The sequence below is a fragment of the Streptomyces sp. LMG1-1-1.1 genome (assembly GCF_040815545.1).
Classification (GTDB): domain Bacteria; phylum Actinomycetota; class Actinomycetes; order Streptomycetales; family Streptomycetaceae; genus Streptomyces.
On the sequence record NZ_JBFPNH010000022.1, the window covers coordinates 1 to 54,728 of the forward strand.

General features: G+C 72.5%; 51 protein-coding genes, 1 pseudogene and 1 riboswitch (1 of these 53 running past the window's edge). Of the genes and pseudogenes, 16 read left to right on the top strand and 36 right to left on the bottom strand.

What is annotated here, in order from left to right; translation table 11 throughout:
• Nucleotides 1–397 (bottom strand): helix-turn-helix domain-containing protein (locus tag MRBLMG1_RS12700; protein WP_367823722.1); only part of this gene is annotated, 397 nt, incomplete at its 3' end.
• Nucleotides 398–497: 100 nt separating this feature from the next.
• On the opposite strand from MRBLMG1_RS12700, the gene MRBLMG1_RS12705 reads away from it, so the two are divergent.
• A complete protein-coding gene (locus MRBLMG1_RS12705) occupies nt 498–1,382 on the top strand; it encodes an IS5 family transposase (protein WP_367823724.1) in 885 nt (294 codons plus the stop codon).
• 106 nt (nt 1,383–1,488) lie between these two features.
• Here the strand turns inward: MRBLMG1_RS12705 and MRBLMG1_RS12710 are convergent, their stop codons facing one another.
• From MRBLMG1_RS12710 to MRBLMG1_RS12755, 10 genes are all read right to left on the bottom strand, one after another.
• Entirely contained in the window at nt 1,489–1,938 is a 450-nt protein-coding gene (locus MRBLMG1_RS12710) for a hypothetical protein (RefSeq protein ID WP_367823726.1), read from the bottom strand.
• A 336-nt stretch (nt 1,939–2,274) separates the two neighbouring features.
• Nucleotides 2,275–3,639, bottom strand: a complete 1,365-nt coding sequence (locus MRBLMG1_RS12715) for an ABC transporter ATP-binding protein (protein WP_367823728.1) — start codon at nt 3,637–3,639, stop codon at nt 2,275–2,277.
• A 159-nt stretch (nt 3,640–3,798) separates the two neighbouring features.
• The gene (locus MRBLMG1_RS12720) at nt 3,799–4,839 is read right to left on the bottom strand and encodes a LacI family DNA-binding transcriptional regulator (RefSeq protein WP_367823729.1); all 1,041 of its coding nucleotides are present in this window, start codon (nt 4,837–4,839) and stop codon (nt 3,799–3,801) included.
• 263 nt (nt 4,840–5,102) lie between these two features.
• On the bottom strand, nt 5,103–7,538 hold the full coding sequence (locus tag MRBLMG1_RS12725; RefSeq protein WP_367823929.1) for a beta-glucosidase: 2,436 nt from the start codon (nt 7,536–7,538) through the stop codon (nt 5,103–5,105).
• A gap of 225 nt (nt 7,539–7,763) precedes the next feature.
• On the bottom strand, nt 7,764–8,843 hold the full coding sequence (locus MRBLMG1_RS12730) for a DUF1996 domain-containing protein (RefSeq protein WP_367823730.1): 1,080 nt from the start codon (nt 8,841–8,843) through the stop codon (nt 7,764–7,766).
• Between the two features lie 193 nt (nt 8,844–9,036).
• Nucleotides 9,037–11,169, bottom strand: coding sequence for a discoidin domain-containing protein (locus tag MRBLMG1_RS12735; protein ID WP_367823732.1), 2,133 nt, complete (start codon nt 11,167–11,169; stop codon nt 9,037–9,039).
• A 266-nt stretch (nt 11,170–11,435) separates the two neighbouring features.
• Nucleotides 11,436–13,046 carry a glycoside hydrolase family 13 protein gene (locus tag MRBLMG1_RS12740; protein WP_367823734.1) on the bottom strand — a complete coding sequence of 537 codons (1,611 nt, stop codon included), beginning with the start codon at nt 13,044–13,046 and terminating at the stop codon, nt 11,436–11,438.
• A 279-nt stretch (nt 13,047–13,325) separates the two neighbouring features.
• Nucleotides 13,326–14,201: a carbohydrate ABC transporter permease gene (locus tag MRBLMG1_RS12745; protein WP_367823735.1), complete on the bottom strand. Its 876-nt coding sequence runs from the start codon at nt 14,199–14,201 to the stop codon at nt 13,326–13,328.
• Nucleotides 14,202–14,220: 19 nt separating this feature from the next.
• Nucleotides 14,221–15,180, bottom strand: a complete 960-nt coding sequence (locus MRBLMG1_RS12750) for a carbohydrate ABC transporter permease (protein WP_367823737.1) — start codon at nt 15,178–15,180, stop codon at nt 14,221–14,223.
• A gap of 170 nt (nt 15,181–15,350) precedes the next feature.
• Nucleotides 15,351–16,766, bottom strand: a complete 1,416-nt coding sequence (locus MRBLMG1_RS12755; RefSeq protein ID WP_367823739.1) for an extracellular solute-binding protein — start codon at nt 16,764–16,766, stop codon at nt 15,351–15,353.
• A gap of 445 nt (nt 16,767–17,211) precedes the next feature.
• On the opposite strand from MRBLMG1_RS12755, the gene MRBLMG1_RS12760 reads away from it, so the two are divergent.
• Nucleotides 17,212–17,337: a hypothetical protein gene (locus MRBLMG1_RS12760; protein ID WP_367823741.1), complete on the top strand. Its 126-nt coding sequence runs from the start codon at nt 17,212–17,214 to the stop codon at nt 17,335–17,337.
• Between the two features lie 91 nt (nt 17,338–17,428).
• Here MRBLMG1_RS12760 and gap read toward each other — a convergent pair whose 3' ends face one another.
• The 5 genes from gap to MRBLMG1_RS12785 all read right to left on the bottom strand — a co-directional run bounded on the left by gap (nt 17,429) and on the right by MRBLMG1_RS12785 (nt 22,537).
• On the bottom strand, nt 17,429–18,427 hold the full coding sequence (gene gap, locus MRBLMG1_RS12765) for a type I glyceraldehyde-3-phosphate dehydrogenase (protein ID WP_367823743.1): 999 nt from the start codon (nt 18,425–18,427) through the stop codon (nt 17,429–17,431).
• A 131-nt stretch (nt 18,428–18,558) separates the two neighbouring features.
• Nucleotides 18,559–19,515 (bottom strand): GlxA family transcriptional regulator, encoded by a 957-nt coding sequence (locus tag MRBLMG1_RS12770; protein WP_367823745.1) that lies wholly within the window; start codon nt 19,513–19,515, stop codon nt 18,559–18,561.
• Between the two features lie 96 nt (nt 19,516–19,611).
• Complete coding sequence (locus MRBLMG1_RS12775; protein WP_367823931.1) at nt 19,612–19,986, bottom strand: VOC family protein; 375 nt, start codon at nt 19,984–19,986, stop codon at nt 19,612–19,614.
• A 496-nt stretch (nt 19,987–20,482) separates the two neighbouring features.
• Nucleotides 20,483–21,547 (bottom strand): AI-2E family transporter, encoded by a 1,065-nt coding sequence (locus MRBLMG1_RS12780; RefSeq protein ID WP_367823746.1) that lies wholly within the window; start codon nt 21,545–21,547, stop codon nt 20,483–20,485.
• A 120-nt stretch (nt 21,548–21,667) separates the two neighbouring features.
• Nucleotides 21,668–22,537, bottom strand: a complete 870-nt coding sequence (locus MRBLMG1_RS12785) for an acetylxylan esterase (protein WP_367823748.1) — start codon at nt 22,535–22,537, stop codon at nt 21,668–21,670.
• 263 nt (nt 22,538–22,800) lie between these two features.
• Here MRBLMG1_RS12785 and MRBLMG1_RS12790 point away from each other — a divergent pair, with 263 nt between their 5' ends.
• Nucleotides 22,801–24,075 (top strand): serine hydrolase domain-containing protein, encoded by a 1,275-nt coding sequence (locus MRBLMG1_RS12790; RefSeq protein ID WP_367823750.1) that lies wholly within the window; start codon nt 22,801–22,803, stop codon nt 24,073–24,075.
• Nucleotides 24,076–24,097: 22 nt separating this feature from the next.
• On the opposite strand, the gene MRBLMG1_RS12795 is transcribed toward MRBLMG1_RS12790, so the two are convergent.
• From MRBLMG1_RS12795 to MRBLMG1_RS12805, 3 genes are all read right to left on the bottom strand, one after another.
• Nucleotides 24,098–24,631, bottom strand: coding sequence for a GNAT family N-acetyltransferase (locus MRBLMG1_RS12795; RefSeq protein WP_367823752.1), 534 nt, complete (start codon nt 24,629–24,631; stop codon nt 24,098–24,100).
• Nucleotides 24,632–24,719: 88 nt separating this feature from the next.
• Nucleotides 24,720–25,703, bottom strand: a complete 984-nt coding sequence (locus MRBLMG1_RS12800) for a serine/threonine dehydratase (protein ID WP_367823754.1) — start codon at nt 25,701–25,703, stop codon at nt 24,720–24,722.
• Between the two features lie 68 nt (nt 25,704–25,771).
• On the bottom strand, nt 25,772–26,524 hold the full coding sequence (locus MRBLMG1_RS12805) for an alpha/beta fold hydrolase (protein ID WP_367823756.1): 753 nt from the start codon (nt 26,522–26,524) through the stop codon (nt 25,772–25,774).
• A 183-nt stretch (nt 26,525–26,707) separates the two neighbouring features.
• Between MRBLMG1_RS12805 and MRBLMG1_RS12810 the strand changes: the two genes are divergently transcribed.
• On the top strand, nt 26,708–27,151 hold the full coding sequence (locus tag MRBLMG1_RS12810; RefSeq protein ID WP_367823758.1) for a nitroreductase family deazaflavin-dependent oxidoreductase: 444 nt from the start codon (nt 26,708–26,710) through the stop codon (nt 27,149–27,151).
• Here the strand turns inward: MRBLMG1_RS12810 and MRBLMG1_RS12815 are convergent.
• Nucleotides 27,033–28,001, bottom strand: a pseudogene (locus tag MRBLMG1_RS12815) (DMT family transporter); the annotation flags it as partial. The gene MRBLMG1_RS12810 and the pseudogene MRBLMG1_RS12815 overlap by 119 nt on opposite strands.
• 72 nt (nt 28,002–28,073) lie before the next feature.
• Between MRBLMG1_RS12815 and MRBLMG1_RS12820 the strand changes: the two are divergent.
• Complete coding sequence (locus MRBLMG1_RS12820; RefSeq protein ID WP_367823760.1) at nt 28,074–28,994, top strand: LysR family transcriptional regulator; 921 nt, start codon at nt 28,074–28,076, stop codon at nt 28,992–28,994.
• Here the strand turns inward: MRBLMG1_RS12820 and MRBLMG1_RS12825 are convergent.
• Nucleotides 28,972–29,808 carry a class II fructose-bisphosphate aldolase gene (locus MRBLMG1_RS12825; protein WP_367823762.1) on the bottom strand — a complete coding sequence of 279 codons (837 nt, stop codon included), beginning with the start codon at nt 29,806–29,808 and terminating at the stop codon, nt 28,972–28,974. The genes MRBLMG1_RS12820 and MRBLMG1_RS12825 overlap by 23 nt on opposite strands.
• A 39-nt stretch (nt 29,809–29,847) precedes the next feature.
• Nucleotides 29,848–30,771 (bottom strand): SIS domain-containing protein, encoded by a 924-nt coding sequence (locus tag MRBLMG1_RS12830; RefSeq protein ID WP_367823764.1) that lies wholly within the window; start codon nt 30,769–30,771, stop codon nt 29,848–29,850.
• 147 nt (nt 30,772–30,918) lie between these two features.
• Between MRBLMG1_RS12830 and MRBLMG1_RS12835 the strand changes: the two genes are divergently transcribed.
• Both MRBLMG1_RS12835 and MRBLMG1_RS12840 read left to right on the top strand, forming a co-directional pair.
• Nucleotides 30,919–31,719 carry a DeoR/GlpR family DNA-binding transcription regulator gene (locus MRBLMG1_RS12835; protein ID WP_367823766.1) on the top strand — a complete coding sequence of 267 codons (801 nt, stop codon included), beginning with the start codon at nt 30,919–30,921 and terminating at the stop codon, nt 31,717–31,719.
• 158 nt (nt 31,720–31,877) lie between these two features.
• Nucleotides 31,878–33,902, top strand: coding sequence for a phosphocholine-specific phospholipase C (locus tag MRBLMG1_RS12840; RefSeq protein WP_367823768.1), 2,025 nt, complete (start codon nt 31,878–31,880; stop codon nt 33,900–33,902).
• A 79-nt stretch (nt 33,903–33,981) separates the two neighbouring features.
• Here the strand turns inward: MRBLMG1_RS12840 and MRBLMG1_RS12845 are convergent, their stop codons facing one another.
• Nucleotides 33,982–34,599: a DUF6197 family protein gene (locus MRBLMG1_RS12845; protein WP_367823770.1), complete on the bottom strand. Its 618-nt coding sequence runs from the start codon at nt 34,597–34,599 to the stop codon at nt 33,982–33,984.
• A gap of 370 nt (nt 34,600–34,969) precedes the next feature.
• Nucleotides 34,970–35,126, top strand: a riboswitch (cyclic di-AMP (ydaO/yuaA leader).
• Nucleotides 35,127–35,130: 4 nt separating this feature from the next.
• Between MRBLMG1_RS12845 and MRBLMG1_RS12850 the strand changes: the two genes are divergently transcribed.
• On the top strand, nt 35,131–36,012 hold the full coding sequence (locus MRBLMG1_RS12850) for a LysM peptidoglycan-binding domain-containing protein (protein WP_367823772.1): 882 nt from the start codon (nt 35,131–35,133) through the stop codon (nt 36,010–36,012).
• Here the strand turns inward: MRBLMG1_RS12850 and MRBLMG1_RS12855 are convergent.
• From MRBLMG1_RS12855 to MRBLMG1_RS12865, 3 genes are all read right to left on the bottom strand, one after another.
• Nucleotides 36,006–37,292 carry a phosphoribosyltransferase family protein gene (locus tag MRBLMG1_RS12855; protein ID WP_367823774.1) on the bottom strand — a complete coding sequence of 429 codons (1,287 nt, stop codon included), beginning with the start codon at nt 37,290–37,292 and terminating at the stop codon, nt 36,006–36,008. The two genes, MRBLMG1_RS12850 and MRBLMG1_RS12855, sit on opposite strands and share 7 nt — an antisense overlap.
• Before the next feature lie 261 nt (nt 37,293–37,553).
• Nucleotides 37,554–38,150: a hypothetical protein gene (locus tag MRBLMG1_RS12860; RefSeq protein WP_367823776.1), complete on the bottom strand. Its 597-nt coding sequence runs from the start codon at nt 38,148–38,150 to the stop codon at nt 37,554–37,556.
• A 141-nt stretch (nt 38,151–38,291) separates the two neighbouring features.
• A complete protein-coding gene (locus MRBLMG1_RS12865; protein WP_367823778.1) occupies nt 38,292–39,056 on the bottom strand; it encodes an alpha/beta fold hydrolase in 765 nt (254 codons plus the stop codon).
• A 158-nt stretch (nt 39,057–39,214) separates the two neighbouring features.
• Here MRBLMG1_RS12865 and MRBLMG1_RS12870 point away from each other — a divergent pair, with 158 nt between their 5' ends.
• The 3 genes from MRBLMG1_RS12870 (at nt 39,215) to MRBLMG1_RS12880 (ending at nt 43,218) form a co-directional block, all read left to right on the top strand.
• Entirely contained in the window at nt 39,215–41,749 is a 2,535-nt protein-coding gene (locus tag MRBLMG1_RS12870; RefSeq protein WP_367823780.1) for a SpoIIE family protein phosphatase, read from the top strand.
• A gap of 264 nt (nt 41,750–42,013) precedes the next feature.
• Entirely contained in the window at nt 42,014–42,262 is a 249-nt protein-coding gene (locus tag MRBLMG1_RS12875) for a type B 50S ribosomal protein L31 (RefSeq protein ID WP_367823782.1), read from the top strand.
• 119 nt (nt 42,263–42,381) lie between these two features.
• Complete coding sequence (locus MRBLMG1_RS12880; RefSeq protein ID WP_367823784.1) at nt 42,382–43,218, top strand: NAD(P)H-binding protein; 837 nt, start codon at nt 42,382–42,384, stop codon at nt 43,216–43,218.
• Between the two features lie 139 nt (nt 43,219–43,357).
• On the opposite strand, the gene MRBLMG1_RS12885 is transcribed toward MRBLMG1_RS12880, so the two are convergent.
• The 3 genes from MRBLMG1_RS12885 to MRBLMG1_RS12895 all read right to left on the bottom strand — a co-directional run bounded on the left by MRBLMG1_RS12885 (nt 43,358) and on the right by MRBLMG1_RS12895 (nt 44,842).
• Nucleotides 43,358–43,858: a peptidylprolyl isomerase gene (locus MRBLMG1_RS12885; RefSeq protein ID WP_367823786.1), complete on the bottom strand. Its 501-nt coding sequence runs from the start codon at nt 43,856–43,858 to the stop codon at nt 43,358–43,360.
• A 125-nt stretch (nt 43,859–43,983) separates the two neighbouring features.
• Nucleotides 43,984–44,199, bottom strand: coding sequence for a hypothetical protein (locus MRBLMG1_RS12890; protein WP_367823788.1), 216 nt, complete (start codon nt 44,197–44,199; stop codon nt 43,984–43,986).
• A 7-nt stretch (nt 44,200–44,206) separates the two neighbouring features.
• Nucleotides 44,207–44,842, bottom strand: a complete 636-nt coding sequence (locus MRBLMG1_RS12895) for a DUF6629 family protein (RefSeq protein WP_367823790.1) — start codon at nt 44,840–44,842, stop codon at nt 44,207–44,209.
• A 99-nt stretch (nt 44,843–44,941) separates the two neighbouring features.
• Between MRBLMG1_RS12895 and MRBLMG1_RS12900 the strand changes: the two genes are divergently transcribed.
• On the top strand, nt 44,942–45,463 hold the full coding sequence (locus tag MRBLMG1_RS12900; RefSeq protein WP_367823792.1) for an AMIN-like domain-containing (lipo)protein: 522 nt from the start codon (nt 44,942–44,944) through the stop codon (nt 45,461–45,463).
• Between the two features lie 63 nt (nt 45,464–45,526).
• Here the strand turns inward: MRBLMG1_RS12900 and MRBLMG1_RS12905 are convergent, their stop codons facing one another.
• The 3 genes from MRBLMG1_RS12905 to MRBLMG1_RS12915 form a co-directional block, all read right to left on the bottom strand.
• The gene (locus MRBLMG1_RS12905; protein WP_367823794.1) at nt 45,527–46,030 is read right to left on the bottom strand and encodes an NUDIX domain-containing protein; all 504 of its coding nucleotides are present in this window, start codon (nt 46,028–46,030) and stop codon (nt 45,527–45,529) included.
• Between the two features lie 125 nt (nt 46,031–46,155).
• A complete protein-coding gene (locus tag MRBLMG1_RS12910; protein WP_367823795.1) occupies nt 46,156–46,833 on the bottom strand; it encodes a response regulator in 678 nt (225 codons plus the stop codon).
• Nucleotides 46,830–48,101, bottom strand: a complete 1,272-nt coding sequence (locus MRBLMG1_RS12915; RefSeq protein ID WP_367823796.1) for a sensor histidine kinase — start codon at nt 48,099–48,101, stop codon at nt 46,830–46,832. The genes MRBLMG1_RS12910 and MRBLMG1_RS12915 overlap by 4 nt, the downstream gene beginning before the upstream one ends.
• Nucleotides 48,102–48,234: 133 nt before the next feature.
• Here MRBLMG1_RS12915 and MRBLMG1_RS12920 point away from each other — a divergent pair, with 133 nt between their 5' ends.
• Nucleotides 48,235–49,143, top strand: a complete 909-nt coding sequence (locus MRBLMG1_RS12920; RefSeq protein ID WP_367823798.1) for an ABC transporter ATP-binding protein — start codon at nt 48,235–48,237, stop codon at nt 49,141–49,143.
• Nucleotides 49,140–49,982 (top strand): ABC transporter permease, encoded by an 843-nt coding sequence (locus MRBLMG1_RS12925; protein WP_367823800.1) that lies wholly within the window; start codon nt 49,140–49,142, stop codon nt 49,980–49,982. The genes MRBLMG1_RS12920 and MRBLMG1_RS12925 overlap by 4 nt, the downstream gene beginning before the upstream one ends.
• 4 nt (nt 49,983–49,986) lie before the next feature.
• Here the strand turns inward: MRBLMG1_RS12925 and MRBLMG1_RS12930 are convergent, their stop codons facing one another.
• Nucleotides 49,987–50,844 (bottom strand): YhjD/YihY/BrkB family envelope integrity protein, encoded by an 858-nt coding sequence (locus MRBLMG1_RS12930; RefSeq protein WP_367823802.1) that lies wholly within the window; start codon nt 50,842–50,844, stop codon nt 49,987–49,989.
• 324 nt (nt 50,845–51,168) lie between these two features.
• Nucleotides 51,169–51,648, bottom strand: coding sequence for a winged helix-turn-helix transcriptional regulator (locus MRBLMG1_RS12935; RefSeq protein WP_367823804.1), 480 nt, complete (start codon nt 51,646–51,648; stop codon nt 51,169–51,171).
• A 98-nt stretch (nt 51,649–51,746) separates the two neighbouring features.
• On the opposite strand from MRBLMG1_RS12935, the gene MRBLMG1_RS12940 reads away from it, so the two are divergent.
• Nucleotides 51,747–52,238, top strand: a complete 492-nt coding sequence (locus MRBLMG1_RS12940) for a PaaI family thioesterase (protein ID WP_367823806.1) — start codon at nt 51,747–51,749, stop codon at nt 52,236–52,238.
• Nucleotides 52,239–52,281: 43 nt separating this feature from the next.
• Here the strand turns inward: MRBLMG1_RS12940 and MRBLMG1_RS12945 are convergent, their stop codons facing one another.
• Together MRBLMG1_RS12945 and MRBLMG1_RS12950 are read right to left on the bottom strand one after the other, a co-directional pair.
• Nucleotides 52,282–52,647: a luciferase family protein gene (locus tag MRBLMG1_RS12945; protein ID WP_367823808.1), complete on the bottom strand. Its 366-nt coding sequence runs from the start codon at nt 52,645–52,647 to the stop codon at nt 52,282–52,284.
• Between the two features lie 136 nt (nt 52,648–52,783).
• On the bottom strand, nt 52,784–54,025 hold the full coding sequence (locus MRBLMG1_RS12950) for a PP2C family protein-serine/threonine phosphatase (protein WP_367823810.1): 1,242 nt from the start codon (nt 54,023–54,025) through the stop codon (nt 52,784–52,786).
• 182 nt (nt 54,026–54,207) lie between these two features.
• Here MRBLMG1_RS12950 and MRBLMG1_RS12955 point away from each other — a divergent pair, with 182 nt between their 5' ends.
• Nucleotides 54,208–54,728, top strand: partial view of an AAA family ATPase gene (locus MRBLMG1_RS12955; protein WP_367823812.1) — the 5' portion only. Its footprint extends 361 nt past the window's final position; only the first 521 of its 882 coding nucleotides appear in the window; its start codon is at nt 54,208–54,210; its stop codon lies beyond the right edge, outside the window.

The window sequence follows — 54,728 nt, forward strand, 5'->3', positions numbered from 1 at the left end:
CCCGCGACACGGTCGACTGCGACAGGCCCGTCTGCTTCGCCATCGACCGTGTCGACCAGTGGGTCGCGTTCTTCGGGGCCGATTCCAGCGTCCTGGCCACCAGGGCGGCCACCTGCTCGTCGGTGACTGATCTGGGACCGCCTGGGCGGGGCATGTCGCCCAGGCCGGCGATCCGGTGCTCGACGAAACGCGCCCGCCACCGGCCCACCGCATGCGGCGTCGAGCCGAGCCGAGCCGCGACGTCCTTGTTGGAAACGCCCTCCGCGCAGGCCAGGATGATGCGGCACCTCAGTGCCCACGCCTGCGGCGTGGAACGGCGCCGCACCCATCCCTCGAGCGCAGCCCGTTCCTCGTCCGACAGGATCAACTCGGCCTTCGGCCGCCCCGTACGTGTCACAGGCCAAGCTTATATATCTGAACAGAATTCCTGACTCAGAAGACTAGGGCCTGTCCGATGGGTCGCGTGACGCTCCCGCTGGGCACTCGTTCCGTGGGACATGGGGCGGGGAGATCTTTCGGATGAAGAGTGGGCTCGACTGGAGCCGCACTTGCCGGTGAATCGCGGGCGGGGTGGACGCTGGCAATCCCACCGCCGTGTGATCAACGGGATTCTGTTCCGGCAGCGGACCGGCCTCCCCTGGCGGGACCTTCCTCCCTGCTTCGGTAGCTGGAAGACGGTTCACGATCGTCATCGAAGGTGGTCGGCGGACGGCACGTGGGAGAGGATCCTGCGGGCCGTCCAGGCCGACGCCGATGCCGAGGGCCGGATCGACTGGAGCATGGTCAGCGTCGATTCCACGACCTGCCGCGCTCATCAGCACGCGGCCGGCGCCTCCACCCGCGCCCCGAAGATTCCGGGTCGGCGCAGGAGCCCGGCGCGTCATCGTCCCGATGAGGCCCTGGGACGCTCGCGAGGCGGGCTCACGAGCAAGATCCACCTTGCTGGAGAGGGTGGGTGTCGCCCGCTCGGGTTTGTCATCACGCCCGGTCAGTGGGGGGACGCACCGCAGGTGATTCCCGTCCTGGAAGAGATCCGTGTGCCCCGACAGGCCGGTGGACGACCGCGCACTCGGCCCGACCATGTCGGGGGAGACAAGGCGTACTCATCACGCCGTAATCGGCGTCACCTGCGCAGACGCCAGATCAAGCACACGATCCCCGAGCCGAGAGACCAGCGGGCCAACCGCCGGCGCCGCGGCAGCCAAGGAGGCCGGCCCACGGGCTTCGATAAGACGATCTACCGCCGCCGCAACGAGGTCGAGCGGACCGTCAACCGGCTCAAGAACTTCCGCGCCGTCGCCACGCGCTTCGACAAACGGGCGTACGTCTTCCACGGGACGGTCACCGTGGCCGCGATCCGCCTATGGCTCCGTCCGCAGTGAAACGCCCCGTTGAGAGGTCCTTAGCACCTGGGTAGTGGTGGCGCGGTTCGCTGAGTACGCGCTCGTCGACAGCCCTGACGTCCCAAGATGAGCTGCCGAACTCGGTCTACCAGGGTGAGCGGGTGTCGCGGCGTGCTTCTGGGGTCTGCTCGGGCAGATCCGTGTTCTGGTCGGTGCGCAGCAGCATGCCCGGGTCGGGTTCGAAGTCCTCATTGGGCGGTGCCGGCTGGTGGAAACGCTCGGTGCGCGGAATGGTGACTTCCACCAGCCGGCCCTCCTGGAACATCCACAGCCCGAAGCAGTCGTCGTCCTGGTCGCGAAGCAGAACCTGCACCGTGTGCGGATGCGGCCACGGCAGCGACTCCAGGTGCCTGAGCAGGCCCTGGCGGCCACGCAATTTCTCGAACTCCAGGGCCCACCCGAACTCGTAGCCCCACTGCCCCGCTATCGGGACGAAGCGACCTCGCCACGTGCGTTCCGGGTCGTCCTGGGTCAGCGGTTCCATCACCTCGCCCGACCAGCGGGCTAGCACGATGACCTCGGCGTCTCTACTCATGCCGGAGTATGACCGCATCCGCCTGATCCACCGCAACCAAATTCCTCAACCGGCCGACGCAGGCAAGGACGGGCGGATTGGCGACGAGCTCTCCGTGCCGGCGAGCCCGACGACGGCGCCTCGGGAGAAGCTCATCTGCGCCTATGCCACGGCCCTGATCAGCTCACACGACCCATCGGACAGCCCCTAGCTCCGTTCCGGTAAGGACCGCGATCTGCCCGCGGGCCGCGCGGGACTTTCCGGACAGAGCCCAGGTCCTGCCCCGTCGGACCGTCGGACGCCGTCAGCCGCGTCCTCGGGGGCGCCGTGCGCGGCCGGCCGCTGCTCCCCCGCCGGCTACTGGTCGAGGCCGGGCAGAGCGTCGGGGGCCGGGCAGATCCTGGCGCCCTGGTGGTCGAAGACGTACAGCTGGGCGAGGTCGACGAGGAGCGGCACCTGGGCGCCGGCCCGGACGCGGACGTGGGGGCCGGTCCGCAGCACGAGGTCGCTGCGGGCGGCCGTGCGCCGTTCCCGGTCGCCCCGCGGGTCGCCGTACGGGACCGGCTCGGGGGCCGGGGCGGTAGCGGCCCGGCCCTCGATGCCCGTCCTGACGGCGCCGAGGGCCGCCGCGTGTGCCCGGATGCGGCCGAAGCGCCGCTTCCGCCGCCCGCTCGTCCGCCGGCCGCCGGACCGGGGGCGCGAGGCCTCCAGGTCCGCCACGACGGCGGGCCGCGAGCCGGTGTCCAGGTGCACGAGCACCTCGTGGCCCTGGTACTCGACGTGCTCGACGACCCCGACCAGCGCCGCCTCACCGGGCCGCTTCTGGCTCGGCGGCGCGATCCGTACGGCCTCGGAGCGCAGCCCGACGATGATCGGGCGGCCCTGCTGGATCCGAAGGAGCTGGTGGTCGACGCTCAACGGCTGCGGAAGCAGCAGGCGTTGGCTGCCCAGCTCCAGGGTCATCGGCCCGTCGAGCGGCGCGTGGACGACCGCGTCGAGGAGGTTGATGCGCGGTGTGCCGACGAACGCGGCGACGAAGACGTTGGCGGGGCGCGCGTACAACTCCTGGGGAGGGCTGACCTGTTGCAGGACACCGTCGCGCATGACCGCCACCCGGTCGCCCAGCGACATCGCCTCGGACTGATCGTGCGTCACATAGACGGTGGTCACGCCCAGTTCGTCGGTGAGGCGGGCTATCTCGGCCCGCAGATGGCCGCGCAGTTTGGCGTCGAGGCTGGACAGCGGCTCGTCGAGGAGGAAGACCGACGGGCGCCGGGAGATCGCGCGGCCCATCGCCACGCGCTGGCGCTCCCCGCCGGACAGCTGTCCGGGCAGCCGGTCGAGCAGGTCCTCGACGGCGAGCATCCGCGCGGTCGCCTCCACCTGCGGGTCGTGGTCCGCCGAGGGTTCCCGCAGCTTCAGCGGGAAGCCGATGTTCTCCCGCGAGGTCATCGACGGGTAGAGGGCGAAGTTCTGGAACACCATGGCGATGTCCCGCTCACGGGGCGGCACGTCGTTCGCGTGCTCGCCGTCGAGGAACAGGTCGCCCTCGGTGATGTCCTCCAGACCGGCGATCATCCGCAGGACGGTGGACTTGCCGCATCCGGATGGACCGAGCAGCACCAGGAACTCCCCCGGTTCGACGGTGAGGGACACCCGCCGCACCACGTGGGAACCGCCGTATTTCTTGCTCACATCTCGCAGCACGATGGCGCGACTCATGGAAATCCGCCCGGAGTAGAAGGATCACAGGGGGTGTGTGGCCGAAAGTAGCCCATGATGAGGCGCTGCGGAACAGTTTCGTACGTCTTACGGAAAAAGGAATTCACCGGCACGCGAATGCCGTCGGCACACCGCCGCACCGTCCGTCGCACGGCACGGTCAGGCCGATTCCCGTACGACGAGTTCGGGGGCGAACACCAGGTGCGCCGGCCCGGCCGACGACCCCTGGAGCCGTCCGACGAGCAGCTCCGCCATGGCCGCGGCCATCCGCTCCACGGGCTGGCGCACCGTCGTCAGCGGCGGCCGGCAGGTCACGGCGACGCTGGAGTCGTCGAAACCCACCACCGCCACGTCCCCGGGCACGCTCAGGCCCCGCTCGCGCACGACCTCGCACGCCCCCTGCGCCATCAGGTCGTTGGCCGCGAAGACGCCGTCCACCCGCGGGTGCTCCGCCAGGAGCCTGCGCATGGCCGCCGCGCCGCTCTCGACCGTGAACCCGCCCTCCACCACCGGAGGCGCGGCCCTGCCCGCGCTCTCCAGGGCCTCGCGGAAACCGGCGAGACGGGCCTCGCCGGCCGGGAGGCCCCGGGGCGCACGGATCGTCGCGGGATTCCGGCATCCCCTGGCCAGCAGGTGCGCGGCGGCGAGCCGGCCGCCCTCGTGGTGGTCCACGTCGACGTAGACGGCCTCCGAACCCTCCGGGGGCCGGGCGAACAGCACGAGGGGAATGCCCGCGGCGGCCAGCATCGGCGGCAGCGGGTCGTCCGCCCGGATGGACACGACGAGCGCCCCGTCGGCGCTGCCCCGGCGCAGGTGGTCCACCACCTGGCGCCTGGCCGCCCCGGACTCCGCGAACATCAGCACGGGGTGCGCGCCGCGCCCCCGCAGATACGTCACGGCACCGCTCACGACACGCCCGAAGAAGGGGTCGGCGAACACCCTCGCGGCGAACGCGTCCCCCGCCCCGGAGATGACCAGCGCCACCGTCTCGGCGCGCGGCGCCGCCTGCGCGACCCGGCCGGTGACCAGGCTCCTGGCGGCGCTGTTGGGGGTGTACCCGGTGCGCTCGATGGCCTGCCGGACCACGTCCTGGATCGCCGGGTCCACGTTGCGCACCCCGTTGACGACCCGCGAGACCGTCGCCCTGGAGACGCCCGCCTCCCGCGCCACGTCTTCCAGCGTCGGTCCCCGCCTGATCACTCCCGTACTCTAACGTGCCCTTTTCCCGCACACGACGGGCGGGCCGCGCGCAGCGCGGCACGGTCGACCCGGCCCGCAACCGGTATTCACCCCGGGGCATTCGGCGATCCCCGACCGGGAATTCACCGCGTACGGGAAAAGGGAATTCGATATACGGACGAAAGCCGACCGTCGCGTCCTTCCCGCCCTTCCCGCCCTTCCATCGAAATACGGAGCCCGCTGCCCGGGCGAACTCCTCGTCCTGGCCAATCGCGGTGCGGTCCTCACGCATTCCGGTCCTCCGGAGCGTGCCCCACCGTCACGTCCGCCTCGTGCTCCGTCGCGCCCGCCGAGCGGCCCACGATCAGCCGGTACGTCCCCGGCTCGACACGCCAGCCGCCGTCCCGCGGCGACCAGTGCCGCAGCGCCCGCGGCGTCACGACGACCTCGGCGACGACGGACGCGCCCGGATCCGCGTGGACCGCCGCGTGGCCGGCGAACCAGCGCGCGGGGCGTTCCACGACGGAGTCGGCTCGCGCCAGGTACACCTGGACGACCTCGCGCCCGGGGCGCGTTCCGGTGTTGCGCACCCCCACCCGTACGGTGAAGGAGGAGTCCGGTGCGATCCGTGCGGGGGCATCGACCTCCCCGTACTCCCATGTCGTGTAGCCGAGACCGTGCCCGAACCAGTAGGCGGGCCGTGTGCCGGCGCGCAGCCAGGCACGGTGGCCGATGTGCAGCCCCTCCGTGTAGTCGAGTCGGCCGTCGACGGGGCGCGTGCGGGTGACGGGCGCGTCGGCCAGCGTGGTGGCCCAGGTCGTGGGGAGCCTGCCGCCCGGCTCGCGGCGGCCGAAGAGCACGTCGGCGAGCCCCGCGCCGGCCTCCTGCCCGGGGAACCAGGCGAGGAGCACCGCCGCGACCTCGTCGCGCCAGGGCAGTTCGACCGGTCCGCCGCTGTTGACGACGACGACGGTACGGGGGTTGGCGGCGGCGACCGCGCGTACCAGGTCGTTCTGCGCGTCGCCCAGGGACAGATGCGTACGGTCGCTCCCCTCCGTCTCGTCGTGCTCCGTCGTGCCGACGACGACGATCGCCGCGTCCGCCTCGTGGGCCTCCGCCACGGCCTCGGCGAGCGCCTCGCCGGGGGCGCGCCGCGGGGGCGCGGCGGCGAGGACCGTCGCTCTGCCGGAGCCGGGCACCAGTTCCCGGCGGGCGACGAGATGGACGTGACGCCCCCGCTCCAGATGGCTCGTCGCCGTGTGCAGGGGCGGGGTGACGTGCACGGTCGCCGGGTCGTCGGTCTCGCGCGGGTACGTGCCGTCCAGGATCACGTGCCCGTCGACCTCGATCGTCATCCGCCCGAAACCGCCGATCCCGAACGTCCACGCACCGGTCGTGTCGGGGCGGAGCAGGGCCCGGACCTCCACGGTGTGCGTGTCCGGCGCGAGATCCGGTTCGAGCAGGCGCCCCGACAGGCGCCGCTCCGCCCGAAGTTCGCGGCCGTCCGCGTCCAGGCAGCGCAGCAGCAGCCCCGGTTCACCGGAGCGCGGATCCGTGCACCGCCCCGCGTCGAGCGGTTCCGGCGGGGCGTCCTTCGAGGGACCGGCGGCGTACCTCACCCGGCCGCGGCCGCGCAGACACGCGCGGATGCCGGCGAGCGGCGTCACCACCGCGGACGGGAAGACGCCGGCGCTGCCGCCGCCCTGGACGCGGGGCGAGGCGGCGTGTTCGCCGATCACGGCGACCGTGCCCAGGCCGCCGGGGTCGAGGGGCAGCAGGCCGTCGTTGCGCAGCAGGACCGACCCGGCGGCGACCGCGCGGCGCAACAGCCGCCGCACCCCCTCCTCCGGAAGCGGCGGGCGGCGTCGGGGGGCGTCGCCGAGCGCACCGACCCTGTGGGCGAGCCGGAGTACCCGCCGGACCTTCTCGTCGACGGCGCCCTCGGGGACGCGGCCCGCGCGCACGGCCCGGGCCAGGTCCGCCGCCCAGGGACTCGCCGGGCCGGGCATCGCCAGGTCGAGTGCGGCCCGCGCCGACTCCTCGGCGGTGCGCACGGCGGCCCAGTCGGAGACCGCGACGCCGTCGAAGCCCCACTCCCCCTTCAGTGGTTCGGCGAGGAGCGGATGGGCCGTCATCGTCGTCCCGTCGACGCCGTTGTAGCCGGCCATGACCACCCACGCCCCGGCGTCGACGGCCGCTTCGAACGGCGCCAGGTACACCTCCCGCAGCGCCCGCTCGGGCACCCGGACGTCCACGCTCAGCCGGTCGGTCTCCGAGTCGTTCGCGACGAAGTGCTTCGCGGTCGCGGCCACGCCGTGCTCCTGGAGACCGCGGATCAGCGCCGCACCCGTGCGTCCGGTCAGCTCCGGATCCTCCGAGAAGCACTCGAAGTGGCGGCCCCCGAGAGGGGTGCGGTGCAAGTTGAGGGTCGGCGCGAGGACGACGTCGACGCCCCTGCGGACCGCCTCGGCGGCGAGCAGGCCGCCGAGGCGCCGCAGCAGCGCCTCGTCCCAGGTCGCGCCGAGCGCGGACGCCGACGGCAGCAGGCAGGAGGTGCGGCGCTCGTCCCAGGCCTCACCCCGTACGCCCGCCGGCCCGTCGGAGAAGACCATCGCCCGCAGGCCGATCGCCGCGTCGGCGGCCGTCCGCCAGGTCGTGGCACCGGTCAGGAGGCGGACCTTCCGTTCGAGGTCGAGCTTCCCGACCAGCAGGTCGAGCATGTCGTCGGTCAAGTCGCCGGCCGTGCCGCCGGAGGTGCCCTCGGTCGCGTCGTCGGCCTCGGTCGCGTCGCCGGCCGCGCAATCGGTCGTGTAGTCGGTCATGACGACCCGTTCGTCGCTCATCTCTCCCTTGTCGGTTCGCTCGTCGGGTTGCCGGTTCACGGATCGGAGGCACCGGCCGCCCCCTGAGGGGGTGGCCGGTGCCGGTGTCGGAAGCGGGGTCGGTCAGGGCAGGCGGTACTGCTCGTCGAGAGCGGCGCCGCGCTCGGGGTGCGTCTCGTCGTAGCCCCGGGCGTTGCACTGGAGGCCGCCCACGATGCAGTGGTCGACCATCGCCTTGAGGGTGCGCTCCTCCCAGGCGTTGAAGAAGTCGTAGTGGAAGGAGTAGCCGCGACCGCTGGCCAGCCGGACGTCGGACATGTCGCCGTCGACCGGGAAGGCCATCTTGAACTCGATCATCGGCAGCGCCACCGGGTGGCTCGGCGGGCACACGTCGTCGTTCGTGCCGGGCTTGACCACCGGGTAGGCCATGTGGCTCTGGTGGTCCGGTGTGTCGAGGTACAGGCCGTTCCAGCAACTCGGCGCCTGCATGCGCAGGTTCAGCTGGGTGCCGACCGGACAGTTCTGCGGGAAGTCCACGTTCTTGAAGCTGTCACCGCACTCCCAGCCCTCCACCCAGCCGGGGTGGTCGCGGAACTGCGCCGCGCTCTGCAAGGGGCTGCCGACGACGAAGCGCAGCCCCTTCGGGAAGGGCCGGACACTGGTGTAGTCGGTCACACCGGTCTTGTAGTAGATGACCTGCGGGCCGACGGGCAGCACCTTCCGGTCCCCCTCGAACAGCGAGGGCATCCAGTAGGCGGACGCGTCGCCGGGTGCCTTGCAGGCCGTGGCGCCGCCGTAGAGCGTGGCGGTGACGCTGTGCGCGTTCGTGGAGGTGTTGCCCATGAAGGTGTGGTCGTGCGACCGGCCCGGCTGCCCGGGATAGACGATGGGGTCGTCGGGGGCCGTGTGCGAGACGGCGCAGTTGGCCTGGAACTCGTGGAAGTAGCGCGGAGGCGGGTTCGCGGTCGACGGCGTCACGCCGGTGACCTGGGGTACGGCGGGGATGTAGCCGTCGCCGTCCGCGTCGTCGCCCGACGCCTGGAGGGACGCGACCATCCGGTGTCCGGCGTGGGCCGCGGCGGCCGGCGGCGGGGAGTCGGCCGCGGGGTCCGCAGCCGAGGCGAGGGTGCCGACACCGAGGAGGGTGGCGACGAGGGCGGTGCCGAGGAGCAGTGCGGGGAGCCTCTTGGGACTCGCTCTCATGGGGGTCTCCTGCCCGTGAGGGGATGTAACTGTTGCGTGGTGCCTGTCGGTTGGTGCCTTTCGGTGGTGCGGCTTCGGCGGCGCGGCTTGGGTGGCGCGGCTTGGGGGGCGCGGCTTCGCTCGTGCGGCTTGGGGGGCGCGGCTCGGCGGCGCGGCTTGGGAGGAGCGGCTTCGGCGCTGCGGCTTCGGTGGGTCAGCTGTAGACGCCGAACTCGTGGAGCGAGTAACCCCATCCGGTTCCGCGCGCCGTCAGCTGGAGGCGTACGTGGCGGCCGGTGGTGGCGAGGGAGATGGTGTCGACGTCGCCGTCACCGGTGGTCGTGGTGTGGACCGTGCGCCAGGTGGTGCCGTCGTCGGAGACCTGGACCTCGTAGGACCTGGCGTACGCGGGGTCCCAGACCAGCTGCACCGTACGGATGGGCTTCACCGCTCCGAGGTCGACCTGGATCCATTGGGGGTCGCTCCAGTCGCTGGCCCAGCGGGTGTCGGCGCGGCCGTCGGTGGCGCGGGCCGGTGGGCAGGGGCAGTCGCCGTAGCCGGTCTGGTAGGAGGAGGCGGTGGTGGGCCGGTCGAGGGCGAGGTTCGTGCCGGCGACCGGAGGAGCGACCACGCGGACGGACCTGGTCTCGATGCCGGCGTTGCCGTGGCCGTCCTCGGCCTGGACGTACACCTTCCAGACGCCGAGCTTCTCGGGGGCGGTGACCGCGAAGGTGCCGTCGCCGGTGGCGCGCCACCGTGCCTCGACGAGGCGCTTGTCCCCGTTGGCGTAGTTCCCGCTCAGGAAGATCCTGGGGGTGACGGGGTCGCCGTCGGGGTCGCGGATGTCGGCGCGGACGGTGAACTCGCGTCCGGCCGGGGCGGCGGTGGCGGGCGAGACGGTCATGCCGCTGATCACCGGCGGGGTGTTGTCGCCGGCGACGGAGCCGGTGTAGGCCTTCTTCACCGCGTAGTACGAGAGGCGCTTCAGGCCGTCGGGCAGGAGGTTGAACCAGACGCCGCCGAAGTCGTGCTCGGTGCCGTAGTGGAACATCGTGGCGCCTAGGGCGACGCCCTGGTGGCCGGTGACGCAGTTCCAGACGGCGGTGTAGCCGGCGGCCTTCTGCACGTCGGTCGGCTCGTCCGGGACGCCGTTGACGTCGTTCGGGACCTCCCACTCGCCGGCCGGGCCCGTCTCGGTGATGAGGTAGGGCTTGGTGTAGCCGCCGTCGATCCAGTCCTGGCGCACCTTGCAGAGGTTGTCGTAGGAGTTCATGGAGTAGAGGTCGAGGTCGGGGGCGTTGCGCTTGTAGTAGGGCCAGGCGCCGGTCCAGGCGTCGGTCGAGGTCACGGGGTGGTCGGGGTCGATGGTGTGGATCTTCCGGGCCACGTCGTTGACGAAGCCGGTGTAGGCGTTGCGCTGGTTCTCGAGCGCGGTCCCGCTGTAGCAGTTCTGGAGCCCGAGGACGGATTCGTTGCCGACGTTCCACATGAGGGTCGCGGGGTGGCTCTTGTACGCCTCCACCCACTTGGCGAACTCGTCGAGCATCGTGGTCTTGTAGGCGGTGTCGGTGACGTAGTCGACGCAGCCGCCGGAGCCGGGGCCGCCGCCGGGCTGGAGCCAGAAGCCGTTCACGACCTTGACGCCCTGCGCCGCCGCGGCGTCGAGGAGCGGCTTGGTGGAGCCGTCGGTGCCCCAGGTGCGGATGGTGTTGACGCCCATGGACTTCACGTCGGGCAGGTACTTGGGGGCGTCCGCGATCGACGGGCCCCAGGTCAGGCCCTTGACCGTGTACGGCTGGCCACCCACGGTCAGCTGCCAGGCGCCCTGGGTGCCGGTCACCCGGACCGCGCCGGTGGGCGGTGGGGTGGTGCCGCCGGCGTCCCCGTACACCTGGAACTCCCAGAGCGAGTAACCGTATCCGGTCGCGCGGCTCACGCCGTGCATCCGCACGTAGCGGGCGGTGCCGGAGACGCCGACGGTCTCCGTGCCGCCGACGCCCGCGTCCGTGCGGTAGGCGGTGGTCCACGTGGTGCCGTCGTTGGACAGTTCGATGCGGTACGCCTTGGCGTACGCGGACTCCCAGCGCAGTACGACCTGGCTGACCGCGACGGTGGCGCCGAGGTCCACCCTCAGCCACTGGTCGTCGGTGGCGCCGCTCGACCAGCGCGTGCCGAGGTTCCCGTCGACGGCGTCGGTCGCGGGGGTGCCGAAGTGCTCCTGGCTGGAGGCGGTGACGGGCTTGCCCTGGGACAGCAGGGCGGGGGCCGCCTGCGCCTGCTGGGCGGGCAGGAGCGCCAGCAGGGTCGAGGCCACCAGGGTGGCGGCGGGTATGCCGACTGAGGGCATGGGGGGATTCTCCTTGTGGCGGGGGGAGGTGCGGGAGAGCGCTCTCCCGCACCTTGCCCGCGCCCGTGGAACCCCGTCAATAACCGCAACACACTTTTCTTTTGCCTTGACTTAAGAAGTCATGCTTACCGGCCGAAGCCCCGTGCCGCCACCCCCTCGGACGCGGGCGGGCACGGGGCCGATCGATCGGGTACTGCCGCGCGGTCAGCCCCGCGGCCACACCGCCGTGTCGCGGTCAGACGCGCAGCCACACCCCCGTGTCGCGGTCAGACCCGCAGCCACACCGCCGTGTCCGGCGGAAGCAGCCCGTCCTCCGTGAGCGGACCGCTCGCCAGAAGCAGTCGCTCGTACGGAGGGAGGGCCACGGGCCCCTCGGCGAGGCTCACCACGCAGACCAGGCCACGCGGCCGCGCGAAGGCGAGGACCCCTTCCACGGCGGGCAGCCAGGTCAGCGGTCCGTCGCCGAATCCGGCGTCCGACCTGCGCAGCAGCAGCGCCTCCCGGTAGAGCGCGAGCATCGATTCCGGGTCGGTGCCCTGCCGGTCGACCGCGTAGGGGGCCCACCCGTCGGGCTGCGGCAGCCACGGCTCGGCCTCCGCCGCCGTCCCGAAACCGGCGTGCGGGGCGTCGGCGGTCCAGGGCAGCGGGACGCGGCAGCCGTCACGGCCGGGGTCGGTGCCGCCGGAACGGAAGTGCATCGGGTCCTGGATGCGGTCGCGCGGGATGTCGGCCTCGGGAAGGCCGAGTTCCTCGCCCTGGTAGAGGTAGACGGAACCGGGCAGCGCGAGGGTGAGCAGAGCGGCGGCACGGGCGCGTCGGGTGCCGAGTGCCAGGTCGGTGGGCGTGTCGAAGCGCTTGGTCGCGAAGTCGAAGGCGGTGTCGGCGCGGCCGTAGCGGGTCGCGGTCCGGGTGACGTCGTGGTTGCACAGGACCCAGGTGGCCGGGGCGCCGACGGGAGCGTGCTCGGCGAGGGTGTCGTCGATGGTGCGGCGCAGTCGCTCCGGGTCCCAGGGGCAGGCGAGGAAGTTGAAGTTGAAGGCGGTGTGGAGTTCGTCGGGGCGCAGGTAGCGGGCGAAGCGTTCGGAGTCGGGGAGCCACACCTCACCCACGAAGACGGCGCCGTATTCGTCGGCTATCGCCCGCCAGGAGCGGTAGATGTCGTGGATCTCGTCCTGGTCGACATATGGGTGCGGGTCGACGCCCTCGACGAAGTCCGGCAGCCCGGGGGCCTTGGTGAGCAGGGCCGCCGAGTCGATGCGGACTCCGGAGACTCCGCGTTCGAACCAGAAGCGGAGCACGTCCTCGTGCTCGGCCCTGACTTCGGGGCGCGCCCAGTTGAGGTCGGGCTGCTCGGGGGTGAAGAGGTGGAGGTACCACTCGCCGTCGGGGACGCGGGTCCAGGTCTGCCCGGAGAACTGGGAGGGCCAGGTGTTGGGGGGCAGTTCGCCGTTCTCGCCGCGCCCGGGGTGGAAGTGGAACCGGGCGCGTTCGGGGCTGCCGGGGCCCGCGGCCAGGGCGGCGCGGAACCAGGCGTGCTGGTCGGACACGTGGTTGGGGACGATGTCGACGATGACCCTGATGCCGAGTCCGGCGGCCTCCGAGATCAGCTTCTCCGCCTCGGCGAGGGTCCCGAACGCGGGGTCGATCGCGCGGTAGTCGGCGACGTCGTAGCCGCCGTCCACCAGCGGGGAGAGGTACCAGGGGGTGAACCAGACGGCGTCCACGCCGAGTTCGGCGAGATAGGGCAGTCTCGCCCGGACTCCCGCGAGGTCCCCGGTCCCGTCGCCGTCGCCGTCGGCGAAGCTGCGGGGGTACACCTGGTAGATGACGGCGTCACGCCACCAGTCGTCGGTGCGGGTCGAGCGAGGGGCTGCCACGTGACGGTCCTTTCGGGCAGGTCGGGGTCTTCGCCGCCGGCCCGCTTGCTGCGGGGCGTCGGACGGGCCGACGGCGAAGGCTTGGGGGTGAGAGGTACGGGCCGGGGGGCCTCGAAGCGGGAGGCCCGGAGCTCCGAAAGCCCGCAGGCTGGGAAGCCCGGCGCTCTGAAAGCCCGGAAGCCTGGAGCCCCGCGGGCCTCGCGGGCCCCGCGGCCGGCCGCCTGACGGCCCGGGTCGGGTCGGGTCGGGCCGGGATCGGTAACCCCGCCCGGGCCGGGATCAGCCCTTGAGGCCGCCGGCCGTGAGACCGCTCATGATGTTGCGCTGGAACACCAGGAAGATGAGCAGGGTGGGCACGGAGGCGATGGCGAGGGCGGCGATGAGCACGTTCACCGGCACGCCGGTGGAGAGCGAGTAGATCCCCACGTTCAGCGTCTGCTTGGTCGAGTCCGGCAGCGTGAGCATCGGCCAGAGGAAGTCCTTCCAGACGCCGACGACCGCGAAGATCGAGACCACGCCGAGGATCGGCCGCGAGATCGGCAGCACGATGGAGCGCAGGATCCGCAGCGGGCTCGCGCCGTCCATGGCCGCCGCGTCGAGCAGCTCTTTCGGGATGGAGTCGAAGAACCGCTTGAGCAGGAAGATGTTGAAGGCGTTGGTGACCGCCGGAAGCCAGATCACCCACGGGGTGTTCAGCAGGTTCCGCTCCACCACCGGCACGTCGAGCACGGTCAGGTACTGCGGTACGACCAGGACGGTGGCCGGGATCATCAGCGTGACGAGCATCCCGCCGAGGATGGCCTTGCCGAAGACCGGGCGCAGTTTGGAGAGCGAGTACGCGGCGGCGACGTCGAGCACCAGCTGGAACGCGAGGGCGCCGAAGGCGTAGTAGAGGGTGTTGAACAGCAGGGTCGAGAGGTCCATGACCTCCCACGCCCGCGTGTAGTTCTCGGGGGCGAACGATCCGGGCACCAGGGTCGGCGGCGTCCGCACGACCTCCTGGGCGTCCTTGAACCCGCTGGACACCATCCAGTACAGGGGGCCCAGGAACACCAGGGTGAATCCGCCGACGACCAGTGCGAACGTCGCCCGGTAGAGGGCCTTGGCGCGGGGCTTGGCGAGCTGCGCCGGCGAGATGAGCGTGCGTGTGGACATACGTGGTCTCCCCCGGGTCCTACTCGTCCTCGGCACGGCTGAGCTTCACGTACACCGCCGAGAATCCGGACAGGAGCACGAGCAGGAGCAGGCCGAGCGCCGCCGCGGCACCGTAGTCGTTGAAGTTGAAGGCGTACTGGTAGATCAGGTGGACGACGGTGGTCGTCGATCCTTCAGGGCCCGCGCCGCCGGTCAGCAGGAACGGTTCGACGAAGACCTGCATCGTCGCGATGACCTGCATGAGCAGCATCAGCGACAGGATCAGGCGGGTCTGCGGGATGGTGACGTGCCAGATCTTGCGGAACAGCCCCGCACCGTCCAGCTCCGCCGCCTCGTACAGCTCGCCGGGGATGCCCTGGAGAGCGGCGAGGTAGATGAGTGCCGCGCCGCCCATGTTCATCCAGGTCGAGGCGATGACGACGGACAGCATCGACAGGTCCGGGTCCTGCAGCCACTGCTGTTCCGGCAGGTGGAGGAACCGCAGCAGCTCGTTGAGGAGCCCGTAACCGGGGTCGTACAGGTACTTGAAGAGCAGCACCGACGCGACCGGCGGCAGCATCACGGGCAGGTAGACCAGCAGCCGCAGGTACCCCTGGCCGTGAGGGAACTCGTTGATGACGATCGCCACGACGAAGGGGACCGCGAATCCGAGGACCAGCGCGAGGACGGTGAACAGCAGCGTGTTGCGCCACGCCTGCCAGAACGCCGGGTCGTCGAAGACGGTGGCGAGGTTCTCCAGCCCGACCCAGCTGGTCTGCCCGCTCTCCGTCTTCTGGAAGGCCAGGAGGAACTCCCGGACCATCGGGTACCACGAGAACACCGCGAAGCAGACGACGGCGCCGATCAGGAACCCGTGCGCCGTCAGATTGCGCTTCAGGCTCCTCGCGAACCGGCCACCGGGTGGCACGGGTCCCGCCGCACGCGGCGGGGAGTGACGGGAAGTTCCCGCCTTGCTCGGGGTCACGCTCGGCGCCGACATCGTCGCTCCTTGGTGCTGGTCTGCTGGTCTGCTGGTCTGCCGGATTGCGGTGCCCGGCGGGGGCGGGCCGGGGCAGGACGGATGCGCCGGTGGGTTCCGGCCCGGGGCGGGGCGGATGGCCGGGCGGGGGGGGCGGGACCGATGCCCGCCCCGCCCCCACCGGGAAGGGGTCACTGGTGGGCGAGGACCTGGTCGACCTGCGCCTCGGCGGTCGCGAGCAGCTTGTCGATGTCGGCGTCCTTGTTGGTGAGAAGGCCCGACATCACGTTGTCGAGGACCTTGTAGACCTCCTGCGCCTTCGGCGGCTCGGCCTTGCCGGCGACGGGGTTGTCCATGAAGGCCTTGAAGTTGGCGACGGGCATGGTCGCGTTCCGCACGCGTGCCGCGTCGTCCTTGGTCTTCGACTCCCCCAGCCAGAAGTTCGGCTGCGGGACGCCGACCGGAAGGCTGTCGGCCTTGGTGCGGGCCCAGTCGAACTGCCCCTTGCCGACGCTGAGGTTCTTGAAGTTCAGCCAGGCGATGGCGGCCTTGATCTTGTCGCCCGAGATGCCCTTCTTGATCATGTAGTTGTTGCCGCCGGCCAGCGTGTTCTTGCCGCCGGGTATCGGGCCCATCCCGAAGTTCTCGTACTTCGCGCCGAGTTGCTGCACCATGTACGCGATGTCGTCGGGCGCGGCGAGGAACATCCCGAGCTTGTCGGTGGCGATCTGCTTCTGCAGGTCGCCCCACTGGAGCAGTTGGGTCCTGCCCATGCTGTCGTCCTCCCAGCGCATGGCGTGGAGGTTCTTCGCGACCTGCTTCCCCAGGTCGTTGTTGAACGCCGCCTTCTTCCCGCTCGCGTCCACGACCTCGCCGCCCACGCTGTACATCTGCGCGGTGAAGTGCCATCCGCCCGTGTTGCCCGCGCTGTACTCGCCGAAGCCCGCGATGCCGTTCCCGAGGCCCGCGATCTTCTTCGCGGCGGCGCGTACCTCGTCCCACGTGCGCGGCGGGGCGTCCGGGTCGAGCCCCGCGTCCTTGAAGAGCTTCCGGTTGACGAGCAGACCCATCGTGTAGTTGCTCGTCGGCAGGCCGTACAGCTTCCCGTCCTGCTTGAGCGACCCGAGGACGTTCGGATCGATGTCCTTCAGGAGCGGCACGCTCTTGTCGCTGACGTACGCGCTGATGTCCGCCGCGCCGTCGTTGTCCAGTACCTGCGGCAGGTCCGTGAAGTACGTGTAGAACACGTCGGGCTGCGACTTGGCCTTCAGCATCGCCGTGAACCGCGGCGGCTCCAGACACTGTCCCGGAGTCGAACGCCCCTCGATCGTGACGTTCGGATACGTCTTGTTGAACTCCGCGACGTCCTCCTTCCACTCCTTCAGCTCGGCCGCTTTCGCCGCCGGCGGCATGCAGTCGATCGTCAACGTCACCTTCGTCTTCGGATCCAACGGAGCAGCCGGGTCGACCGAACCGCCCCCTTCGGATCCGCCGCCGCCGTTGTCACTGCTGCTCGTGCCACACGCGGCCAGCGCGCTCAACGTCACCGCGGACACAAGAACGACCGCGCTCGCGCGACGCATACGCCGGAACCGAGCACTTCTCATGGGTGGTCCCCTTCGGGCAAGTACGTGGAGGTCGCCCCACCGCCGGTGCGTTGCGGGGCGCGGCACACTCAACCACCCCCAACAAGTGAACGCAAGATGTCGCGCCAATTTCGCAATTGCCTGACAGTCCACAGCATCCCCGCCGCAGACCCCCTCCCCCGAAGCGGCCGACCCAGACACCGACACCACCCCTGAACTCCCCAGCACACAAAGCCCCGACACCCCAACGAGGCTCTGCCGCCCCCCTCGATTACCCACCCGCCCGAGGCAGCCACCCCCGAGCTGCACCCATCCTGACACCCACGACGCTTTCTCTCGCTTGCGTCAATCGATCAGAAATTTGCAGAGCGAAGCGAGGGAGGGGGAGGCGGAAGGAGGGCGACAAGCGCGATGCGCCAGACCTGGCCACGCCGAACGCTTGCGGCTCCTTGTCTACGATGCGCGCGTGCGGGCCGTGTTCCAGGTCGCCCCGGGCGTCGGCGACTTCTTCTCCGCCGACCCCGCCGACCCGGCCGTCCGCCATCAGGTCGGACGGGAGACGGCCGCCTTCTTCCTCCGGCACCTCGTCTGACGTCAGGTGGACGGCAGGCCGCACGCACGCGAGCGCTCCGCTCGACCTGGTGCGGTCGGGCGGAGCGCTCGGGGTGGGGGTGGGGCGGAGGTCAGCTGGAGGCGAGCAGCTGGAGGGTGTCGATGACGCGGTTGGAGAAGCCCCACTCGTTGTCGTACCAGGCGACGACCTTGATGTGGCGGCCTTCGACGCGGGTGAGGGCGGAGTCGAAGATGGAGGAGGCCGGGTTGCCGGTGATGTCGGCGGAGACGAGCGGGTCGTCGGAGTACTCGAGGACGCCGGCCAGGGGGCCCTCGGCGGCGGTGCGGTAGGCCGCGAGGACGTCGTCGAGGGTCACGTCGCGGGCGACGGTGGTGTTGAGCTCCACGATCGAGCCGACGGGCACGGGGACGCGGATCGAGTCGCCCGAGAGCTTGCCGTCGAGGTTCGGGAGGACGAGGCCGATGGCCTTCGCGGCGCCCGTGGTGGTGGGGACGATGTTGACGCCGGCGGCGCGGGCGCGGCGGGGGTCACGGTGCGGGCCGTCCTGGAGGTTCTGCTCCTGGGTGTAGGCGTGGACCGTGGTCATGAAGCCGTGCTCGATGCCGGCGAGGTCGTCGAGGACCGAGGCGAGCGGCGCGAGCGCGTTGGTGGTGCAGGACGCGTTCGAGACGATCGTGTGGACGGCCGGGTCGTAGGCGTCGGTGTTCACGCCGTACGCGAGCGTGACGTCGGCACCGTCGGCGGGCGCGCTGACGAGCACGCGCTTGGCGCCCGCGTCGATGTGCGCGCCGGCGGCCTTGGCGGAGGTGAAGCGGCCGGTGGCCTCCAGGACGATGTCGACGCCGAGTTCGGCCCAGGGCAGGTCCGCCGGCTCGCGCTCGGCCAGCACCTTGATGCGGCGGCCGTCGACGACGAGGGTGTCCCCGTCAACGCTCACCGGACGACCGAGGCGGCCCGAGGTCGTGTCGAAGGCGAGGAGGCGGGCCAGGGTGGCGGGCTCGGTGAGGTCGTTGATGGCGACGACCTCGAGGTCGCTCTGGCGCTCCAGCAGGGCGCGCAGCACGTTGCGTCCGATGCGGCCGAATCCGTTGATGGCGATGCGAGTCATGACAGTGTCCCTTCGGTCCCTTCGCGTTCGCCACCATGTTCGTCGGGACGGGTGGGCCCGTGACAGCGGCGTGATCGCCACGGTCCGCAAGTATCGCGCCAAGGGTGCGGAAGCGGTCCGCGTCCGGGTCGCTACTCGCCGCGGGCGAACGTCCGCCGGTACTCGCTCGGCGTGGTGCCGAGGATCCGCTGGAAGTGGAGCCGCAGATTCGCGCCGGTGCCGAGCCCCGTGTCGGCGGCGATCTGCTCGACCCCGCGCTCGGAGCGTTCGAGCAGCTCACGGGCCATGTCGATACGGGCCCGCATGACCCACTGCATCGGCGTGTACCCGGTGTCCTCGGCGAACCGTCGGGAGAACGTGCGCGCCGACACCGCCGCGTGCCGGGCGAGGATCTCCAGGGTGAGCGGCTCGCCCAGGCGGTGCAGGGCCCATTCGCGGGTGGCGGCGAACCGCTCGCCGAGCGGCTCGGGCACGCTGCGCGGCACGTACTGGGCCTGGCCGCCGCTGCGGTAGGGGGCGGCGACGAGCCGGCGGGCCGCGTGGTTGGACGCGGCCACGCCGAACTCCCCGCGCAGGATGTGCAGGCACAGGTCGATGCCGGAGGCGGCGCCGGCGGAGGTCAGGACGCTGCCCTCGTCGACGAAGAGGACGTTCTCGTCGACCCTGACGAGGGGGCGCTTCGCCGCGAGCGCCCGTGTGTAGTGCCAGTGGGTCGTGGCCCGCTTGCCGTCGAGGAGTCCCGTGGCGGCCAGCGCGAACGCGCCCGTCGAGATCGCGGCGAGCCTCGCGCCGCGCTGGTGGGCCGCGATCAGCGCCTCGACGACCGCCGCCGGCGGGTCGTCCCGGTCGGGGAACCGGTAGCCGGGGACGAAGACGATGTCGGCCCAGGCGAGCGCGTCCAGGCCGTGCGCGACCTGGTAGGCCAGGCCGTCGCCGCCGGCCACGACGCCGGGTTCCGCTCCGCACACCCGGACCTCGCACGGCATGCTCGCGCGGGTCGTGAAGACCTGCGCGGGAATGCCCACGTCGAGCGGCTTCGCGCCCTCCAGTACGAGAACGGCGACACGGAGCAGACGAGAGCGAGGCACGGACAAGAGCCTACGCACCGGATCGCGCCGCGCGGCCCGGCCGGGGTGTCGTGCGGGTCACGGCACCCCGGCCGGTCACCGGCGTGATCGGCCGGCCTACAGGTACGGCCGGGTGATCAGTTCGATCGCGTGGCCGGCGGGGTCCTTGAAGTAGACGCCCCGGCCGCCGTGCTCGGTGTTGGTCTCGCCGGGACGGCGCATCTGGGGGTCGGCCCAGTGCTCGATGTCGCCGTCGCACAGCCGCTGGTACGCGCGGTCGAAGAGCTCGTCGTCGATCAGGAACGCGTAGTGCTGCATCTGGATCTCCACCGGGGGCTCGGCGAACTGGATCAGTACGCCGTCGGTGAGCTGGACGTTGATGAACGGGCCCCAGGAGGGTGCCTCGGGGAGCTCCAGGAGGTCGCGGAAGAACCGCGCCGACTCGTGGCGGTCCTTGGCGGCGATGATGGTGTGGTTGAACGTGACGGTCATACGGGTGGCCTCGCTGTGGTTCGACACGGATGGGGACTCGAAGTGCCTGCGCACTGGGAGGTCCGCGTGCCGAACCGAGGGGGTGCCTCGCGTGCACCCTGGGGGCGATCAGCCCTCCACCGGATAGCCCGTCTGTGAGTGGCGAGTCGCCGGTCCGGTGTTCATGCGGGTGACGTTACTTGATCACGTCGGGGCGCGACAAGGGCGACCACCGAGTCGCCCGCCCTCGTCGCGCCGTGGCCGGCGTCAGTCGAGCCCGTCGGGCATGTCCTGTGCCCTCGCCCTGAGTTCGGCCGCCTCGGCCCCTTCGTACGAGCCGAGTTCGGAGACCCTCGTCTTCGTTCCTCCCCTCCTCGTGCTCGTAGAGGGTGTTCTGGAGGACCGGGCCAACTGCTGCCACGTCTGTGCCCGCTCGTACCGGGGCCCTGCCTCAGGAGGACGTCGGCGAGGGTGAGGCGCACGCCGGCCCGCGTCGGGGATATGCCCGTCCTGTCGCTCACGCGTTCGCTGACGTCCGGGCCGCGCGCAGGGCCGTGTGGACGGACCAGACGACCGAGACGAGCGGGACGGCCACCACGGCGCCGACGATGCCGGCGGCGATCGATCCGGCGATGACCGAGATGGCCACGACGAGGGGGTGCAGCCGTACGGCCCAGCTCATGACGAGCGGGTGGAGCAGATGGCCCTCGATCTGGCCGATGACCACGATCAGCGCGACCACGAGGGCCGCTGTGAGGGGCCCCTGCGAGGCGAGCGCGACGACGGCGGCCACGGCGAGGGCGATCGGGGAGCCGATCAGCGGGACGAAGGCGGCGAGGAACTCCAGCAGGGCCAGCGGCACCGCGAGCGGGACCCCGAGGAGCCACAGCGCGAGGCCGACGAGGACCGCGTTCACGGCGGCGACGAGCACGATTCCGTGCGTGTACCCGGTGAAGGTGCGCCAGGCCGCGCTCCCTCCGATGCCCACCCGTCCGCGCACGGAGCGCGGCAACTGCTCCTGGAACCATCGCCACTGGCGGTCTCCGGAGTGGACGAAGAACACCGCGCAGAAGAGGGCGAGGGCCAGTGTCGTGAGGACGGCGACCACATGGCCGGCGCCGCTCAGCGCCGTGCTGACGAGGGTCGATCGGTGACTGGAGAGGAAGTCGCCGATCCTGGCCTGGAGGTCGGTGAGCGCCCCTGGGTCCAGCCGGAACGGCGGCCGTTCCAGCCAGTCCTCGATCCGGCCGACCCCCACCCGGAACTCGCGGACCAGCGTCGTCCGCTCGCCCGCCACCGCCTCCCCCACCAGCGCGAGGACCCCGAGGACGAGGGCGATGCTGCCGACGAGGGTGAGGGCGACCGCGAAGGGCCGGGGCAGGCCGCGGGCGACGACGTCGGCGACGGGGCGGAGCAGCGCGGTGATCACCAGGCCCAGGAAGAGGGCGACGCCGATCTCGTGGAAGCGGCCGAGCACGGCGAACAGGCTGTAGACGAGCAGGCCGACGACGAGGACGCGCCACGCGTAGGCGGCGGCCGTGCGGAGGAAGGGGGTCACCGTCGGGGGTGTGCCTGGCTGCATGGCGTACGACGTACCACCGCGGGCCCGCCGGGCCACGCCCCGGCACCGACATTCGCCCGACCGGGGCCCCGCCCCGCACCCGACGACCGGTGCGGGGCGGGGCGGGCGGCGGGTCGGCCGTCAGGGGGTGGTGCCGGGGATCTGCTGTGCCTTGGCGTTGCGGTCCCATCCGGAGAACAGGGTGCTGTCGGTGCAGTAGGTGCAGTCGGGGCCGAAGAACATCCCGCGGGCGTTCTCGTCGCCCAGGAGCCAGTAGCGCAGCCAGGCGGTGGTCGGGGCGCGGAAGTTCCCGCCGTCTCCGATGGAGTCGAGGTGGCCGGCGCCGCGGATCTCGCCGTACACGGAGGGGACGTGGTCGGAGTCCCGGTGGAAGGCCTTGACCAGGGCGGGCCATACGGTCAGGTCGTTCTGTCCGGCGAGGTAGAAGACGGGTTCGTCCATCAGGTCGGGGTCGGCCAGCGGTCCGGGCTGGAGGGGGACGGCGGTGTCGACGCGCGGGTCGATCGCGGCGTTGATCGCCGCCGCGCCGCCCTGCGAGTGCCCGGCGGAGGCGATGTGCTCCAGGTCGACCTTCCGGTAGAACCGGCTTCCGCTGTCCGCGTTCCGGTGTTCGAGGACGTCGATCCCCGCGCGCATGCTGAGGGCGAAGTTGGAGGTGGGGGTGTTCGCGGCGGCGACGATGAATCCCTGGCTCGCCCAGTGCCTCAGCAGGGAGCTGTAGATGCCGGGGACCGCGCCGGTGCCGTTGCCCCAGATGACGACCGGGTGCAGTTCGCCGCGCTGCCCCATGTTCCGCGGGTAGTAGAACGTGTGCACGGCCTCGATGTCGACGTCCACCTCGTAGGGGCCGGGTGCGCCCCAGTCGGTGCCGACCGACGGGATGGTGCCGGTCGTCTCCTCCGCCGCGCCGGCGGTGCCCGGCGCCGCGTACACGGCCGTGACGACGGCGAGCAGCAGGCCGCCGAGTGCGCGACCCCATTTCCCTGACATAGGAACTCCTTTACGGATCCGGCCCGTTGCGCGTCCTCGCAAGCGTGACCAGCGCCATGATCGGGCGCTCCGGCGCGCGTGTCTGTCCGCAGGAGCCCAGACCTTCCGGAGCCGGGTTGGGCGTCTGCCCAAGCGGGGGCGCGAGGCCCCGGTTGGGAAGGGCGGGCTCCGGAACTCGTCCGCCCGAGTCAGGAACCGATCCCGCTCGTTGGCACTCATGATCCATGCCGAACGACCGCTCCGAACGAATCCGAGGAATCCCCGTGCCCCTGTCGTCACATCGACGTCTGGCCGTCAGCACCACCCTGGTCGCGGCCCTCGCCGCAGGCCTCACCCCGGCCGCCGGCGCGTTCGCGGCGTCCCCCGCGGCCGCCTCCCCCGCCGCGTCCGTCCGCTCGGCGGCGGCTGCCGTTCCCGCCCCCGACATGGAGGGCGTGCTCGCCGCGCTGAACTCGGCGATGGCCAACGGCGCGCCGGGTGCGATGGCCCGTTACACCGGTCCCGGCGGGGTCCAGAGCCGTACCGTCGGCGTCCAGGACCGCGTCTCGGGCGCTCCCATGGACATCCACGCGCGCTTCCGGATCGGCAGCGTCAGCAAGACGTTCTCCTCCGTCGTCCTGCTGCAGCTGGTCGACGAGGGGAAGCTGGAACTCGACGCTTCCGTGAACGACTACCTGCCGGGCCTGCTGCCGGACGACCGGATCACGGTCCGTCATCTGCTGACCCACCGCAGCGGTCTCTCGGACTACACCGACGCGATGTTCAACGACACCGTGCCGGGCTTCGAAGCGGTACGGAACCGGGTGTTCAGCTTCCAGGAGCTCCTCGACCTGTCGCTGAGCGAGCCCCGGACGACCGAGCCCGGCGTGTCGTACAAGTACTCGAACGCCAACTTCGTCGTGGTCGGCATGCTCATCGAGAAGCTCACCGGGCGGCCGGTGTCCGACGCGTACGAGCGCCGCATCTTCAAGCCGCTGAAGCTGGGGAAGACCTCGTACGTCCACCCGGACACCCGCATCAAGGGCCTGCACGTGCGCGGCTACCTGCACCCCGACGCGGCCGGCGACCCGCTCGTGGACTCCACGGAGCAGACCGTGTCCTGGGCGCAGTCCGCCGGGGCCGTCATCTCCAGCCCCGCCGACCTGAACACCTTCACGAGCGCCCTGATGCGCGGCCGGCTGCTCTCCCCGGCGATGACGGAGGCCATGACCACGGTCACTCCGACGGACACCGCCAACACCCGCTTCTACGGACTCGGTCTGCGCCGTTACGACCTGTCGTGCGGCACCCAGGTGTTCGGCCACACCGGCACCGTGCAGGGCTTCTACACGTACACCTTCGCGACCCGGGACGGCCGGCGCGCCCTCTCGGCCATGGCCAACACCTCGAACCACGGTGCCGCCAACACGGCGCTCGGCGGAACGCTGGAAGCCGCGTTCTGCGGCAAGAAGCCCGCCGCGTCCGCGCGCTCCGCCGCCCCGATCGCCCCGGACCTCACGTCGCGTCCGGCGGAGCGTGACCTGCCCGAGCGCCACTGAGTCGTGGTCGCCTCCCGGGGGCTCAGGCCTGGTACTCGGTGAGGTCGATGACGTAGACCCGCAGGGGTACGTCGAAGGCCGGGTGGTTCAGCTCGCGCTCCGCGGTCATGCCGAGCTTTCCGATGACGTTCTCGGAGGCCTGGTTGCTGATGTGGGTGACGGCGACGACCCGGTCGAGCCCGCGGTCCTGGAGGGCGAACTCCAGGACCGCGTGGGCGGCCTCCGAGGCGTACCCCTGCCCCCAGAACTGCCGGCCGAGGCGCCAGCTGATCTCCACCTCCGCCGCCAGCTCCGGCAGCGCGTCCGGCACGGAGAGGCCGGCGAACCCGATCAGCTCCCCGGATCCGAGGAGCTCGACGGCGAAGATCCCGAAGCCCTCGTCGTCCCACTCCTCCTCGTACCGCTCGATGTCCTCGGCGGTCTCGTCCAGGTCCCGCACCGAGCCGTCGCCGATCCACCGCATCACCTCGCGGTCCGCGTTGATCTCGGCCAGGGGGACAAGGTCGTCGTCGCTCCAGCGCCGGAGGAGGAGACGAGGTGTACGAATTTCGGTCATGTCCCCATCCTGACGCACACCGCGGCGCGCCCGTGCCACGGGGACGTCCGGCCGGGGCGCGGAGCCGCCGGCCGGGCGTGGAGCCGCGTCACGCGCCCGCGGGCGCCCCGGTGAGGTCGGTCGGGTCGGTGTTGGCGCCGCAGAGGACGACGCAGACCTTCTCGCCCGGCTCCGGCCGGTAGGCGTCGGCCGCCGGGCGGGGCCGGTCCCCGGTGGTGAGGGCGGCCAGGGCGGTGGCGGCGGCGTGTTCGACGGCGAGGCGCCGGTCGTCCCACAGGGCCCGGCGGGTACGGGTGATCGCGGTGTCGGGGACGAGGACGGAGCGGACGCCGTCCCCCTGTGCGGCGTGCAGTGCGGTGGCCGAGACCCGGCGGGCGCCGAGGGAGTCGGCGGCCACGGAGTCGACGGTGACGTCGACGGGGTGTCCGGCCCGGAGTGCGGCGTCGAGGGCGCGGCAGTTCTCGGGTTCGACGGCGACGGTGCGGATGCCGTGGTGCCGGGCGGCGGTGGCGACGCCGGCGAAGAGGCCGCCTCCGCCGACGGCGACGACGACGGTGTCGAGGTCCGGCACCGCCCGGAGGATCTCGTCGAGCAGGGTGCCTGCCCCGGCGGCGATGAGCGGGTGGTCGTAGGCGTGGGAGGCCAGCGCGCCGGTGTCGGCGGCGAACGCCTCGCAGGCGGCCAGCGCTTCGGCGTACTCGGTGCCGACGAGGCGTACGTCGGCACCGTACGACAGCAGTTTGTCGGCCTTCACCTTCGGGGCGGTGGTCGGCAGGAAGACGGTGGCGGGGACGCCCTGGCGGCGGGCTGCCCAGGCACAGGCGAGGCCGGCGTTGCCACCGGAGGCGATCGTGACGCCGACGTCGGGGAGGGTGCCCCGCTCACGGTGGGCGAGGAGGAAGTTCTGCGCGCCGCGGGCCTTGAAGGAGCCGGTGTGCTGCATGAGCTCCAGTGCGAGGTGGAGCTCGTAGGGCTCGTCGCCCGGGTCCGGGGTGGCGGCCGTGACGGGGCGGACGTGGCCGCCGATCCGGTCGGCCGCGGCCTTGATGTCGTCGTACGTGAGGGGGTGCATCCGGGCGCTCCTGAAGGGGTGGGGCGGGACGGTGGTGGGCAGGACGCCGTGAGGGGCCGTCGGGTGCCTCAGAGGAAGTCGGCCAGCGCCGCGACGAACCCGTCGGGATTGTCGAGCATCAGGTCGTGTCCCGCTCCGGGGATCTCGACGACCGGGACGCCGCGGGCCGCCATGCTCGCCGCGTCGGCGTCCGGCAGGCTCGCCTCACCGACCACGTACAGCCGGGGGACGGGCAGCCCGGGAAGCAGGTCGCCCGGGGCGGGCACGCTTCCCTCGACGAGGGCGACCGCACTGCGGTGGACGGCCAACGGGTCGGCGAGCCGCAGCCGGGCCGCGTAGTCGGCGCGGCCGACCGAGGCGACCATGCGGGCGAACCCCGTGGTCACGAACGTGTCCTCGTCCTGGGCCGCGACCGGCGAACTGAACGCGCCACCGCCCGCGTAGAGGTTCGGCTCCGCCACCACGAGCCGGGCCACCAGGTCCGGGCGGGACGCCGCGAGCAGGATCGCCACGGCCCCGCCCATCGAGTGCCCGATGAGGTCCACGCCGGTCACCCCCAGATGGTCGAGCACGGCCGCCACCGCCGCCGCCTGCGACTCCATGCGGTAGTCGAAGTCCGCGGGCCGGTCGCTGAGCCCGTACCCGAGGAGGTCCACGAGCATCGCCCGACCGCCGCCGAGCGCGGGGGCGGCGGCGATGTGGGCGAAGTCCGACGCCGCCGTGCACCCCAGGCCGTGGACGAACACCCGGAGGGGTCCTTCCCCCGGCAGCGCGATCCACCGGATGTACGCCTTCTCGTTCGCCAGGAACAACTCCCGCATGCCGCCCACTCCCCTGTACCGCCCCGCGCGCTTGCCTACTGTCAGGAGCCACCCTACGAGCAGGTACTGACACGGAGCCGCCCGCGGCCCCCGGGCCGGAAATCCCCGGGGGCCCGTGGACCGTCGGATAGCGTCCGGAGGACGCAGCGCCGGCACCGCCGCGCGCCCTCGGAAAGGACAGTCATGCCACTCGAAGGCGAGTACGAGCCCAGCCCGACGACGTGGGTGCGGAACCAGGTCGAGCTGTACGAGTCGTCCGGCGGGACGAAGGGCACGACCATGCGCGGCCTTCCCGTCGTCCTGGTGACGAACCTCGGCGCGAAGAGCGGCAAGCTCCGCAAGACGCCCCTGATGCGGGTGGAGCACGAGGGTGCCTACGCGCTCGTCGCGTCGAACGGCGGGGCGGTGAAGCATCCCGTCTGGTTCCACAACCTCGTCGCCTCGCCCGTCGTCGAGCTGCGCGACGGCCCCGACGTCTGGGACATGAAGGCCCGTCTGGTCACCGGGGAGGAGCGTCGGGCGTGGTGGGCACGGGCCGTCGACGCGTTCCCCGACTACGCGGACTACCAGCGCAGGACCGAGCGGGAGATCCCCCTGTTCGTGGTCGAGCCGCTCGGCCGGGGCTGAGCCGGGTCAGGCCGACGCCCGCCAGGACGACGGCCATGCCCGCGACCACCCGGGCGGTCAGCGGCTCGTCGAGGACGAGTGCGCCCAACGCCACGGACACCACGGGCAGCAGATAGCCGACGGTGGCGGCGCTGGTCGGGCCTTCCTCGGCGATCATGCGGTAGTTCAGGTGGAAGGTGAGGCCGGTCGCGAAGACGCCGAGGACGGCGACGGCGAGGATCCCCGTCCAGGTCGCCGCCGGGGCGCCGCCGGCGGTGAGGGCGGGCGCGCTCAGGGCGCTGGCCGTGAGGAGTTGCGCGGCGGAGAGGGCCAGCGGGGCGGTGCCGCGGCCGGTGAGCCGGCGGGCCATGTAGGCGAAGGCCACCGCGTACGAGGCGGAGGCACCGAGCAGCGCGAGGGCGCCGAGGCTCATGAGGCCCGAGCCCTCGCCCCAGGGCGCGAAGATGAGCAGGACGCCCGCGAAGCCGAGGACGAGGCCGGCCAGGCGGGTGGCGGGCAGCGGGCGTTCGGTGCCGAGGCCGAGGCCGATGAGGAGGGACCAGAGGGGCGTGGTGGCGTTCAGTACGCCCGCCACCCCGCTGTCCACGGTCTGTTCCCCGACCGAGAAGAGCAGGAACGGCAGGGCGTTGCAGAAGAAGGCGGCGACGGCCAGGCGCGCCCAGGTGCCCCGGTCGCGGGGCAGCCGCTGCCCGGCTCCGTACGCGAGCGCGAGGAGGACGCCGGCGCCGAGCAGGCATCGCACGAAGGTGATCCACCCGGGGGTGAGGCCCTCGTTGAGGGAGATCTTGATCCAGAGGAAGCCCGAGCCCCAGAGCAGGGCCAGCACGCCCATGCGTGTCGCGGATGTCATGTCCCCACGTTCCCCCGGCGACATTCGACAGGACAAGCGAAGGTTCGTACAGCCGGCGTTAAGCTCTGCTACATGCTGGATGTGAGACGTATGCAGGTGCTCCGGGCCGTCGTCACCAGTGGCTCCGTCACCGCCGCCGCCGCGAACCTCGGTTACACGCCGTCCGCCGTGAGCCAGCAGATCGCCGCCCTGGAGAAGGAGGCGGGCATCGAGCTGCTCGAACGGTTCGGCCGGGGCGTGCGTCCGACCGCGGCCGGACGGCTGCTCACCGAGCACGCCGCCGTCATCGGCCGCCAGGTCGCGGAGGCCGAGACCGCCCTCGCCGATCTACGGGCGGGCCGCACCGGCCGGATCGCGGTCCGCTACTTCGCCACCGCGGGAGCCGATCTCGTCGCGCCTGCCCTGGCCCGTTTCCGGGCCGAACACCCCGGCGTCCGCGTCGACCTGAGGATCGCCGACGGCGCGCCCGACGAGGAGGCGGACCTCACCCTGGTCGTGCGACCCCGGGACGGCGGCGGCGACGCCTCCCGCGCCGGCCTCCGGCTGGTCCACCTGGTCGACGACCCGTACCGCGCCGTCCTGCCCAAGGGGCACCCGCTCGCCGACCGTCGCACCACGCTCGACCTGGGCGCCCTCGCCGGTGAACCGTGGGTGGGCAGCGAACGACCCGGCCCCTGCCTCGACGCCGTCCTCGAAGCGTGCGCGGCCGCCGGGTTCACCCCGGACGTCGCCGTGGAGTGCGAGGAGTACGCGGCGGCCCAGGGGTTCGTCGCCGCCGGTCTCGGCGTCGCCTTGATCCCGCTCCTCGGCCTGGGCGGCCACCACCCGCACGTGGTGGTCCGCAGGTTGCGCGGCCCGGAGCCGGTCCGTTCGATCCACGCCGCCGTACGGGAGTCCTCGCTGGCCCTGCCGGCGGTACGCGGCCTCCTGACGGCGCTTCGGGAGGAACGGCCGCCCGGGTCCCGCCCCGTCAGGACGGGGAAAGGACCGTGAGGAGGTGGGCCACCTCGTGCGCCACGGCGGCGCGGGCCGGGGTGAGGTAGTGGCGGGGGTCGACGGCGGTGGGATGGTCGGCGAGGTGGGTGCGGACGGCCCGTGTGAAGGCCTTGTTGAGGTGGGTGGAGACGTTCACCTTGGTCATGCCGGCGCCGATCGCGGCGGTCAGGTCCTCGTCCGAGACGCCTGAGGACCCGTGCAGGACCAGCGGGGTGTCGACGGCGGCCCGCAGACGACCGATCAGGTCGAAGTCGAGGACCGCGTCCCTGGTCAGCATCTGGTGGGAGCTGCCGACCGCGACGGCGAGGGCGTCGACGCCGGTCGCCGCGACGAAGGCCCGGGCCTCCTCGGGGTCCGTCCGGACACCCGGGGTGTGGGCGCCGCCCTTCCCGCCGACCTCGCCGAGTTCGGCCTCGACCCAGACGCCGTACCGGTGGCAGTGCTCCACGACCTCGCGGGTCGCCGCGACGTTCTCCGCGTACGGGAGCTTGGAGGCGTCGAACATGACGGAGCCCAGGCCGAGTCCGACGGCCTCGTGGACGAGGTCGGGGTTCTCGGCGTGGTCCAGGTGGACGGCGACCGGGGTCTTGGCGGCGCGGGCGATGGCGAGGGAGGCGACCGCGACCGGCTCCAGGGCGCCGTGGTACCGGACGGTGTTCTCGCTGATCTGGAGGATCACGGGCCGGTCCGCGGTCGCGGCGCCGGCCACGATGGCCTGGGCGTGTTCGAGCTGGAGGACGTTGAAAGCCCCCACGCCCGTGCCCGCGGCGCGGGCGCGGCGGACGATCTCGTCGGTGGGCGTCAGCGGCATGGTCCTGCTCCCGGGGTGCGAAGGGATACGGGGCGGCGGTCAGGCATGGACGTCGGCGAGGACCACGGAGCGGGTCAGGTTGCGAGGGGTGTCCGGGTTGAGTCCCTGGGCCTCGGCTACGGCCACCGCGAGGCGCTGGGCACGGATGAGGTCGGCGAGCGGGTCGAGGTCGCTCTCGGCGAGGGTGCCGCCGACCTTGCGCACGTCGTCGGCGAGTCCGGCGGGCAGGTCGCCGAAGCCCCAGGCCACCCGGCCGGGGCCGGTGATGCTGATGGGGCCGTGGCGGTACTCCATGGCCGGGTACGCCTCCGTCCATGCGCCGGCCGCCTCGCGCATCTTCAGTCCGGCCTCCAGGGCGAGGCCGTAGGTCCAGCCGCTGCCGAGGAAGGTGAACTGCTCGGCGGTGAGGACCTCCTCGGCGAGGGGCGCCGCGATGGCCTGCTCGGCGTCCCGCGCGGCCTCCTCGACGGTGGCGACGCCGTCGGGCAGTGCGTCCTCGGCCTCCAGGTGCGCGCGGAACAGTGCGAGGACGGTGGTCGCGAAGCGGGTCTGGACGACGGACTCCTCGTCGGCGAAGTCGAGGACGGCGACCTCGTCGGCGAGGTCCATCACCGGGGTCGCGGGGTCGGCCGTGACCGCGCCCGTGGGCACGCTGCCGCGCAGGCGGGAGAGGACGGCGAGGACCTCGCTGGTGGTGCCGGAGCGGGTGATCGCCACCACCCGGTCGTAGCGGCGGCCGTAGGGGAACTCCGAGGCCGCGAACGCGTCGGTCTCGCCGTGACCGCCGGACTCGCGAAGCTCCGCGTAGGCCAGGGCCATGAACCAGGAGGTGCCGCAGCCGATCACCGCGACCCGCTCCCCGCGTCGGGGCAGGGCCGCGGAGTGCTGCGGCAGGGCACGGGCCGCCTGGCGCCAGGTCTCCGGCTGGGAAGCGATCTCGACGGCGGTACGAGTGATGGTCATACGGCTCTCCTTGCAAGAAGTCTCATCGATGATGAGTGAAGGTGCTCGAAGTCGAGGGTATTCAAGCAGAAAGATGCACTGTCTTTCCAGGTCCCGCACGCATCGGCGGATAGAATCGGACGCGCGCACGACCGGAGAGAGGGACGCATGTCCAAGCACGAGCGATGGCACACGCTCCTTGAGCTGCTGGCGGCCTCGGGAAAGGTGGACGTGGAGGAGGCCGCGACCGCGCTGGGCGTCTCCGCCGCCACGATCCGCCGGGACCTCGACGAACTCGCCGAACAGCGGTTGCTGGTACGGACGCGGGGCGGGGCGGTGGTGCACGGCGTTTCGCACGAACTGCCGCTGCGGTACAAGTCGACGCGGCACGCGCCGGAGAAGCGGCGGATCGCCGAGGCCGCCGCCGATCTGGTCGCGCCCGGCGACGTCGTCGGACTCAACGGGGGCACGACCACGACGGAGGTGGCACGGGCCCTCGCGCGGCGATTCGCCGGCGGTCGAACCGAGGCGGCGCCGTCGGCCGAAGGCCCCGCGCTGACCGTGGTCACCAACGCCCTCAACATCGCCGGCGAGCTCGCCGTGCGGCCGCAGATCAAGATCGTCGCCACCGGCGGGGTGGCACGCCCCCAGACGTACGAGCTGGTCGGCCCGCTGACGGTCGGGGTGCTCAACCAGGTTGTGCTGGACGCCGTGATCCTGGGCGTCGACGGGTTCGACACCCGGCTCGGCGTGATGGCCCACCAGGAGGACGAGGCGAGCATCAGCCGGCTCTTCGCGGAGCGCGCGAGCCGGGTCGTCGTGGTGACCGACTCCTCGAAGATGGGTCGCCGAGCGTTCGCCCGGATCTGCGGCCCCGACCGGATCGACGTCCTCGTGACGGACACCGGCATCGCGCCGGAGACGGTCGACCAGCTCACCGAGGCCGGCGTGAAGGTGATCACCGTCTGACGCCATTGGTCCGCGGAGGGACCAATCCGGTGCCGCGGCTACCTGGCCTCCGGCTGTTAACCCACTAATTACGGCACAGCCGTATACCTTTAAGCTCGCCTCCCCCATCATGTCTCCGACGTGCCCGCCTGGGCACACCGTGACGCGAGAGGCGGGGCATGATTCCCATCAGCCGCAGGGGGTTCGTCGGTATCGGCGCGGGGCTCGTGGCGGGAGCGGCGCTGCCGCCGGCGCCGGCGTCCGCCGCCGCGTCGACGGCGACCGGCACCCTCACCGACGTCAAGCACGTGGTGATCCTCATGCAGGAGAACCGCAGCTTCGACCACTACTTCGGCACCCTGCGCGGCGTCCGCGGCTTCGCCGACCGCGCCGCGGGCAACCTGCCCGGCGGCTGGGGCACGTTCAACCAGCCCAACTGGGGCGGCCGCCACTACCCCTGGAAGCTGAGCGACACCCCGCCCGCCGGCGGTGTCGACGGCGAGACGCTCGCGCAGTGCAACGGCGACCTGCCGCACAGCTGGACCTCACAGCACGCCGCGTGGAACAAGGGGCGCCTCGACAACTGGGTGACGGGAGTGGGCAACACCCGGACCCTCGGCCACCTCGACCGCGGGGACATCCCCTTCCACCACGCGCTCGCCGATCACTACACGATCTGCGACGCGTACTTCTGCTCGGCGCTCAGCGCCACGGGCCCCAACCGCACCTTCCTCTGGAGCGGCAAGATCGACGGCACCAGCAAGGACGGCGGCGACGAGTCGGGCCTGACCTGGGAGACGTACGCCGAGGCGCTCCAGCGCGCCGGGGTGAGCTGGAAGGTCTACCAGAACGCCCAGGACAACTACGGCGACAACGGCCTCGCGTACTTCGAGAAGTTCACCGACGCGCGGCCCGGGGACCCGCTGTACGACCGGGGCATGGGATCGGTGCCCAAGGTCACCGGCTCGACCCCGGACGACATCGCCGCGGCGATCCGCGCCGACGTCGTCGCGGGCACGCTGCCGCAGGTGTCCTGGGTGGTCGCGAGCGAGGCGTTCTCGGAGCACCCCTACGCCCCGCCCGGGGACGGCGCGCACTTCGTCGACCTGGTCTACCGCGCCCTCGCCGCCAATGCCGAGGTCTTCGACTCGACGGTGCTCTTCCTCAACTACGACGAGAACGACGGCTTCTTCGACCACGTGCCGCCTCCGGTCGCCCCGCCGGGGACACCGGGCGAGTACCTCGACGGCGCGCCGATCGGCCTGGGCTTCCGCGTCCCGATGATTGTCATGTCCCCGTGGACCCGCGGCGGTTGGGTGAGCTCCGAGGTCTTCGACCACACCTCCGTGCTGCGCTTCATGGAGACCTGGACGGCGGCCCTCGGCACACCGGCCACGTGCCCCAACATCAGCGCCTGGCGCAGGAAGGTGACGGGCGATCTGACGGGGGTCTTCGACTTCGCCAACCCGGTGTACGGCGTGCCGACGGGCCTTCCCTCCACGGCGAAGGTCATCGGCCAGGCCACCTGCGGACCGCTGCCGAACCCGGCCCCCCAGAACAACGCCCTGCCCGCGCAGGAGTCCGGCACCCGACCGGCCCGCGCGGTGCCGTACCAGGTGAACGGGAACCTCGACCGGTTCGAGTTCGGAGCGGCCGGCAAGATCCTGGCCTGGTTCTCGATGACGAACCAGGGCTCCGAGGCCCGGCGCGCGGCCCACTTCTCGATCCACCCGCACCAGTACCGCGACACCGCCGCCTGGCAGTACACCGTCGACCCGGGCGGCACGGCCTCCGACTACTTCAACATCGGCCTCGGCTCGGGGTCGGGCAAGTACGACGTCTCGATGATGGGCCCCAACCGCTTCCTGCGGCGCTTCATCGGCGACGCCTCGAAGGCGGGCAAGGCCGTGGAGGTGGCCGCCCGGTTCGCGACCGAGCCGGGGACGGGCAAGACGGCCCTGTGGTTCAGGATGACCAACGCGTCGGGGGGTCCGGTCACCTTCACGATCCGGTCGAACGCCTACCGCTCGGACGGGCCGTGGACGTACACGGTGCCGGCGAACTCCACCCGCGAGGACTTCTTCAACGCGGTGGCCTACAACGGCGGCTGGTACGACTTCACGATCGTCGCCGACATCGACGGCACCTGGTCGCGCCGGTACACCGGTCACATCGAGACCGGAGCGCCGAGCATCAGCGGCTGACCGCTCCCGTCCGCCGGGCGGCGCCCTCGGGTGCCGCCCGGCGATCGTCACCCCCCTAGCGGTTAGCGGTCCGCCGTCGTCAGCGGCCGGCCTGCGCGGCCCGGTGGATGGTGGCGTCCAGGAGGGCCACGGCGTCGTCCGCCGTACGGCCGGGGGCCCGGTTCCACGGTCCGATCAGCTCACTCCAGCCCCGCGACCGGAGCTCGGTCATGATCCAGGCCGCCGCTTCGTTCATGGTGTCGGCGCTCCCGTGGCCGAGACGGTGCGCGGCGAGCAGGGCGCCGCAGACGCACCGCGCCCCGCGCGCGTCGCGCAGCTTGTACGGGGCGTTCTGCCAGCCCCATTCCGTGAGCACGCGACGGGCGTAGCCGAGGTGGACCGACGGGCGCAGGTCGGTGCGGCCGATGCGGCGCCAGACGTGCAGCCGGTCCGGCAGTACGGCTCCGACGCGGCCCGGCAGGCGGGGTTCGGCGGGGAGGGGCGGCGGCAGGGCGTCGAGGGCGTCGGCCACGAGTCTCTCCACCGGCACCGTGAGGAGTTTCCGCCAGCTCTCCGGCTCTCGCGGCGGAGCGTCGGGAACGAGCGGCTCGTCGGTCGTCCAGTCGGTGACGATGCGCTGCCAGACGGCGCTGTCGTAGAGCGCGGCGGCCTCGCGGTCGACGGTGTCGGGGCTGGGCGTGGAGAGGGCGGGCGACATCCGGCGGCTCCTCGGTCGGGGTGGGTCCATCGTTCAGGACAAATGTCGGTTTTGCCACTTTTGCCCTTGAGTGCACACCCGCCCACAAGGCCTTTTCCACCCACTTCACCATTAACAGAATTACCGTGCATATTCGGACATTGGGAACCTGGTGATGCGACTCACTTCGCCGGATTCGCCCCGGTGATCGGAATGTCCGCAGGCCATGGGAGACACGGGAGTTCGACGGGCCGGACGGGTGGCCGATCTTGAATTCCCTGAATTACGTGATCCTTTCGCCGCGCCACGGGCTGCCGTCCCCTTGTTATCCGCCGCATTACTGGCCTACGGTCACCTCCATTCGAGCGGATCGCCTAATCCTGCCACCGCTCGAAATACCTCCCCTTTTCACCCGACGGCAGGAGCGGGGGACCCACGAATACGCCGGTCCGGAAATCCGGAACGGCTCGGGGTGCAGCCGCGTGCGCGCGGCCGGACAGCTCCCGTCCGAACCCGACAGCTCACCCCGCAGGCGCCGGAGAGGAATCCGTCATGCCTGCTCACGGTAAGCACCGCCGCCCCCGACGCCGCCCCGTCTCCCAGGGACTCGCGCTGGCCGGCACGGGCGGCGTCGCCCTTGCCCTGCCGCTGATCACCCCCGCCGTGGCCGGAGCCGCTCCCGTTTCCGGAGCCCCGGAATTCACCGCCCGCGCCGTCGCGGCCCCCGCCGTCGCAGCCCCCGCCTTCGCGGCGCCGACCGCCGCCAAGGCTCCCGCCGCCCCGGCCGCCGCCCGCACCTACACCGTCGTCCGCGGCGACTCGCTTTCCCTCATCGCCCGGAAGAAGGGAATTCAGGGCGGCTGGAAGAGCCTTTACCGGGCCAACCGGAGCGCCGTGGGTGACAATCCGTCACTTATTCATCCGGGCCTTGAGTTGACGCTTCGTCGGGATTCCGCGAAGGTCACTCCTGCGCCGGCGAAGAAGAAGACCGCTACACCCGATCGGGCGAGCCGCTCCGAGCGCCGGTCCGCCCCGGCCACCACGGGCGCCTCCACCGGTGCCTCCGCCGCGCAGGCCGCCCCCGCCGCGGCCCCGGCCGCCGCCACCAACTACACCGACGACCTGGACGGCTGGATCCGCGAGTCGCTGGCCATCATGGCCCAGCGGGGCATCCCGGGTTCGTACGACGGCATCCTCCGCAACGTCATGCGCGAGTCCTCCGGCAACCCCCAGGCCATCAACCTCTGGGACTCCAACGCGGCGGCCGGAACGCCCTCCAAGGGCCTGCTCCAGGTCATCGAGCCGACCTTCCTCGCCTATCACGTGCCCGGCACGTCGATGGACCTCTTCGACCCGGTCGCCAACATCACCGCCGCGTGCAACTACGCGGCCGACCGCTACGGCTCCATCGACAACGTCAACAGCGCCTACTGACCCCGGAAGTGCCCGGTGAACCAGGAGGTGGCGAGCTCCGCCACCTCCTCCAGGGCACCCGGCTCCTCGAAGAGGTGCGTGGCGCCCTCGACCACGGCGAGCCTGTTCTCACAGCGCAGCAGTGAACCGGCCCTCCGGTTCAGGTCCAGCACCAGCGCGTCGTCACCGCCCACCACCAGGAGCGTGGGAGCACGCACCCCGGCCAGCCGGTCCCCCGCGAGGTCGGGCCGGCCACCGCGCGACACGACGGCGCTCACCGCGCAATCCGGATCGGCCGCCGCCCACAGCGCGGCGGCCGCTCCCGTGCTCGCACCGAAGTAGCCCAGCGGGAGGCCGGCGCCCACCGGCTGCTCGGCCAGCCACTTCGTGGCGAACGAGAGCCGGCCGGCCAGGAGCGGCGTGTCGAAGACATGCGCCCGATCGCCCGCCTCGGCCTCGGTCAGCAGATCGAACAGCAGGGTCCCGAGCCCCTCCCGGTTGAGCACCTCCGCGACCGCCCGGTTGCGGGGACTGTGTCGGCTGCTCCCGCTGCCGTGGGCGAACAGCACGATCCCCACGGCCCCGTCGGGCACGGCGAGCCGCCCCGCGAGCGTGACGCCGTCGACCGCGACCCTCACGTCCGAGTCCCGCACCACCGGGCCCCGTGCCGCACGGCTGCGGTCCAGACACGCGATGACCTCGGCGTCGGCGGTCTGCTCGAAGTCCCGGTAGAACTGGCCGATCGCGTAGAAGACCCCGGGCGCGTGGACGCTGACCGTCTCGTCGGCCTCGCCTCCGAGCCGCGCCGTCCACCCCTCCGGCGCGACCGGGACGGCCAGCACGATCCGGGCGGCTCCCCGGGCACGGACCACCCGGCACGCCGCAAGCGCCGTGGCCCCCGTGGCGAGGCCGTCGTCGACGACGACCACGGTCCGGCCTTCGAGCGGCACGGACGGCCTGCTGCCCCGATAACGGGCGGCGCGCTCCTCGAGCACGACGTGCTCCCGCTCCTCCACCGCCGCGAGCGCGCGCTCGCCCACCCCGGCGTGCCGGAGCACCTGCTCGTTGAGCACCCTCACGCCGCCCTCACCGAGCGCGCCCATCGCGAGCTCCGGCTGCTGGGGCACCCCCAGCTTCCGTACCAGACAGATGTCGAGTGGCGCGTCGAGGGCGTCCGCGACCTGCGCGGCGACCGGTACCCCGCCGCGCGGGAGTCCGAGGACCACGACGTCCTGGCCCTTGAGGTGGTCGAGCCGGGCGGCGAGCCGTCTGCCCGCGTCCGTGCGATCGCTGAAGAACATGGTCCGCCGCCCTTCCGCCTTGCGCGGCCGGGGCCCGGGGAGGAACGGCGTGCCCGTCCCTTGCCCCTCCTTCCAGAGTAGACGCGTCCCCGGCGGGCGGTCGGCGGGTGACCGGCCGACGGTCAGCGTTCGGCGCTCGGCGCTCGGCGCTCGGCGCTCGGCGTTCGGCGTTCGGCGTTCGGCGTTCGGCGTTCGGCGTTCGGCGTTCGGCGTTCGGCGTTCGGCGTTCGGCGTTCGGGCAGGAGACCAGGCGGCGAGGGGTCAGCGCGACTGGAGGGCGTCGAGGGCGACGGCCTGGGCTATCGCGAGGCGCCGGTCGAGCTCCGGATCCGCTATGTCCAGCACGTACCGGTCGCGCAGACCGAACCGCTTGTCGACGGACATGACGGAGCGTCCGGCCTCGGCGAAGTCGAAGTGGTAGGGGACGACGAAGGGGACCAGGTCCGTGAAGGGCAGGAACTCCCAGGCCCTCCGCAGCAGGGCCACGCCCTGGTGCCGCTCCCGCCCGGTGGTCTCCCCCGCCGCGCCCTCCCTGCTCAGGTGCCACGTGCTGCGGAGCAAGGAGGCCCCGAAGTCCTTGCGGAAGCCCCCGAGCCGGGTCCCGGAGGCGCCGTGCACGTCGTAGGTCGCGCCGACGTCGAGGACCTGGCGGGCCTTGAACGTGAACAGGACCTGGCGCTGGGACTCGTCGGTGTAGAAGGTGACGTGCTCCTTGAGCGCCATTCTCTTCTGGTGGGCGAACGCGACCAGTTCCGCCTCCTCGCCGTCGGGCCCCACGGTGTGCACCAGGTAGCGGTTCGCCATGAGGGTCACCTTCTGGCGGACGAGGAAGCGGTGCTGTGACTGCGCGAGGCCCATCGGGTGTGCTCCTGCTGATCGTGGACGGTCTCCCGGAGACCGCCCCGTGGCGTCGAGACCACGATGATCGCGTGCGGCAGGGCCCCGCCGCTGTCCTCGAAAGTCGTCGTTCCCTACGACCTTCGGATGGCCTCCGCGCGGTCAGGCCGCGAGGAAGGCCTCGATGGCCTCGGCAAGGGGCCCAGGGGTCTCCTCGGGGGCGTAGTGGCCGGCGTCCTTCAGGACTTCGAGGCGCGCGTTGGGGTACCAGCGCAGCCAGGTGGACTCCATCGCCTCGGTGCCCAGGGCCGGGTCGTGGGCACCGACCACGAGCAGGACGGGCGTGGGGTTGTCGCGGACGCGCTCGTGGAAGTCGGTGCGGGACCAGGAGTCCAGGTAGGCGCGGAAGGCCGCGGCGGAGGAACGGCCGACGGAGCGGTCGACGAGCGCCGCGAGCCAGGCGTCGTCGTAGCGGCCGCCGGTGGTGTTGTCGATGATCGCCCGCCGGTTCGCCGGTTCCTCGGCCGCGCCGGCGAAGAGCTCCCAGGTCTCGCCGTCGAGGGGGAAGCCCGCAGCGGAGACGGGCGAGATGCCGACGATCGAGCGGATGCGGTCGGGGGCGTCGAGCAGCATCAGCTGGGCCGCCTTCCCGCCCATCGAGTGGCCGATGACGGAGAACGAGTCCCATCCGAGGTCGTCGGCGACCGCGAGCGCGTCGGCCGCGACCTCCTCCATCGTGTACGCGCCCGCGTGGTCGAGGGCCTCGCCGTAACCGCGGCAGTCGACGAAGGCATAGGTGCCCGCGGCGGCGTCCAGATGGGCGCGGAGGGGGTCGAAGCTGGTGCGGTCGCCGAACCAGTTGTGCAGCACGAGGGCCCGGGCGGGACCTCCGCCCTGTACGTCGTACGGAAGAAGCCGGTCCGTCATCGTGCCCCCTGCTCGCGAGGTGGTGGCGCCGCGCGCCGGCGGCGGCGGTCGACGACCGAGTGTGACGGTGCGGAAGCGCGCGGTCAACATCGCCGTCCGGAACGCGGACCCCCGGGTCCGGGATGCGGGGGCTTTCTCGTCGGGGGCATCCTTGCTGTGTGACCTCGCACGGCACGGCCGGCCCCGGCCCGGCGGGCGGCTCCGGGCGTCCGTCAGGGACGGATGCCGCCGACGGGCCCGCTTCCTCCGCGCTCACCTGGGCGCTCGCGGAGGAGGCGCTGCGCGCGGTCGAGGAGGTCGGGGGGTACGCGGGCGGGGTGTACCTGCGCTCCGGAACCCCGGGGCTGCTACGGCTCGCGGTGCTCGTGGGACTGCCGGGACCGTTGTTTCGCCCGTGGTGGCGGATGCACTCCAACCGGCCGTTCCCGGTGGCCGAGGTCCATCGCTCGGGCCAGTCGGTCCACCTCGCCGACGTCGAAGAGGCCATGCGTCGGTTTCCCCAGCTGGTGGCCAGCCTGCCGTTCCCCTTCGCCTCCCTGTACGCGCCGGTGGTCGCCGGGCGCGAACGGTTCGGGGTGCTCGTGGCGCTGCGCCCGCCCACTCCCGGCGTGCCGGTGGACGCCCGGGACCGCACGCGGATGACCCGTGGCGCCCTCCGCCTGGGCGAGGCGCTGGCCGGCCTGGCCGCCGCTGGGACGGTGATCGAGTGGCCCGGCGATCCGGTGTGCGTCCAGCTGTCCACCGGGTCCGGCCCTCCGGTCCGGTTCGGGTCCTTCGACTGGGACCTGGACGCGGGCACGGTCACGCTCGACGACGGCCTGCTCGGGATCCTCGGGGCGCAGGTCGCCTCACCCTGCTCGATCGAGGTGCTGACCTCCCTGCTCGAACCGGAGGACGGGTACGCGCTGTGGGCGGCGGCCCGGCAGGCGACCGGCGTCGACGGGCGGCCCGCGGTGCGCAGGCTCCGCCTCAAGGGGCCTGACGGCGGCCTGCACCTCCTGGAGGTGTCCACGCGCGCGCGTGGCGGTACAGCGGCGTCCGCACTCGACGGCGGCGGCGGCCACCTCATGGGGACCCTGGTCGACCTGGGGACGGGGCTCGTCGGCTCGGACGCGACGGACCGGCTGCCGCGGGCGATCCTGGCGATCGACCGGCTCGGCCGGATCACGTACGTCAACGAGCGCACGGAACGGCTCCTCGGCCGGCCGCGCGGCGCGCTGGCGGGGCGGACCCTCTGGCAGGCGCTGCCCTGGTTCGGTCACCCCTTCCACGAGGAGCAGCTCCGCGCCGCCCTGCTCTCCGGCGAGCCGGTGCGCTTCCTGGCCAGGCCGGAGCGCGGCCAGTGGCTTTCGGTGTCGCTCCACCCGGGGCGCGAGGGCGTCACGATGGTGCTGATCCCGGAGGAGGATCCCGCGGGGCTCGGGGCCAGGACCCGGGGCCGCCGGCGGTCGGACGACGGGCTCTCCGCTCCCGGCGACCGGGCGGCGGCCCTGTACCGGCCGGTGGCCCTGGCGATCGCGCTGACGGAGGCGGTGACGGCGCGCCAGGTGGCGGCGGTGGTGACGGAGGAGCTGCTGCCGGCGTTCGGCGGGCGGCAGCTGGCCATCTACCTGCTGAGCGACCGGCGCCTGTACCTGGCCTGGGAGACGGGGTTCCCACCGGGGTTCCTCGAACCCTTCGACGGCGTGGCCCTGGACGCCCGGCTACCCGGGGTGGAGACGCTGACGACGGGCCGCCCGCTGTTCTTCGAGTCGATGGAGCAGCTGGGCCGCGCGTATCCCGACCTGCCGATGGACGCGCACTCGGGAGCCCGGGCGTTCCTGCCGCTGATCGCCTCGGGGCGGCCGGTGGGGTCCTGCATCCTCGGCTTCGACCGGCCGCGCGGCTTCAGCCCCGAGGAGCGCACCGTGCTCACGGCCCTCGCAGGGCTCATCGCGCAGGCCCTGGAGCGGGCCCAGCGCTACGACACGGAGTCGGCGGTCGCGCGCGGGCTCCAGGACGCGCTGCTGCCGCACCGGCTGCCGGTGCGGCACGGCGTGGACACGGTGGGCCGCTATCTGCCGGGCACCCAGGGCATGGACGTCGGCGGCGACTGGTACGACGTCATCGAGACGGAGCATGGGCGTCTCGCGCTGGTCATCGGCGACGTCCAGGGCCATGGTGTGGCGGCGGCCGCCACGATGGGGCAGCTGCGCAGCGCGGTCCGGGCGTTCGCGCTGGGCGGGCACCGTCCGCAGGACGTCATGCGGGGCACCAACCGCCTGCTGATCGACCTGGACCCCGGGCAGTTCGCGAGCTGCTGCTACGTACTCCTCGACCCCGAGACGGGCGAGGCGCGGGCGGTTCGGGCCGGCCATCCGCAGCCGCTCCTCCTGCAGCCGGACGGGACGACGGAGCCGGTGGAGCTGGCGGGCGGGGTGGTGCTCGGGGTCGACGACCGCGCCTCGTACCCGGTGACGCGGCTGCGGCTCGCCCCCGGCGCGGTGCTGGCCCTGTTCACCGACGGTCTGGTGGAGCGGCCGGGCCGGGACATCGACGAGGGGATCGAGCGGTTGCGCCAGGCCCTGGCCGCGACCGGTTCGCTGGCTCTCCCCGAGGCGGCCGACCGGCTGATCCGGGAGGCCCGCCAGGCCACGTCCCGCCCCGACGACATCGCGCTGCTGCTCGCGGCGCGCTGGCCCGAGCGCACCTGAGACGTCGACCGGCCGCGCCCGAGGCCGGTCCACGCGCGCGTGGCAACGTACCCGCGCGCTCGCCTCCCCGTCCGCCCTCCGCCGTGCCCCGTCCGCGCCCGCCCGTGGCGGATCCGTCGAGCCCGACCCGGCGCCCTCCCCCGTTCACCCGTTCGGGCCCGTGGCGCTGGTCGGTCGCCTTCGGCGCGGGGAGGCTGGAGGGGTGCCGTGCCGAGACGGCCGGACACACCGGACACGTCTGGGCGGCAAGCCCGAGGAGGACACGTGCAGCAGGACAAGCAGCCCGAGTACGCCCCTGTGGTCTTTCGCGACCGCTCGGCCGGGTACGCGTTTCTCACCCGGTCCACGGCGACGAGCGACCGGACCATCGAGTGGGACGACGGGGAGACGTACCCGGTGATCGACGTCGAGATCTCCTCCGAGAGCCACCCGTTCTACACGGGCACGGCGCGGACCGTGGACTCCGAGGGCCGGATCGCCAAGTTCGAGCGCCGCTTCGGCGAGGAGAGCTGAGCTCTCCCGAATCCCTTTCCTGAAACTGGCCAGAAGGTGGCCAGTTCGCCTTCCAGGATGAGGTCACGAAGACGGCGGAGCGCACGCGCTCCGCCGATGACTCCCTGGAGGGGACTGCTGTGATCGTGGTGACCGGAGCGACCGGAAACGTCGGACGACCGCTGGTGGAGCTGCTGGCCGCGGCCGGCGAGGAGGTCACGGCGGTGAGCCGCCGACCGGCCGAGGGGCTGCCCGCCGGGGTGACCCACCGGCAGGGCGACCTGGCCGATGTCGACGGCCTCAAGGAGCTGTTCGAGGGTGCCGAGGCCGTCTATCTGCTCGTGGCGGGCCTCGGGGAGGAGCTGCGCCCGGACGAGATCGTCGCGGCGGCGGTGGCCTGCGGGGTGCGCCGGATCGTGTTCCAGTCCTCGCAGCTGGTGGGGACGCGGCCCGCATCGGCGTCCCACGCGGTTCTGCGGGCGTTCGAGACGGCGGTCCGCGGGTCGGGGCTGGACTGGACGGTCCTGCGTCCGGGCGGTTTCGCCTCCAACGCCTACCTCTGGGCCGAGGGGGTGCGCTCCGCCCGTACGGTCGCGGCCCCGTTCGCCGACGTGGCGCTGCCGGTGGTGGATCCGCTGGACATCGCCGGGGTGGCGGCGGCCGCGCTGCGGGACCCCGGGCACGCGGGGCGTACGTACGTCCTGACCGGCCCGGCGGCCGTGTCGCCGCGCGAGCAGGTGAGCTCCCTCGCCGAGGCGCTGGGCACTCCGGTGGAGTTCGTGGCGCAGAGTGCGGACGAGGCCAGGGCGTTCCTGGTGCGGTTCCTGCCGGCGGAGGCAGTCGACGGGATGCTGTCGGTGATGGGCGATCCCCGCGCGGAGGAGCGGCGGGTGAGCACCGACGTGGAGCGGGTGCTCGGCAGGGCGGCCCGGCCGTTCTCGGCCTGGGCGGAGCGGAACGCGCCCGCCTTCGCCTGACGGATCGAGGCGCCTGGCGCCCGCGCCGCAGGCAGACACGGCGGAGGCGGGGACGCGCGTCCGGTGGACGACGCTCCCCGCCCCGGCCGAGTGGGCGAGTGAGGGCGCGTGGCGCCCTCGGCTCGGCTCAGGAAGACGATCAGGCGTTCTTCACGATGCCGGAGTCAGCGATCTTGACCTTGGCCTTGGGGGCGCCGGACGGGGTGCCGAGGCTCTCGATCTTCTTGACCAGGTCCTGGCCCTCGACGACCTCGCCGAAGACGACGTGCTTGCCGTCGAGCCAGTCGGTGACGACCGTCGTGATGAAGAACTGCGAGCCGTTGGTGTTGCGGCCGGCGTTCGCCATCGAGAGCAGGAACGGGCGGTCGTGCTTCAGCTTGAAGTTCTCGTCGGCGAACTTCTCGCCGTAGATGCTCTTGCCGCCGGTGCCGTTCTGGTTGGTGAAGTCGCCGCCCTGGAGCATGAACTGCGGGATCACGCGGTGGAACGGGGAGTCGGTGTAGCCGAAGCCGTGCTGGCCGGTGGCGAGCTCGCGGAAGTTCTGCGCCGTCTTCGGGACGACGTCGTCGAACAGCTTGAAGGTGATGCGGCCCGCGGGCTTGTCGTCGATGGTGATGTCGAAGTAAACGTTGTCGCTCATGGGGACATCCTGTCATTACTCGCGCACGGCGCGCGCACGGGCTGCCTCCTCCCGGGTCACGGCGTGCCGGTGCCCCGCGATCCGTCAGGACCGCGGGGCACCGGTCGCCACCTGGAACGCAGGGGTCAGAGCAGCCCGCCGGGGGCCTGGCCCTGGAGGGCGCCCTCGGCGCCCTGGACGGTGTCGTGGAGGACAGTGGCGGCGCCCTGGTCCTCCTGGAGGAGGCCGGTGGTGCCGCCCAGCGGGCTCTCGGCGGCGTTCGCCTGCGGCGGCGGGGTGACGAGAGCGGTGACGACGCCTGCGGCGAGGGAGGCGATGGCGAGCATGCTGCGCTTCTTCATGCCCGGGTCAACTACTGAGACGCCGAGGGGTTACGGTCGGCCGCCGTCGGATCCGGAAGAGCACCAGGAGCGAGGCGGCCGCGGCGAGGGCGCACCACGTGGAGACGAACGTTCCGCCCCACAGCACCGCGCAGACGATCGCCCCTGATCCGGTCACGATCCCGAGGATCCGCAGGACGCGGTCGCGGGCGAGCAGCAGGGCGCCGACGGTGGCGAGGAGATAGCCGGCCATGACCAGGGGCGCGTACGGCAGGTCGACGCCGTAGCCGAGGGTGCGGCCGCGGACCTCGGCGGAGACGGGGTGGGTGGCGAGGCGGTACGCGAGGAAGGCCGAGGTCGCCACGCCGGCGGCGAGCGGTGCGCGCAGCCGCGGGCGGTCGGCGGGGCGGGCGGCCGCCATGACGCCCCCTGACACCCAGAGCGGCAGGAGCGGGAGGGCGATCACGGCCCAGGCGAGGGTGGCGGGGCCGGTTCCGCCCCCGGCGTGCCAGACGGCGGCCTCGACGACCTGATGGGCCCCCAGGAGCAGCGGCAGGGCGGCGAGAGGGGCGTCCGCCGGGCGGCGTACGGAGGCGAGCGAGGCCACGCCGACGGCGGTGATCCCGAGACCCGCCCAGAGGTCGGCCGTCGCACTCCAGCACATAGCGAACTTTTACCGCATATCGGGTGGAACCGTACGCTTGTGGTGGATGTCTCTGTCAGTGACACCACTGTCCCCGAGCAGGAGAAATTGGGGGACGTCATGCAGCACCGTCACACCCTCGCGGCCGTCGCCGCGGGAATCCTCCTGACCGCCGGGATCGGCGCCACGATCCCGGCAGGCGCCTCGGACGCCCCGTCCCGCACCTCCACGACGCCGACCACGTCCCTGGTCGTCAACGCCCGCTGGGGTGGCCACGCGACGTTCGACCGGCTCGTGATCGACGTGCGGGGCGCGATGCCCCCCGTCTCCGTACGCCAGGTGAGCACGCTCCACTACGACGGTTCGGGCAACCGGGTACCGCTCGCGGGGAAGTACTTCCTCTCGATCACGCTCTCCCCCGCAGCCGCCCACGACGACGCCGGACGGTCCGTCTACCAGGGTCCCCGGCTGCTGAAGATCTATCTCCCCGCGCTCAAGGGGGTCGCCCTGACCGGCGACTTCGAGGGCGTGGTCTCCATCGGAGCCGCCTTCGACACCAAGCCCGCCTACAAGACGTTCACGCTCCACTCGCCCGAGCGCTTCGTGATCGACATCGCCCACCCGATCGGCTGCCGGGCCTGAGACGGCAGCGCGGCGGGGCCGCCCCGAAGGGCGGCCCCGCCCTCGTACGCCGCGCGTCCGCGGTCAGTCCCCGGTGCGGCCGGCCTCCACGTACACGGTCGCGCCGGTCCTGCGGGCCCGGTCGATCTCGGCGAGGCGCGCGAACTCCGCCGGTTCCATCTCACGCTCCCACTCGTCCAGGGTGCGGAGGCTGTACTCGCTGTGCTCGCCCGGGTCGAGGACGACGGCGGCGATCTGCTCGTCGGTCAGTTCCCCGCCGTCGAAGATGAAACCGATGTGGTTGGCCGGCCAGTCCTCGCCCCGGTCGGTGACGAAGTGGGTGCCGAGGAGCCGCGGTTCCCCCGTGAAGATCATCCCGGTCTCCTCGCGACACTCCCGTACCGCCGTCTCCCAGGGGGTCTCCCCCGGGTCCATGTGCCCGCCGGGCCACTGCCACCGCTCGGAGCGGTCACTGGCGCGCAGCTGGAACGGGCGGCCGGTGGTGTCCGTGAAGTAGAGGCAGGCGTACGCCGTCGCTCTCGGGAGGGTCGCGATGTACTCGACGGGCGGCAGCCAGGTGTTCTCCATGGGCGGCTCTCTCTCGACGCGCTGATGGGACCGCCTCCATCCAAGCGGTCCGGGTGACGGCGCCCGGCCGCTCGCGTGCGGATCCACCGGATCGTGTGATCGTTCCGGCCGCCGCCCCGGCCCGGTCAGCCGGTGGAGACCAGACCCGCCTCGTACGCGATGATCACCAGTTGCACCCGGTCACGGGCGTCGAGCTTGGCCAGCAGCCGGGTGACGTAGGTCTTCGCGGTGGCGATGCTGATGTGGAGCGCGGCCGCGACCTCCGCGTTGGAGAGGCCCCGTCCGACGAGGGTGAGGACCTCGCGCTCGCGGTCGGTGATGCCCTCGGCCCGGCGTCGCGGTGCTGCGGTGGCACGAGGGCGGCCGGTGAACTCCTTGATGAGGCGGCGGGTGACGCTGGGCGCGATGAGGGCGTCGCCGGAGGCGACGACGCGGACGGCGGAGAGGATGTCGTCGAGGGCCATGTCCTTGACGAGGAATCCGGACGCGCCCGCGTGGAGGGCCCCGTAGACGTGGTCGTCGTCGTCGAAGGTCGTGAGGACGACGACCCGGGCGCCGGTGGTGCCGGCGGTGATGATCCGGGTGGCCTCGATGCCGTCGGTGCCGGGCATGCGCAGGTCCATGACGACGACGTCGGCGCCGGTCTCCTCGACGAGGCGGACGGCCTCGGCGCCGTTCGCGGCCTCGCCGACCACGACGAGGTCCGCCGTGTCGGTGATGACCATGCGGAGCGCGGTCCTCACCAGGGGCTGGTCGTCGGCGAGGACGACCCGGACCGGCTGCTCGACGGTGGTGTGGCTCATCGGCTGGTGGCTCCTGTGGGCAGGGGAAGGCGGGCGGTGACGCGGAAGCCGCCCCCGGGGCGGGGGCCCGCGCCGAACTCTCCGTGCAGCACCGCGACGCGCTCCCGCATCCCGGTCAGGCCGTACCCGGAGCCCGGGCCGGCGCTCGCGCGCGCGTGGCCGGTGACGGGGCCGCGGTCCTCGACGGTGACGGTGAGGGACGCGGGGTCGCGGTGGTCGACGGTGACCGTGCAGGAGTCGGCGCCGGAGTGCCGTACGACGTTGGTGACGGACTCCTGGACGATCCGGAAGGCGGAGAGGTCGATGTCCGGGGGCAGCGGGCCCGGGTCTCCGACCCTGCGGACCGCGACCCGGACGCCGGCGTTGCCGGTGAGTGCGGCGAGCCGGTCGAGGGCGGCGAGGCCGGGCATCTCGGGGAGTCCCCGGAGTTCGGCTTCGGAGCGGGCGTCGGGGTGCGACTCGCCCCGGCCCTCCGGCTCCGTCTCCGTGTCCGCCGTGCGCAGCGCGCCGATCATCCGGCGCAGGCCGGCCAAAGTCTCGCGGCTCGCCGTCTCGATCTCGGTGAGGGCCTGCCGGGCGGCCTCGGGCTGGGTCGCGATGACCCGCCGGGCCGCGCCGGCCTGGAGGGCGACGATGCCGATGCTGTGGGCGACGGAGTCGTGCATCTCGCGGGCGATCCTGAGGCGTTCGCGGGTGACGGCCTGCTCGGCGGCCTGGGTGCGGCTCCGTTCCGCGAACTCCCGGGCCTGCCCTTCCGAGCGGCCGAGGAGCCAGGCCACGAGGGCGATCAGGGCGACGGCCAGGGCGGCCGTGGTGCCGGCGCTCCAGCCGGCGAGCAGACGGACCGCCACGTAGACGACGAGCAGGCCGAGGGCGAGCAGGAGCGCCCGCCAGGCCTCGCGGCGGGGGCGGGCGGCGGCGATGGCGTAGAGGGCGACGTCGACCGCGAGGTACTGGGCGACGGGGATGGCGGTGACGCCGAGTGGGGTGGACGCGACGACCGAGGCGACCAGGAGGTAGTTGAGCGCGGCGGTCGGGCGGCGGGCGAGGAGGGCGCCGGCGCGCAGGGTGAGGAGGGTGCCGACGGCCAGCATGGCGAGGCCGTCCCAGCGCAGGATGACGAAGCCGGGCAGGACGTCCGGCCCTTCCTGGCCGGGCACCCGGATCCGGAGCAGGGCGGTGAAGGCGATGCCCGCGCCCCAGGCGACGGCGGCCCACCCGCCGGGTGTGACCCGCTTGAAGAACGGTGCTGACGGGGTGACGGACATGCGGTGATCGTAAACGGCGGGCCCCGCCGCGGGCATCGGCCCCAGGGTGTACGACCTGGGGTGACACGGCCGCCGCCGATTGTCGGTGCTGGTCCGATGCCCGGCGCGGGGCCCGGACGGCACGGTGGTGCCCATGATCGAAGTCAGGGAACTCACCAAGCGCTACGGCGCCACGACCGCCGTCGACGCGCTCACCTTCACCGTGCGGCCGGGCCGGGTCACCGGATTCCTCGGCCCCAACGGCTCCGGCAAGAGCACCACTCTGCGGATGGTCCTGGGCCTGCACACGCCGACGAGCGGTTCGGTGACGGTCGACGGCCGGCCGTTCAGGGACCGGCCGCGCGGCCTGCGGCACGTCGGCGCGCTCCTCGACGCCGGCGACGCGCACGGGGGCCGCACCGCACGGGCGCACCTGGCGGTCCTGGCGCGCGGCAACCGTGTCCCGCTCACCCGGGTCGACGAGGTCCTGGAGGAGGTCGGGTTGGCGGGGGCGGCCAAGCGCCGGATCGCCGGGTACTCGCTGGGCATGCGGCAGCGGCTCGGCATCGCCGGCGCGCTGCTCGGCGACCCGCCGGTGCTGCTGTTCGACGAGCCGCTGAACGGCCTCGACCCGGAGGGCGTGAAGTGGGTGCGGGGCCTGTTCAAGCGGCTGGCCGCGGAGGGCCGCACGGTCTTCGTGTCGAGTCATCTGATGACGGAGATGGAGCACACGGCGGACGAGCTGGTGGTCATCGGCCGGGGCGCGCTGATCGCGGCGGAGAGCCTGGCGGAGTTCGCCTCGCGGGGCAGGCGCCTGAGCGTGACGGTCGGCTCGCCGGACCGGGCCGCACTGGCGGCGATGCTGCTCGGGGAAGGGGCGGAGGTCGAGGACGAGGCCGGACTCCTGACGGTGACCGGGCTCTCGGCGGCCCGCATCGGCGAACTGGCCCTGGAGCACCGGTTGCCGCTCGATCAGCTCACCACCCGTACGGCCTCCCTGGAGGAGGCGTTCATGGAACTGACCGCCGACAGCGTCGAGTACCTGGCGGGAGACGCCCGATGACGACCCTCGATCCTGCCGTGGCCCCCGCGGTGGAGCCCCGCGCCCGTTTCCGTGACCTGGTGGCGTCGGAGTGGCTGAAGCTGTGGTCGCTGCGGTCGACGGGCTGGTCCCTGCTGCTCGGCACCCTCGCCGTGGTCGCCTTCAACCTCGGCACCGCCTGGGACCACTACCGCTACTGGCTCCAGTACGACGAGGCGAGCCGGGCCGAGTTCATTGCGAACGACATGGCGTTGTGGGACGCCTTCTCGTACAACGCGGCGCTGGTCCTGGTCCTCGGGTCGGCCGCCATGGGTGCGGTCGCGGTGGTCGGCGAGTACGGCAGCGGGATGATCCGTACGACGTTCACGGCGGTGCCGGCCCGGGGCTCGGTCATGGCGGCGAAGGCGCTGGTCGTGACGGCGACTCAGACCGGCTTCGGGGCGGTGGTGGCGGGCGCTTCGTTCTGGTCGACGCAGGCCGTGCTGTCGACCCGGGACATCGGGCTGCCGATCACCCACCCGGGAGCGGCGCGCATCGTCGCGGCCTCGGCCCTCCTCGCCCCGGTGTGCGCGGTGGCCGGGATGGCACTCGGCGCGCTGTTGCGCAAGAGCGCGCTCTCGATCGTCGCCGCGGTGGTCCTGCTCCTGCTGCTGCCGGCGGTGCTCTCCGACCGGCGCCACCTGACCGCGGTGCTCGCGCACGCGACGCCGCTGCACGCCTGGCAGCGGCTCGCGGACGCGGGGCCCGCCGCCGAGCAGCTGTTCCCGTGGTCGGCGGGCGGAGCGTGGCTGGTGTACGCGCTGTGGGCGCTGGGCGGGGCCGCGGTGACGGTCCTCGCCGTGCGGAGCCGGGACCAGTAGCGGGTCACAGGGGGCGTCGGAGCCGGCGGCGGACGAGGGATTCGTGGACGAGGCGCCCGACGAGGGCGCCTCCGTACACGACGAAGCCGACGCCGACGAGCCAGGACTGGAGGACGAGGACGGTGCCGAACTGTCCGTACGTCACCGCGTTCGACGCGATGAGCGGGGAGAAGACGAGCTGCGAGAAGACCCGCAGCCCGAGGAGGCCGAGGGCGGTGAGGGCGGCTCCGGGCGCGAGGGCGCGCCAGCGGATGCGGCCGCAGAGCAGGAACCGCTGGGACCACCAGAAGAAGACGAAGGTGCCGACCAGGTCGCCGAGGGCGACGACGGTGGTGACGCCGGCGGGGGCGTTCTCGGGCGCGGGGAAGGCGACGAAGAGGAGCAGCGACGCGACGAGGACGGCGAGCCAGACGACGTGGCGCCACATGGTGTGCCAGCGGGCCGTGGGGAGGTCCCAGGCCCGCTCGTACCCGGTCTGCACGGCGGATCCGAAGGTGACGCCGAAGGCGGCGAGGGCGGCGAGGCCGAAGGCGGTGGTGCGTTGGAGGGCTTGGCCCGGCTGGCCGAAGAGCCGCTCGACCTCCTCCTGTGAGACCTCGGAGACGCCGAGGCCCTGGACCAGCCAACGGGCGAAGCCCTGGCCGCTGGCGAGGTCGGCGGCGGCCACGACGATCAGGAGGGGCACGAGGGTGAGCAGGCTGAGCGCCGCGAAGCCCATGGCGCGGTGCATGAGCTCCATGGCGCGGCCGCGGTTCCAGGCGAGCCCGACGGGCGAGGCCGAGACGCGTGCGTGGAGCCGCTGGAACCAGTGGCCGTTCTCGGTGGGGGCACCGTCGTGCGGCGGACCGGGAAGGGAGGGCATGCCTCGTCAGGTACCCGGACAGGCGGGCGGGCCATCGCGGGGTGCCGCCGAACGGGTGGTGGGGGTGGGCGGGGTGCCGGGGGGCCGGGGGGCGGGTGGCGGTCGGCAGCGGCGGTCTGGCGGCGGGAGCCGGGTGGTGGCAGTCAGCAGCGGCCGATGCCGATGGTCGGCGGCGGCCGGTCGCGGTGAGCGGCGGCCGGGTAGCGGGTGCCGGGCGGTGGCGGCGGTCGGGCCGCGTTAGCCGGGTGGTGGCGGTCGGTCCGCGGGGACCCGGGTGGCGGGAACCCGGTCGCGGTTCGAGAGGCCTCGCGCGACTTCGGGGCGTCAGCCGGTGCGGCGGGGGCGGGCGGCCGGGCCCGGGCGGACGGTGACGTCGCGGGGCGCGAGGACGGCCCGCTCGTCGCCCTCGCACTGGACGACGACACGGACCGGGGAGCCGCAGCCGCCGCCGTGCCGGATGTCGAGGACGGGGCCGTCGGGCTCGGCGGCGTGGGTGTCGCCCCACTGCTTGAGGGCGAGGAGCACGGGCCAGAGGTCGACGCCCTTGCGGGTGAGCCGGTACTCGTGGCGGGTGCGGGCGCCGGGTTCGCGGTAGGGCTCACTGCGCAGGACGCCGGCGGCGACGAGCTTGCGGAGGCGGTCGGCGAGGACCGCCTCGGACAGGCCGAGGTGCTGGCGGAACTCGTCGTAGCGACGGACGCCGTTGAACGCCTCGCGCAGGATCAGCAGGCTCCACTTCTCGCCCACGACGTCCAGGGTGCGGCGGACCGGGCAGTTCTCCGTATCCGTCTCCAGCCAGTTCATCCGCCCACTGTAGCCACCTGGCTCTGCCGTTGACAGTCAGCGGACGGCACGGCTAGCTTCGCTGTAGAAAGTCAGCCAGTGAGCGGAGTGGAGTGGTGATGGGGCGGTCACGGACGGTCGAGTGGGAGGACGCCGGGGCCACCGCGCGCGCCGCGATGTCGATGGCGGGCATCGACTTCCTGCGGGAGATGATCGCGGGCCGCCTGCCAGGACCGCCGATCGCCGCCCTCCTCGGCTTCACCCTGGAGGAGGTCGAGCCGGGCCGCGCGGTGTTCGCGCTCGAACCGGGCGAGGAGCACTACAACCCGATCGGCAGCGTGCACGGCGGCGTGTACGCGACGCTGCTCGACTCGGCCGCCGGCTGCGCGGTGCACACCACGCTCCCGCAGGGCATGGCGTACACCTCGCTCGACCTCGCGACCCGCTTCCTCCGCCCGATCACGATGGACACGGGCAAGATCCGGGCCGTCGGCACGGTGATCTCCCAGGGACGCCGCACGGCGCTCGCGGAAGCGGGCCTGTACGACGCCGAGGACCGGCTCCTCGGTCACGCGACGAGCACGTGCATGCTCTTCCCGATCCCGACGTAGGAGCTCGAACCGGTTGCCGTCGGGCCCGGGGCGGCCCGACGGGTCAGCGGGTGCCGAGGACCGGGAGGGTGCGGGTGCAGCCGTCCGGGGCGACGTCGGGGATGCCGTTGGCCTGGAGGGCGGCGCTGACCAGGGTGGCGAGCAGGTCGATGTCCGACCCCATGTCCAGACGGACCGTCACCCAGCCCGATCCGGCGCGCAGGCGCACCGCGCTCGACCCGAGGAGGGCCGGGCGCAGTTTGGCGATCATGGCGCGGGTGAGATGGACGTCGGCCTCGTGCTCACCGTGGAAGTGGACGATCTCCTGCGTCGCGGTGCCCAGTCCGACCTCGGCGCCGCAATGGGCGCGGCCGGGGGTCAGCGAGGGCCAGCTCATCAGACGTTCACTGGCATGCCTGGCCGTGTTCATACGAGGAGCGTGCACGGCCCCGGAGCCGTGCACAAGCGTCCTGCGGGAAGAATCCCGCCCAAGCGTGAAACAGGTCCCCGACGAAGGTGGTGTGACCGTGCGTCACCGCGATTCGTGGGGAGGGGATGACCCTGTGTCACGAAGTGGGGTGTGCGCGGACGCGGGCCGCGAGAACGGCGACGTCGTCCTCCGCCCCGTGCGCGCCGAGGCCGCGGAGGACCTCGTCGACGACCTCCCGGGGGCCGGATCCGGCGGGGAGCCGGAGGGCGGCGAGACGGGCGAGGGAGACGTCGATGTCCTCACCGCGGCGCTCGACGAGGCCGTCGGTGAAGATCAGCAGGGTCTCGGCCGGGGTGAGCGAGCACGTCGTGGGTTCGTAGCCGCCGACGCCGGTGCCGAGCGGCGGGCCCACCGGGAGGTCGACGAGCCGGGCGGAGCCGTCCGCGGCGAAGACGACGGGCGGCAGGTGTCCCGCGCTGGCGAAGGTCGCGCTGCCGCGGGCCGGGTCCACCCGGACGAGCAGGCACGTGGCGGGTCGCCGGCCTTCGTCCTCGGCGACCACGGAGTCGAGGTGCCGCAGTACCCGGTGCGGCGGCAGGTCCGTCGCGGCGACCTCGCGGAGCGCCGTGCGGTAGGCGTTCATGTCCACGGCCGCCGCCAGTCCGTGCCCCATCACGTCGCCCACGACGAGGAGGGTCCTGCCGAAGTGGAGGCGTACGGTCTCGAACCAGTCGCCGCCCACCAGGGTCCGGGCCCCGGCGGGCAGGTAGCCGCCCGCGATCTCCAGGTTCGGGTGCGGACTGCCCGGCTCGGCGACGAGCGCGCGCTGCAGGTGCAGGGCGGTGTCCTCGGTCGCGGCGAGCCGGCGGGCGTGGCCGAGGTGCCGGGCCGCGAGCCGGGCGACGTGGCGGAGCAGCGCCGCCTCGTCCGCGGAGAACGCGCCGGGGCCGGCACGGGTGGCGGTGACCGTCCCGAGCGGCTCCTCGTCGTGGACGGCGAGCGGTACGGAAAGGCTGTGGCCGGGTGTTCCGGTGGCCTCGGTGGCTCCGGCATCGTCGGCTGCGGCGGCGGCGCCCGCGGTCGCCCCGCCCGCGGATGTCGCGCCCGGTGGCGTGACGGCACCCGCCGCGACGGTGCCTCCCATGACGGCGCCCGCCGGGAAGTCGGCCCCGCCCGGGGCCGCGTCGCCCGGCCGCGGTGTTCCCGCCGCCGGTTCGGCGAGGACGTCGACCGTGGCGGAGGCGCCGGCGAGGTGGCGGGCGAGGAAGGACGCGAGCTCGCGGCAGGTGGTCGTCTCGTCGAGCGTCGTACCGATCTCGCCGATCGCCTGTTCGAGAGCCCGCACCCTGGTCACGAGGGCTTCGTCCCGTTCCGCCACGACACCTCCACCGCCCGCGCGGTCCCCCGGGCGGCGCACCCGGTCTCCCCATTGCACCAGCGGGTCGCGCCCCGCGCCTGGCGCGGAGCCGGTGCGGGACGGTTGTGCGGCGGTGCTCGATCTGATCAAGTACGACTGATGCTACTGGCCGGTATGCCATTCCGCTCCCCGGGGGGACAGCCATGACCACCGCCACGACGACCGGATTCTTCACCTCCGTCGACGACGTCTCCGATCGGCTCGCCACCACCGGCTATCTCGCGTCGCCGGCCGTCGCCACCACCGTGTTCCTCGCCGACCGGCTCGGCAAGCCGCTGCTCGTGGAGGGCCCGGCCGGGGTCGGCAAGACGGAACTCGCCAAGGCGGTAACGGCGGTGACGGGGGCGCGCCTCGTGCGGCTGCAGTGCTACGAGGGCGTCGACGAGTCCCGCGCCCTCTACGAGTGGAACCACGCCAAGCAGCTGCTGCGGATCACGGCGGGGCGGGGCGAGTCCTGGGACGAGACGCGGACGGACATCTTCGGCGAGGAGTTCCTGCTCCCCCGGCCGCTGCTCACCGCGATCCGGTCCGAGGAGCCGACGGTGCTCCTGATCGACGAGACCGACAAGGCCGACGTCGAGGTGGAGGGCCTGCTCCTGGAAGTGCTCGGCGACTTCCAGGTGACCGTCCCGGAGCTCGGCACCATCACGGCGACGCGGCGGCC

Coding starts and splice junctions, on each gene's coding strand:
- MRBLMG1_RS12705 (WP_367823724.1), top strand. CDS start 498: ATGGGGCGGGGAGATCTTTCGGATGAAGAGTGGGCTCGACTGGAGCCG.
- MRBLMG1_RS12710 (WP_367823726.1), bottom strand. CDS start 1,938: ATGAGTAGAGACGCCGAGGTCATCGTGCTAGCCCGCTGGTCGGGCGAG.
- MRBLMG1_RS12715 (WP_367823728.1), bottom strand. CDS start 3,639: ATGAGTCGCGCCATCGTGCTGCGAGATGTGAGCAAGAAATACGGCGGT.
- MRBLMG1_RS12725 (WP_367823929.1), bottom strand. CDS start 7,538: ATGCTCGACCTGCTGGTCGGGAAGCTCGACCTCGAACGGAAGGTCCGC.
- MRBLMG1_RS12730 (WP_367823730.1), bottom strand. CDS start 8,843: ATGAGAGCGAGTCCCAAGAGGCTCCCCGCACTGCTCCTCGGCACCGCC.
- MRBLMG1_RS12735 (WP_367823732.1), bottom strand. CDS start 11,169: ATGCCCTCAGTCGGCATACCCGCCGCCACCCTGGTGGCCTCGACCCTG.
- MRBLMG1_RS12745 (WP_367823735.1), bottom strand. CDS start 14,201: ATGTCCACACGCACGCTCATCTCGCCGGCGCAGCTCGCCAAGCCCCGC.
- MRBLMG1_RS12750 (WP_367823737.1), bottom strand. CDS start 15,180: ATGTCGGCGCCGAGCGTGACCCCGAGCAAGGCGGGAACTTCCCGTCAC.
- MRBLMG1_RS12755 (WP_367823739.1), bottom strand. CDS start 16,766: ATGAGAAGTGCTCGGTTCCGGCGTATGCGTCGCGCGAGCGCGGTCGTT.
- gap (WP_367823743.1), bottom strand. CDS start 18,427: ATGACTCGCATCGCCATCAACGGATTCGGCCGCATCGGACGCAACGTG.
- MRBLMG1_RS12775 (WP_367823931.1), bottom strand. CDS start 19,986: ATGACCGTCACGTTCAACCACACCATCATCGCCGCCAAGGACCGCCAC.
- MRBLMG1_RS12780 (WP_367823746.1), bottom strand. CDS start 21,547: ATGCAGCCAGGCACACCCCCGACGGTGACCCCCTTCCTCCGCACGGCC.
- MRBLMG1_RS12785 (WP_367823748.1), bottom strand. CDS start 22,537: ATGTCAGGGAAATGGGGTCGCGCACTCGGCGGCCTGCTGCTCGCCGTC.
- MRBLMG1_RS12795 (WP_367823752.1), bottom strand. CDS start 24,631: ATGACCGAAATTCGTACACCTCGTCTCCTCCTCCGGCGCTGGAGCGAC.
- MRBLMG1_RS12800 (WP_367823754.1), bottom strand. CDS start 25,703: ATGCACCCCCTCACGTACGACGACATCAAGGCCGCGGCCGACCGGATC.
- MRBLMG1_RS12805 (WP_367823756.1), bottom strand. CDS start 26,524: ATGCGGGAGTTGTTCCTGGCGAACGAGAAGGCGTACATCCGGTGGATC.
- MRBLMG1_RS12810 (WP_367823758.1), top strand. CDS start 26,708: ATGCCACTCGAAGGCGAGTACGAGCCCAGCCCGACGACGTGGGTGCGG.
- MRBLMG1_RS12820 (WP_367823760.1), top strand. CDS start 28,074: ATGCTGGATGTGAGACGTATGCAGGTGCTCCGGGCCGTCGTCACCAGT.
- MRBLMG1_RS12825 (WP_367823762.1), bottom strand. CDS start 29,808: ATGCCGCTGACGCCCACCGACGAGATCGTCCGCCGCGCCCGCGCCGCG.
- MRBLMG1_RS12830 (WP_367823764.1), bottom strand. CDS start 30,771: ATGACCATCACTCGTACCGCCGTCGAGATCGCTTCCCAGCCGGAGACC.
- MRBLMG1_RS12835 (WP_367823766.1), top strand. CDS start 30,919: ATGTCCAAGCACGAGCGATGGCACACGCTCCTTGAGCTGCTGGCGGCC.
- MRBLMG1_RS12840 (WP_367823768.1), top strand. CDS start 31,878: ATGATTCCCATCAGCCGCAGGGGGTTCGTCGGTATCGGCGCGGGGCTC.
- MRBLMG1_RS12845 (WP_367823770.1), bottom strand. CDS start 34,599: ATGTCGCCCGCCCTCTCCACGCCCAGCCCCGACACCGTCGACCGCGAG.
- MRBLMG1_RS12850 (WP_367823772.1), top strand. CDS start 35,131: ATGCCTGCTCACGGTAAGCACCGCCGCCCCCGACGCCGCCCCGTCTCC.
- MRBLMG1_RS12855 (WP_367823774.1), bottom strand. CDS start 37,292: ATGTTCTTCAGCGATCGCACGGACGCGGGCAGACGGCTCGCCGCCCGG.
- MRBLMG1_RS12860 (WP_367823776.1), bottom strand. CDS start 38,150: ATGGGCCTCGCGCAGTCACAGCACCGCTTCCTCGTCCGCCAGAAGGTG.
- MRBLMG1_RS12865 (WP_367823778.1), bottom strand. CDS start 39,056: ATGACGGACCGGCTTCTTCCGTACGACGTACAGGGCGGAGGTCCCGCC.
- MRBLMG1_RS12885 (WP_367823786.1), bottom strand. CDS start 43,858: ATGAGCGACAACGTTTACTTCGACATCACCATCGACGACAAGCCCGCG.
- MRBLMG1_RS12890 (WP_367823788.1), bottom strand. CDS start 44,199: ATGAAGAAGCGCAGCATGCTCGCCATCGCCTCCCTCGCCGCAGGCGTC.
- MRBLMG1_RS12895 (WP_367823790.1), bottom strand. CDS start 44,842: ATGTGCTGGAGTGCGACGGCCGACCTCTGGGCGGGTCTCGGGATCACC.
- MRBLMG1_RS12900 (WP_367823792.1), top strand. CDS start 44,942: ATGCAGCACCGTCACACCCTCGCGGCCGTCGCCGCGGGAATCCTCCTG.
- MRBLMG1_RS12905 (WP_367823794.1), bottom strand. CDS start 46,030: ATGGAGAACACCTGGCTGCCGCCCGTCGAGTACATCGCGACCCTCCCG.
- MRBLMG1_RS12910 (WP_367823795.1), bottom strand. CDS start 46,833: ATGAGCCACACCACCGTCGAGCAGCCGGTCCGGGTCGTCCTCGCCGAC.
- MRBLMG1_RS12915 (WP_367823796.1), bottom strand. CDS start 48,101: ATGTCCGTCACCCCGTCAGCACCGTTCTTCAAGCGGGTCACACCCGGC.
- MRBLMG1_RS12920 (WP_367823798.1), top strand. CDS start 48,235: ATGATCGAAGTCAGGGAACTCACCAAGCGCTACGGCGCCACGACCGCC.
- MRBLMG1_RS12925 (WP_367823800.1), top strand. CDS start 49,140: ATGACGACCCTCGATCCTGCCGTGGCCCCCGCGGTGGAGCCCCGCGCC.
- MRBLMG1_RS12930 (WP_367823802.1), bottom strand. CDS start 50,844: ATGCCCTCCCTTCCCGGTCCGCCGCACGACGGTGCCCCCACCGAGAAC.
- MRBLMG1_RS12935 (WP_367823804.1), bottom strand. CDS start 51,648: ATGAACTGGCTGGAGACGGATACGGAGAACTGCCCGGTCCGCCGCACC.
- MRBLMG1_RS12940 (WP_367823806.1), top strand. CDS start 51,747: ATGGGGCGGTCACGGACGGTCGAGTGGGAGGACGCCGGGGCCACCGCG.
- MRBLMG1_RS12945 (WP_367823808.1), bottom strand. CDS start 52,647: ATGAACACGGCCAGGCATGCCAGTGAACGTCTGATGAGCTGGCCCTCG.